At 60.2% G+C, this 52,273-nt stretch carries 66 protein-coding genes and 1 tRNA gene (2 of these 67 running past the window's edge); 34 read left to right on the top strand and 33 right to left on the bottom strand.

From position 1 onward, the window contains the following. The 8 genes from AC07OJ_RS04225 to AC07OJ_RS04190 form a co-directional block, all read left to right on the top strand. A protein-coding gene (locus AC07OJ_RS04225) for a phage tail terminator-like protein (RefSeq protein WP_495094024.1) crosses the window boundary here: on the top strand, positions 1-131 show its 3' end. The gene continues 286 nt to the left of window position 1, outside the view; only the last 131 of its 417 coding nucleotides appear in the window; its start codon lies off the left edge, out of view; the stop codon is at positions 129-131. Between the two features lie 72 nt (positions 132-203). Next, the gene (locus tag AC07OJ_RS04220; RefSeq protein ID WP_495094023.1) at positions 204-860 is read left to right on the top strand and encodes a phage tail protein; all 657 of its coding nucleotides are present in this window, start codon (positions 204-206) and stop codon (positions 858-860) included. A 3-nt stretch (positions 861-863) separates the two neighbouring features. Then, complete coding sequence (locus AC07OJ_RS04215; protein ID WP_457266463.1) at positions 864-1,244, top strand: phage tail assembly chaperone; 381 nt, start codon at positions 864-866, stop codon at positions 1,242-1,244. A gap of 47 nt (positions 1,245-1,291) precedes the next feature. Next, entirely contained in the window at positions 1,292-1,564 is a 273-nt protein-coding gene (locus tag AC07OJ_RS04210; protein WP_495094022.1) for a DUF1799 domain-containing protein, read from the top strand. Between the two features lie 27 nt (positions 1,565-1,591). Beyond that, complete coding sequence (locus AC07OJ_RS04205; protein WP_495094021.1) at positions 1,592-4,663, top strand: phage tail tape measure protein; 3,072 nt, start codon at positions 1,592-1,594, stop codon at positions 4,661-4,663. Next, the gene (locus AC07OJ_RS04200) at positions 4,663-5,001 is read left to right on the top strand and encodes a phage tail protein (RefSeq protein WP_495094020.1); all 339 of its coding nucleotides are present in this window, start codon (positions 4,663-4,665) and stop codon (positions 4,999-5,001) included. Before AC07OJ_RS04205 ends, AC07OJ_RS04200 begins: the two co-directional genes overlap by 1 nt. Positions 5,002-5,012: 11 nt before the next feature. Next, entirely contained in the window at positions 5,013-5,765 is a 753-nt protein-coding gene (locus AC07OJ_RS04195) for a phage minor tail protein L (RefSeq protein ID WP_495094019.1), read from the top strand. A 2-nt stretch (positions 5,766-5,767) separates the two neighbouring features. Further along, positions 5,768-6,535 (top strand): C40 family peptidase, encoded by a 768-nt coding sequence (locus AC07OJ_RS04190; protein ID WP_495094018.1) that lies wholly within the window; start codon positions 5,768-5,770, stop codon positions 6,533-6,535. Positions 6,536-6,677: 142 nt separating this feature from the next. Here AC07OJ_RS04190 and AC07OJ_RS04185 read toward each other — a convergent pair whose 3' ends face one another. Further along, on the bottom strand, positions 6,678-7,265 hold the full coding sequence (locus tag AC07OJ_RS04185; protein WP_495094017.1) for a hypothetical protein: 588 nt from the start codon (positions 7,263-7,265) through the stop codon (positions 6,678-6,680). Positions 7,266-7,353: 88 nt separating this feature from the next. After that, on the bottom strand, positions 7,354-7,614 hold the full coding sequence (locus AC07OJ_RS04180; RefSeq protein ID WP_495094016.1) for a hypothetical protein: 261 nt from the start codon (positions 7,612-7,614) through the stop codon (positions 7,354-7,356). 190 nt (positions 7,615-7,804) lie between these two features. Here AC07OJ_RS04180 and AC07OJ_RS04175 point away from each other — a divergent pair, with 190 nt between their 5' ends. The 7 genes from AC07OJ_RS04175 (at position 7,805) to AC07OJ_RS04145 (ending at position 15,366) form a co-directional block, all read left to right on the top strand. Beyond that, complete coding sequence (locus AC07OJ_RS04175; protein WP_495094015.1) at positions 7,805-8,185, top strand: DUF4236 domain-containing protein; 381 nt, start codon at positions 7,805-7,807, stop codon at positions 8,183-8,185. Positions 8,186-8,212: 27 nt separating this feature from the next. Next, the gene (locus AC07OJ_RS04170; RefSeq protein ID WP_495094014.1) at positions 8,213-8,560 is read left to right on the top strand and encodes a hypothetical protein; all 348 of its coding nucleotides are present in this window, start codon (positions 8,213-8,215) and stop codon (positions 8,558-8,560) included. A 53-nt stretch (positions 8,561-8,613) separates the two neighbouring features. After that, positions 8,614-9,195, top strand: a complete 582-nt coding sequence (locus tag AC07OJ_RS04165) for a tail assembly protein (RefSeq protein WP_495094267.1) — start codon at positions 8,614-8,616, stop codon at positions 9,193-9,195. Positions 9,196-9,254: 59 nt separating this feature from the next. Next, complete coding sequence (locus tag AC07OJ_RS04160) at positions 9,255-12,824, top strand: TipJ family phage tail tip protein (RefSeq protein ID WP_495094013.1); 3,570 nt, start codon at positions 9,255-9,257, stop codon at positions 12,822-12,824. 341 nt (positions 12,825-13,165) lie between these two features. Further along, complete coding sequence (locus AC07OJ_RS04155) at positions 13,166-13,795, top strand: hypothetical protein (protein WP_315412916.1); 630 nt, start codon at positions 13,166-13,168, stop codon at positions 13,793-13,795. Positions 13,796-13,804: 9 nt separating this feature from the next. After that, entirely contained in the window at positions 13,805-14,986 is a 1,182-nt protein-coding gene (locus AC07OJ_RS04150; RefSeq protein ID WP_495094012.1) for a hypothetical protein, read from the top strand. A gap of 5 nt (positions 14,987-14,991) precedes the next feature. Further along, positions 14,992-15,366, top strand: a complete 375-nt coding sequence (locus tag AC07OJ_RS04145; RefSeq protein ID WP_495094011.1) for a hypothetical protein — start codon at positions 14,992-14,994, stop codon at positions 15,364-15,366. 32 nt (positions 15,367-15,398) lie between these two features. Here the strand turns inward: AC07OJ_RS04145 and AC07OJ_RS04140 are convergent, their stop codons facing one another. Continuing rightward, positions 15,399-15,725 carry a hypothetical protein gene (locus AC07OJ_RS04140; RefSeq protein WP_495094010.1) on the bottom strand — a complete coding sequence of 109 codons (327 nt, stop codon included), beginning with the start codon at positions 15,723-15,725 and terminating at the stop codon, positions 15,399-15,401. Positions 15,726-15,876: 151 nt separating this feature from the next. On the opposite strand from AC07OJ_RS04140, the gene AC07OJ_RS04135 reads away from it, so the two are divergent. Further along, positions 15,877-16,410 carry a glycoside hydrolase family 19 protein gene (locus tag AC07OJ_RS04135; protein ID WP_495094009.1) on the top strand — a complete coding sequence of 178 codons (534 nt, stop codon included), beginning with the start codon at positions 15,877-15,879 and terminating at the stop codon, positions 16,408-16,410. Continuing rightward, positions 16,407-16,919 (top strand): lysis system i-spanin subunit Rz, encoded by a 513-nt coding sequence (locus AC07OJ_RS04130; protein ID WP_495094008.1) that lies wholly within the window; start codon positions 16,407-16,409, stop codon positions 16,917-16,919. Before AC07OJ_RS04135 ends, AC07OJ_RS04130 begins: the two co-directional genes overlap by 4 nt. Positions 16,920-17,205: 286 nt before the next feature. On the opposite strand, the gene AC07OJ_RS04125 is transcribed toward AC07OJ_RS04130, so the two are convergent. Beyond that, entirely contained in the window at positions 17,206-17,898 is a 693-nt protein-coding gene (locus AC07OJ_RS04125) for an SOS response-associated peptidase (RefSeq protein ID WP_495094007.1), read from the bottom strand. 84 nt (positions 17,899-17,982) lie between these two features. Here AC07OJ_RS04125 and AC07OJ_RS04120 point away from each other — a divergent pair, with 84 nt between their 5' ends. From AC07OJ_RS04120 to umuC, 3 genes are all read left to right on the top strand, one after another. Next, entirely contained in the window at positions 17,983-18,192 is a 210-nt protein-coding gene (locus AC07OJ_RS04120; RefSeq protein ID WP_495094006.1) for a hypothetical protein, read from the top strand. 96 nt (positions 18,193-18,288) lie between these two features. After that, positions 18,289-18,714 (top strand): LexA family protein, encoded by a 426-nt coding sequence (locus AC07OJ_RS04115; protein ID WP_065905481.1) that lies wholly within the window; start codon positions 18,289-18,291, stop codon positions 18,712-18,714. Continuing rightward, positions 18,707-19,981 (top strand): translesion error-prone DNA polymerase V subunit UmuC, encoded by a 1,275-nt coding sequence (gene umuC, locus AC07OJ_RS04110; RefSeq protein ID WP_495094005.1) that lies wholly within the window; start codon positions 18,707-18,709, stop codon positions 19,979-19,981. Before AC07OJ_RS04115 ends, umuC begins: the two co-directional genes overlap by 8 nt. A 25-nt stretch (positions 19,982-20,006) precedes the next feature. Here umuC and AC07OJ_RS04105 read toward each other — a convergent pair whose 3' ends face one another. Further along, complete coding sequence (locus tag AC07OJ_RS04105) at positions 20,007-20,216, bottom strand: hypothetical protein (RefSeq protein WP_315412901.1); 210 nt, start codon at positions 20,214-20,216, stop codon at positions 20,007-20,009. Positions 20,217-20,442: 226 nt separating this feature from the next. Between AC07OJ_RS04105 and AC07OJ_RS04100 the strand changes: the two genes are divergently transcribed. Beyond that, positions 20,443-20,697, top strand: coding sequence for a DUF1652 domain-containing protein (locus tag AC07OJ_RS04100; protein ID WP_065905478.1), 255 nt, complete (start codon positions 20,443-20,445; stop codon positions 20,695-20,697). Between the two features lie 149 nt (positions 20,698-20,846). Here the strand turns inward: AC07OJ_RS04100 and AC07OJ_RS04095 are convergent. Beyond that, positions 20,847-20,933: transfer RNA gene (locus AC07OJ_RS04095), tRNA-Leu, on the bottom strand. A gap of 340 nt (positions 20,934-21,273) precedes the next feature. On the opposite strand from AC07OJ_RS04095, the gene AC07OJ_RS04090 reads away from it, so the two are divergent. Beyond that, positions 21,274-21,465: a DUF2188 domain-containing protein gene (locus AC07OJ_RS04090; RefSeq protein WP_065905477.1), complete on the top strand. Its 192-nt coding sequence runs from the start codon at positions 21,274-21,276 to the stop codon at positions 21,463-21,465. A 47-nt stretch (positions 21,466-21,512) separates the two neighbouring features. Here the strand turns inward: AC07OJ_RS04090 and AC07OJ_RS04085 are convergent, their stop codons facing one another. Then, on the bottom strand, positions 21,513-21,794 hold the full coding sequence (locus tag AC07OJ_RS04085; protein WP_065905476.1) for a hypothetical protein: 282 nt from the start codon (positions 21,792-21,794) through the stop codon (positions 21,513-21,515). 153 nt (positions 21,795-21,947) lie between these two features. Then, positions 21,948-22,475 carry a DinB family protein gene (locus tag AC07OJ_RS04080; RefSeq protein ID WP_065905475.1) on the bottom strand — a complete coding sequence of 176 codons (528 nt, stop codon included), beginning with the start codon at positions 22,473-22,475 and terminating at the stop codon, positions 21,948-21,950. Between the two features lie 125 nt (positions 22,476-22,600). Between AC07OJ_RS04080 and AC07OJ_RS04075 the strand changes: the two genes are divergently transcribed. Further along, a complete protein-coding gene (locus AC07OJ_RS04075) occupies positions 22,601-23,293 on the top strand; it encodes a tellurite resistance TerB family protein (protein ID WP_495094004.1) in 693 nt (230 codons plus the stop codon). On the opposite strand, the gene AC07OJ_RS04070 is transcribed toward AC07OJ_RS04075, so the two are convergent. The 10 genes from AC07OJ_RS04070 to AC07OJ_RS04025 all read right to left on the bottom strand — a co-directional run bounded on the left by AC07OJ_RS04070 (position 23,290) and on the right by AC07OJ_RS04025 (position 31,907). Next, entirely contained in the window at positions 23,290-24,099 is an 810-nt protein-coding gene (locus AC07OJ_RS04070) for a PA4824 family protein (RefSeq protein WP_495094003.1), read from the bottom strand. The genes AC07OJ_RS04075 and AC07OJ_RS04070 overlap by 4 nt on opposite strands. A gap of 18 nt (positions 24,100-24,117) precedes the next feature. Continuing rightward, positions 24,118-24,465 carry a DUF2493 domain-containing protein gene (locus tag AC07OJ_RS04065; protein WP_120448681.1) on the bottom strand — a complete coding sequence of 116 codons (348 nt, stop codon included), beginning with the start codon at positions 24,463-24,465 and terminating at the stop codon, positions 24,118-24,120. A gap of 90 nt (positions 24,466-24,555) precedes the next feature. Further along, positions 24,556-27,270 (bottom strand): magnesium-translocating P-type ATPase, encoded by a 2,715-nt coding sequence (gene mgtA, locus AC07OJ_RS04060; RefSeq protein ID WP_065905471.1) that lies wholly within the window; start codon positions 27,268-27,270, stop codon positions 24,556-24,558. A gap of 222 nt (positions 27,271-27,492) precedes the next feature. After that, positions 27,493-27,786 carry a hypothetical protein gene (locus tag AC07OJ_RS04055; protein WP_083221413.1) on the bottom strand — a complete coding sequence of 98 codons (294 nt, stop codon included), beginning with the start codon at positions 27,784-27,786 and terminating at the stop codon, positions 27,493-27,495. 318 nt (positions 27,787-28,104) lie between these two features. Then, positions 28,105-28,716, bottom strand: a complete 612-nt coding sequence (locus AC07OJ_RS04050; protein ID WP_495094002.1) for a LysE family transporter — start codon at positions 28,714-28,716, stop codon at positions 28,105-28,107. A gap of 74 nt (positions 28,717-28,790) precedes the next feature. Beyond that, positions 28,791-29,582, bottom strand: a complete 792-nt coding sequence (locus AC07OJ_RS04045; protein ID WP_495094001.1) for an AraC family transcriptional regulator — start codon at positions 29,580-29,582, stop codon at positions 28,791-28,793. 27 nt (positions 29,583-29,609) lie between these two features. Further along, positions 29,610-29,753 carry a hypothetical protein gene (locus AC07OJ_RS04040; protein ID WP_157955078.1) on the bottom strand — a complete coding sequence of 48 codons (144 nt, stop codon included), beginning with the start codon at positions 29,751-29,753 and terminating at the stop codon, positions 29,610-29,612. Then, positions 29,750-30,235, bottom strand: coding sequence for an arsenate reductase ArsC (locus AC07OJ_RS04035; protein ID WP_495094000.1), 486 nt, complete (start codon positions 30,233-30,235; stop codon positions 29,750-29,752). The genes AC07OJ_RS04040 and AC07OJ_RS04035 overlap by 4 nt, the downstream gene beginning before the upstream one ends. 12 nt (positions 30,236-30,247) lie before the next feature. Next, positions 30,248-31,531 carry an arsenic transporter gene (locus tag AC07OJ_RS04030; protein ID WP_065905467.1) on the bottom strand — a complete coding sequence of 428 codons (1,284 nt, stop codon included), beginning with the start codon at positions 31,529-31,531 and terminating at the stop codon, positions 30,248-30,250. A 19-nt stretch (positions 31,532-31,550) separates the two neighbouring features. Beyond that, a complete protein-coding gene (locus AC07OJ_RS04025) occupies positions 31,551-31,907 on the bottom strand; it encodes a metalloregulator ArsR/SmtB family transcription factor (protein WP_495093999.1) in 357 nt (118 codons plus the stop codon). Positions 31,908-32,085: 178 nt separating this feature from the next. Between AC07OJ_RS04025 and AC07OJ_RS04020 the strand changes: the two genes are divergently transcribed. The 4 genes from AC07OJ_RS04020 (at position 32,086) to AC07OJ_RS04005 (ending at position 33,929) form a co-directional block, all read left to right on the top strand. Further along, entirely contained in the window at positions 32,086-32,301 is a 216-nt protein-coding gene (locus AC07OJ_RS04020) for a hypothetical protein (RefSeq protein WP_025856028.1), read from the top strand. Positions 32,302-32,372: 71 nt separating this feature from the next. After that, positions 32,373-33,068: an AzlC family ABC transporter permease gene (locus AC07OJ_RS04015; protein ID WP_065905465.1), complete on the top strand. Its 696-nt coding sequence runs from the start codon at positions 32,373-32,375 to the stop codon at positions 33,066-33,068. Further along, positions 33,065-33,376, top strand: coding sequence for an AzlD domain-containing protein (locus AC07OJ_RS04010; RefSeq protein WP_065905464.1), 312 nt, complete (start codon positions 33,065-33,067; stop codon positions 33,374-33,376). The genes AC07OJ_RS04015 and AC07OJ_RS04010 overlap by 4 nt, the downstream gene beginning before the upstream one ends. A 199-nt stretch (positions 33,377-33,575) precedes the next feature. Then, entirely contained in the window at positions 33,576-33,929 is a 354-nt protein-coding gene (locus AC07OJ_RS04005) for a hypothetical protein (RefSeq protein WP_201144579.1), read from the top strand. A gap of 145 nt (positions 33,930-34,074) precedes the next feature. On the opposite strand, the gene AC07OJ_RS04000 is transcribed toward AC07OJ_RS04005, so the two are convergent. From AC07OJ_RS04000 to AC07OJ_RS03965, 8 genes are all read right to left on the bottom strand, one after another. Then, positions 34,075-34,779 carry a YoaK family protein gene (locus tag AC07OJ_RS04000; protein ID WP_495093998.1) on the bottom strand — a complete coding sequence of 235 codons (705 nt, stop codon included), beginning with the start codon at positions 34,777-34,779 and terminating at the stop codon, positions 34,075-34,077. Between the two features lie 69 nt (positions 34,780-34,848). Continuing rightward, on the bottom strand, positions 34,849-36,471 hold the full coding sequence (locus tag AC07OJ_RS03995) for an ATP-binding cassette domain-containing protein (RefSeq protein ID WP_495093997.1): 1,623 nt from the start codon (positions 36,469-36,471) through the stop codon (positions 34,849-34,851). A 124-nt stretch (positions 36,472-36,595) separates the two neighbouring features. Then, complete coding sequence (locus AC07OJ_RS03990) at positions 36,596-37,645, bottom strand: DNA topoisomerase IB (RefSeq protein WP_065905461.1); 1,050 nt, start codon at positions 37,643-37,645, stop codon at positions 36,596-36,598. A gap of 78 nt (positions 37,646-37,723) precedes the next feature. Beyond that, positions 37,724-38,803 (bottom strand): molybdenum ABC transporter ATP-binding protein, encoded by a 1,080-nt coding sequence (gene modC / locus AC07OJ_RS03985; protein WP_065905460.1) that lies wholly within the window; start codon positions 38,801-38,803, stop codon positions 37,724-37,726. Between the two features lie 5 nt (positions 38,804-38,808). Further along, positions 38,809-39,489 carry a molybdate ABC transporter permease subunit gene (gene modB / locus AC07OJ_RS03980; RefSeq protein ID WP_120448673.1) on the bottom strand — a complete coding sequence of 227 codons (681 nt, stop codon included), beginning with the start codon at positions 39,487-39,489 and terminating at the stop codon, positions 38,809-38,811. Further along, a complete protein-coding gene (gene modA / locus AC07OJ_RS03975; RefSeq protein WP_065905458.1) occupies positions 39,490-40,248 on the bottom strand; it encodes a molybdate ABC transporter substrate-binding protein in 759 nt (252 codons plus the stop codon). A 119-nt stretch (positions 40,249-40,367) separates the two neighbouring features. Beyond that, positions 40,368-41,426: an NAD(P)H-dependent flavin oxidoreductase gene (locus AC07OJ_RS03970; protein ID WP_495093996.1), complete on the bottom strand. Its 1,059-nt coding sequence runs from the start codon at positions 41,424-41,426 to the stop codon at positions 40,368-40,370. Positions 41,427-41,535: 109 nt separating this feature from the next. Further along, a complete protein-coding gene (locus AC07OJ_RS03965) occupies positions 41,536-42,414 on the bottom strand; it encodes an alpha/beta fold hydrolase (RefSeq protein WP_495093995.1) in 879 nt (292 codons plus the stop codon). A gap of 174 nt (positions 42,415-42,588) precedes the next feature. Here AC07OJ_RS03965 and AC07OJ_RS03960 point away from each other — a divergent pair, with 174 nt between their 5' ends. Beyond that, positions 42,589-43,179 (top strand): CGNR zinc finger domain-containing protein, encoded by a 591-nt coding sequence (locus tag AC07OJ_RS03960; protein WP_495093994.1) that lies wholly within the window; start codon positions 42,589-42,591, stop codon positions 43,177-43,179. Here the strand turns inward: AC07OJ_RS03960 and ada are convergent. The 4 genes from ada to AC07OJ_RS03940 all read right to left on the bottom strand — a co-directional run bounded on the left by ada (position 43,176) and on the right by AC07OJ_RS03940 (position 45,462). Next, positions 43,176-44,222 (bottom strand): bifunctional DNA-binding transcriptional regulator/O6-methylguanine-DNA methyltransferase Ada, encoded by a 1,047-nt coding sequence (gene ada, locus AC07OJ_RS03955; RefSeq protein ID WP_495093993.1) that lies wholly within the window; start codon positions 44,220-44,222, stop codon positions 43,176-43,178. The genes AC07OJ_RS03960 and ada overlap by 4 nt on opposite strands. A gap of 75 nt (positions 44,223-44,297) precedes the next feature. Continuing rightward, entirely contained in the window at positions 44,298-44,963 is a 666-nt protein-coding gene (gene alkB / locus AC07OJ_RS03950) for a DNA oxidative demethylase AlkB (RefSeq protein ID WP_495093992.1), read from the bottom strand. 3 nt (positions 44,964-44,966) lie between these two features. Beyond that, on the bottom strand, positions 44,967-45,134 hold the full coding sequence (locus AC07OJ_RS03945; RefSeq protein ID WP_098467678.1) for a hypothetical protein: 168 nt from the start codon (positions 45,132-45,134) through the stop codon (positions 44,967-44,969). A 25-nt stretch (positions 45,135-45,159) separates the two neighbouring features. Beyond that, positions 45,160-45,462 (bottom strand): DUF1883 domain-containing protein, encoded by a 303-nt coding sequence (locus tag AC07OJ_RS03940; RefSeq protein ID WP_065905452.1) that lies wholly within the window; start codon positions 45,460-45,462, stop codon positions 45,160-45,162. A 212-nt stretch (positions 45,463-45,674) separates the two neighbouring features. Here AC07OJ_RS03940 and AC07OJ_RS03935 point away from each other — a divergent pair, with 212 nt between their 5' ends. The 4 genes from AC07OJ_RS03935 to AC07OJ_RS03920 all read left to right on the top strand — a co-directional run bounded on the left by AC07OJ_RS03935 (position 45,675) and on the right by AC07OJ_RS03920 (position 48,056). After that, positions 45,675-46,025, top strand: a complete 351-nt coding sequence (locus tag AC07OJ_RS03935; RefSeq protein WP_065905451.1) for a hypothetical protein — start codon at positions 45,675-45,677, stop codon at positions 46,023-46,025. A 163-nt stretch (positions 46,026-46,188) separates the two neighbouring features. Then, the gene (locus AC07OJ_RS03930) at positions 46,189-46,836 is read left to right on the top strand and encodes a c-type cytochrome (protein WP_495093991.1); all 648 of its coding nucleotides are present in this window, start codon (positions 46,189-46,191) and stop codon (positions 46,834-46,836) included. Next, entirely contained in the window at positions 46,833-47,747 is a 915-nt protein-coding gene (locus tag AC07OJ_RS03925) for a c-type cytochrome (RefSeq protein WP_495005171.1), read from the top strand. The genes AC07OJ_RS03930 and AC07OJ_RS03925 overlap by 4 nt, the downstream gene beginning before the upstream one ends. 78 nt (positions 47,748-47,825) lie before the next feature. Further along, on the top strand, positions 47,826-48,056 hold the full coding sequence (locus AC07OJ_RS03920) for a hypothetical protein (RefSeq protein ID WP_065905448.1): 231 nt from the start codon (positions 47,826-47,828) through the stop codon (positions 48,054-48,056). Positions 48,057-48,067: 11 nt separating this feature from the next. Here AC07OJ_RS03920 and AC07OJ_RS03915 read toward each other — a convergent pair whose 3' ends face one another. After that, the gene (locus AC07OJ_RS03915; RefSeq protein WP_065905447.1) at positions 48,068-48,349 is read right to left on the bottom strand and encodes a hypothetical protein; all 282 of its coding nucleotides are present in this window, start codon (positions 48,347-48,349) and stop codon (positions 48,068-48,070) included. A gap of 144 nt (positions 48,350-48,493) precedes the next feature. After that, positions 48,494-48,679, bottom strand: coding sequence for a hypothetical protein (locus AC07OJ_RS03910; protein ID WP_016969599.1), 186 nt, complete (start codon positions 48,677-48,679; stop codon positions 48,494-48,496). Between the two features lie 309 nt (positions 48,680-48,988). Between AC07OJ_RS03910 and galU the strand changes: the two genes are divergently transcribed. Then, positions 48,989-49,828 carry a UTP--glucose-1-phosphate uridylyltransferase GalU gene (gene galU / locus AC07OJ_RS03905; protein WP_003173830.1) on the top strand — a complete coding sequence of 280 codons (840 nt, stop codon included), beginning with the start codon at positions 48,989-48,991 and terminating at the stop codon, positions 49,826-49,828. 105 nt (positions 49,829-49,933) lie between these two features. Then, complete coding sequence (gene gorA, locus AC07OJ_RS03900) at positions 49,934-51,292, top strand: glutathione-disulfide reductase (RefSeq protein ID WP_495093990.1); 1,359 nt, start codon at positions 49,934-49,936, stop codon at positions 51,290-51,292. On the opposite strand, the gene AC07OJ_RS03895 is transcribed toward gorA, so the two are convergent. After that, positions 51,293-52,273: the 3' portion of a DNA-binding protein gene (locus AC07OJ_RS03895; protein ID WP_120448666.1), read on the bottom strand. 27 nt of this gene lie beyond the right edge of the window; 981 of the gene's 1,008 nt are visible here — the last part of the coding sequence; its start codon lies beyond the right edge, outside the window; the stop codon is at positions 51,293-51,295.

Below are 52,273 nucleotides of genomic sequence, written 5' to 3'. Positions count from 1 at the left end.
TATACGCCAGGGACACGAAGGGTGCGGTCACCGTGGTGACCATGTCGCCAGTTGACCCCGGCCCCGGCATCACCGGCGATTCCACCTACACCGTCCCGGTCTCGTTCTTGTACCGAGCCGACACGAACTGATCCCGCCCATTGGGCAAACCCACGAACCCGCCATCGAGCGGGTTTTTTCATATCTGCAAAGAGGAAATACCCATGGGCTACAAAATTCCGGACGGAGGCACCTTCCAGCACGGTGCCACCTATGGCCCGGACATCCCGTTTTCGGCGCTGAGCAACGCGGCTGAGGCCGTGGCAACTGTAACTGGCGGTACGCTTTCGGCTGGCGACATCGTGATTGTCACATCCGGCTGGACTCGCCTGGGCAATCGGGTTGTGCGTGTGAAGGTGGCTACTGCCACTGCCATCACCCTCGAAGGAATCGACACCACCGACGTGCAGGTCTACCCGGCGGGCTCCGGCATCGGTTCGCTGAAGAAGGTGCTGACCTGGGTACAGATTCCGCAAATCACCGATGTGGCTTTCGCGGGTGGCACCCAGAACTATCTGGATGTGGTGTTCCTGGAAGACAAACAGGGCCGCCAGATGCCAACCGACAAAGCAGCGGCCAGCTTGGCGCTGACCATTGCGGATGACCCGGGCCAGGCGTTCAACGCCATCCTGCGTGCAGCGGATGCCAGCCAGACCATTCAGGCTGCGCGCCTGAACCTGCCGGGCAACGACACACTGTTCTACGGCGCTTTCACCTCGTTCTCCAATCAGCCGACTGTGTCCCGCAGCAACTTGCTGACCCGCACCGTCAACCTGGCGCTGCAAGGCGAACCGACCCGTTACCTGACGGCGGTGGCGTAACCCATGGCAAAGATCAGAATTGCCCAAAACCCGACGTTCAAGGCCTACGTGTCGATCCCTATCGTTGGGGGGGAGCCCGAGAAAATCGAGTTCACCTTTAAGTATCGGGATCGCCCGGGGCTTGCCGCTCTGTTTGATGAGTGGAACCTGAAGCGCGATGAAGCTCGGACCGCCCTGGGCGAAAGCCCAACGCTTTCCGAAATTGTTGCTGCTGACACTGAGCAGCAGTCGCAGCAGATCAAGGACCTGGTGGTTGGCTGGGGCTTCGATGACAAATTTGACGACAAGAGCATTCGGGCGCTGGTGACCTCCTGCCAGGGCGCCGCTGAGGCGGTCGTGAATGCCTACCAGAGCGCATTTAATCAGGCCCGCTTGGGAAACTGACGGACGCCGCCCGCGCACTCTACGCACCGGCGGCACCTGCTGAGCTGATGGGCCTGTTCGGGCTCACCCCGGGTGACCTTGAAGATGTGACCGAGGTCTGGCCCTGCAACTGGCCGGCGTTCTTCCTGTTCAACCGGATGTCGACTCAGTGGCGGGCGGGTGCCGGTGGCGCGATCGGCCTCGACTACAGCTGCATCCGCGACGTGGCCGGGTTCCTCGGCATCAAGAAAAAGAAACTCGCTGAAATCTTCCCTGACCTTCAGGTGCTGGAAGGCGAAGCCCTGCGCGTTATGGCGGAGGAAAGGGAAAACAGCCCGTAACCACGGGCACTTATTCAAGGTGAGTCGATGAACATTGCAGAACTCGGCGTCAAGATCGACTCGGCCGATGCAATCCAGGCAAAAACGAGTCTGGATGAAATGGCGAAGGCCGGCGGCCGAGCCGAGCAGTCCGCCGTTTCGCTCATGAACGAAATGCAGGCCCTGGAAAAGTCGCTGTCTACCAGCGCCAAAACCACACAGGACCTGGCAAAGCAGCGTGATGCCCTGGCGAAGCTGACCAAGACCGGCGCCTATGGTGAGGCCGAGGCCGCGAAGATCTCGGCGCAGCTCGACAAGCAGCAGGTAGCCCTGGCCAAGTCCGCCATGGACGAGCAAAAGGCCCTGAATAGCCTTCTGGGTGCCATCGACCCGGCCCGTGCTGCACTGGCGAAGCTAGATACGCAGGTCGAGCAACTGGGCAAACACCTGGACGCCGGCCGCATCAGCCAGGATCAGTACAACACTGCCCTGGGTAAGATCGACAAGGACTACGCCAAACTCGAAAAGACCACCACCGGTTTCGACAAACTTCGCCTCGGCACCCGCCAGGCGCAGGAAAACGTAGTGCAGTTGGGCAATGCTCTCTCCTCGGGCGACTGGGGTAGCGGTGTGCGTGCGGTTGCTCAACTGGGTGCCGGCGCTGGAGCAGGCGCCGCCGGGTTGCTCGCAATCCTGGGGCCGATGGCGCTTGCAACGGCTGCTGTTGGCGGCCTCGCATATGCCTACTACAAGGGCAGCGAGGAGCAGGACAACTACAACAAATCGCTGATCTTGACCGGAAATTACGCAGGTACAAGCGCTGGCCAGCTCGCCGATGTAGCGCGTCAGGTCAGTGCAACCGTGGGCACCACTGGCGCGGCTGCCTCGGCTCTGGCCCAATTGGCTGGATCAGGCAAGATCGCGAGCGGCAGCTTCCAGGAGATCACCGAAGCAGCGCTGGAGATGGAGAAGGCGACCGGAAAGTCAGTCGATTCAACCATCGCCGAGTTTGTGAAGATCGCAGACGACCCGGTAGCTGCCGCCAAGTCGCTGAACGACCAATACCACTTCCTGACAGCTTCGGTTTACTCTCAGATCGTTGCGCTGAAGGAGCAGGGCGACACGATCGGCGCTACCAAGCTGCTGACCGACACCTACGCAGACACGATCAAAGACCGATCTAGCCAGATCATCCAGAACCTAAGTCTGTGGGAGCGGGCGTGGAAAGGTGTCGGCGACGAGACCAAAAAGACTCTGGACGCGCTGAGTGATATCGGCCGTGCAGAGAGCGCTCAAAAGCAGATCACTGATCTGACTCAGAAGCTCGCTTATCTGAAATCGACGGTGGGCACTGGTTTCGAGGACGGCGACGCCAAGCAGCGCATCGCGGACATTGAGCAGGAGCTGACATTCCGCAAGCAGCAACTGGATACCGAACGGGCGATTGGATCTGCTCATCAGCTTGAGGGTGAGACTCAGAAGGCAGGTCTTGAGGCGGCAATTCGCCTGAAAGCTCAGAACGACGCAAATCTCACGCCTCTAGAGAAGCGCAACAAGCTGCAGAAGGAGTACCTGCGCGACGTTGAGGCGCTGCGGAAAGCCAACCCGAACGACGAGAACGTCACCCCTGCGGCTGTCGCCAAAGGCCTGGCCAACATCGCCGAGAAGAACAAGGACCCGAAAGCAGCTGGCACGCAAGTCGACTTGACCGGCTTCAACAACGCCAAGAACGACCTGGCGGCGATCACCGACACCTACAAGAACTACCAGAAGGAACTGGAAGCGGCGCAGAAGGCTGGCCTGCTGTCTGAGGAAGATTATCTTCTCAGGCGCCAGGCGCTGATCGGCAACCAACTCGACCAAACGACGGCAGCCTACCAGGCCGAGATTGCCGCGCTGGAAGCCGCCAAGGGCAAGAAGACAACGTCGGCCGCGCAAAGCATCCAGCTGGACCAGAAGATCGCTGACGCACGCGCAGCGATGGTCAAGGCGCAGAAGGATGCCGACAGCCAGCTTGAGGTGTTGGCGACCAATGAGACTGGGCGACTCGCCAAGCAGGAGCGGGCGATCAGCACATATGTGCAGGCGCTCGGGCAACAACAGCGAGCCCTGGAGCTTGCCGGCCAACGTGCGGTTATTGGCGTAGGGCAGGGCGATCGCCAGAACGCGCTCAGCGGCGAACTGAACGGCCAGCAAGACCGGTTTGCTCAGCAGTCGCTGGAACTCGCCAACCAAAAGTCCGACCCGTCGCGCAACATGTCGGAAGAGGAGTTCAAGCGGAAGTCGCAGGCGCTCGCTGACGCGAACAAGGCGGCTACCGACCAGATCCGGCAAAACTATGCGGACGTTGAGGCCGCTCAGGGCGACTGGACCAATGGTGCTACGTCGGCTTGGGCGAATTATCTGGATTCGGCGAGGAACATTGCTGGTCAGACCAAGACGCTGTTCGGTAACGCCTTCAGTTCCATGGAGGATGCCGTCGTCAACTTCGCCATGACTGGGAAGCTGTCGTTTGCTGACTTCGCGAAATCAATCCTGGCCGACATGGCGCGCATTGCCACCCGGCAGGCAAGTTCTGCTCTGCTCAGCAGTCTGTTTGGTGCTGGGCTCAGCTACTTCAGTGGCGGCGGTGGTGGAAATGGGCTGGCTGCAGGTTCAGCAGGGGCGAATTCGTCGAACCTCGGTGCATCTGCAGACGGTTATTCCAGCGCGTATTTCCCGCAAGCGAAGGGCGGCGCTTGGTCGGGCGGTGTGCAGCTGTTTGCCGATGGCGGCGCCTTCACGAACTCCATCGTCAGCAAGCCCACAGCGTTCGGCATGGCCAATGGCAATACCGGCGTCATGGGCGAGGCTGGGGAGGAGGCAATTATGCCCCTGACCCGGACTTCGAGCGGCAAGCTTGGGGTTATGGCCATGGGCGGCGGTGGGGCTGGCGGAACGCAGATCAATGTCGAGGTGCACATCGATGGCGATGGCAATGCATCGTCCACCGCCGACGCATCTGGCTACGACCTCTTCGGCAAGGAACTGGCGACGTTCGTAGAGCAGAAATATCAGGAACTGCGCTCTAAGGATATGCGCCAGGGCGGCGTCATCAACAATGCAATCAAGGGGCGATGATGGCTATCGAGCGATTCATCTGGGCAACGGAGAAGGGCGCGGAGGGTGATATCACCCAGCGCGTCCGGGCCAAAAAGTTTGGCGATGGTTATGAGCAGACGGTCGAGGACGGACTGAATAATCAGTCGGAATCCTGGCCGGTGACGTTTACCGGTATGGCCGCGCGAATCCTGGAGATCAGGAAGTTCCTCGACAAGCACAAAGGGGCAAAGGCGTTTCTCTGGACGCCACCTCTCGGCGCGCTTGGGCTCTACAAGTGCAACGGCTACAAGCCAGTTCACCGTGGCGGCCAGGTATACGCCATCACCGCAACCTTCGAACAAACCTTTCACCCTTGAGATAATCGCCCATGGCACTGATCACGGACATCCAGAAGCTGGAGCCCGGCGGCGAGATTCGCCTGTTTGAAATTGACGGGACTGAGTACGGCGCCGATTACCTGCGCTTCCACGGTCACGCTATCCCACACACGCCCGAGGAATTGCTGGCCTACGAGGGCTCCGAAGATGATCTACCCGCCAAGTCGATTATCTGGCAGGGCCAGGAGTACGCGGCCTGGCCGGTGCAGATTGAGGGTTTCTCCTCGAGCAGCGACGGCACCGCCTCTCGGCCGACTTTCGCCGCCGGCAACGTCAACGGGCGCGTCACGGCGCTGTGCCTGGCCTTCGAGGACATGCTCAAGTTCAAACTGACGGTTCGCGAGACCCTGGCCCAGTACCTGGACGCCGCGAACTTCCCTGACGGTAACCCAGCTGCTGACCCGACTCAGGAGGCGCTGGAGATCTGGTACATCGACCAGAAAACCAGCGAGGACGGCGAAGCGGTGGTGTGGGAGCTGTCTTCCCCGGGAGAGATCGACAACCACGGATTGCCCGGCCGCCAGATGACAACGTTCTGCCACTGGGCCATGACCAATGGTTACCGGGGGCCGGACTGCGGCTACATCGGCGCGGCCATGTTCGACGACGAGGACAACCCCACGGATGACCCAGCACTGGACCAGTGCAAGGGGTGCCTGTCGTCCTGCAAGCTGCGCTTCGGCGAGAACAACGAATTGTCCTTCGGTGGATTCCCCGCCGTTTCCCTCATCGCCCGGAGCTGACTATGCGTAAACACATCATTGCGGCCATCCAGGCGCATGCGACGGCCCAGTATCCGAAAGAATGTTGCGGCCTGCTGCTGGCCATCGGGCGCAAGCAGAAGTACTTCCCGTGCACGAACATTTCCACGGAGCCAAACGAAGAGTTCCGGCTTGACCCCGAGGACTACGCCGCGGCGGAAGACTTGGGCGAAGTGATCGGCATCGTTCACTCGCACCCGGACGCCACCAGCAGGCCGTCACCCCATGACTTGGCCATGTGCGAGGCCACGGCCTTGCCCTGGCACATTTTGTCGTGGCCCGAGGGCGACATGCGCACGATCACGCCAACGGGCGGCACGCCGCTGCTCAAGCGCCCGTTTGTGCACGGGGCATGGGATTGCTGGCAAGTCTGCGCCGACTGGTATCAGCGGGAGTGGGGGATTGAGTTCGAAGCCTTCCAGCGCACCGACGGCTGGTGGGAGAGTGCGGAGAACGCCAGCCTGTACGAGCAGCACTATGAGGCGGCCGGCTTTGTTCGCGTCGACCGACCGCAGCGCGGTGACATGATCGTTATGCAGGTAGGGCGCACGGCTCACCCGAATCACGCCGGAATCTACCTGGGCACTGATCCGGCGTTACCTGGTGAAGAGTCAGGCGCGTTCGGCCCGGGGCCATTCCTGCTGCACCACCTGTACGGCAGGCCGTCCGAGATCATCGTCTACGGCGGGCCCTGGCATGACCGGACACGCCTGATCCTCAGGCACAAAGACGCAAAGTACCGAACATTATGAGAACGGAGGCTGGCGATGGACGATGTTCGTTTGAGCAACTGTGAGTCAAGTCTCTGTGCTGAAGATATTCCCGTATCAGCAGCGATGGTCGAAGCTGGCCTGGCCGTGCTTGAGGAGATAGATGACTGGCCAATTTCCAGATCTAGGGTCGAAAGAGCTTTTCAGGAGATGTACCTGTGCGGATTTCTAGAATCTGAGCGCGCGTCCTGACACCTCTGAGGATTTCGCCATTTATTGAAATCGCCTGCAGAATTCTCATGAGCTTCAGGCACTGATCTCTTAGCTCACTGATTTTGAGTGTTGCATTGGATTTGTTGGCGCCCTTTGGCTTAATCAGATCGGTTAACGAAGCTGTTTGACCCTCATTTAGCCCCCATTGCCAATGCACTATTTTATGTCGGAGGTTGCTGACATTATCGAAAGCCTTCAGCGTGAAAAGCAGGTCGTCTGCTGCTTGTCGGTCCTGGGGTTTTGAGTCAGAAATTCGCCCCTGAACGTATCTGATCATCCCTGCCATTGAGACATTGGCTTCAACTGATAGCTTTTGAGCCTCTGCCACAGGCATCTTGAGGTAAAAGGCAAAAAGCTCCGAAATTTGCCACTCGACTGCGGAGTAATTGACGATGAACTGTCCCATCGCATGCAGGTGCTCATCCGAAGGCCCAACGTCGTACTGGCGTTTCCAGTCGATGGTAAAAGATTCTCTGGGCTTGAAATCGCTGTCGCTCACGTAGATCTCCCTATCTTTTTTATCCGCGCCGAAATTGGCGCAACCCCAGTCCTTGGGCTTGCAGGCGAAGGACTGGGGAATCCTTTATTTAGTGGGTGTAGGTCTTCCAAGGGATTTGGGAAGGGTGGAGCTTTGCAAGAAATTTGGCGATGTCGGGACGGCCGTGGTAACGAAATGTTCCACGTGGGTCTTGAGATGCGAGCACTACAGGAACATTTGGGAAGAATGGTTGAAAACCTTCGCGCGCCCGATCAGCGGCGCTCGTTGAGCCGGTTATATGGTGTTTGACTAATACAACGGCAAAAATTTGACCCTGTTCGCTTATCAATGCGCCCTGAAAACTACTCATCTGCTCTTCCCTAGAATGTTGAGTTTCCTCTGAACTCGCAGAGGCTGGGCACAACGCTACTACGCATTTGCTCAGCCCCGCCACTGTCATTCCATCCACGCTGGATGCCTGGACAGGTTCCGACAGGGCGTTATTCTTGGTAGTGGCATTTTTGGTGCTAGAGTTGCTTTTTTCTCAAAGGAACTGAGTCATGGCCCTCAGAATCAGGAAGAGCATAAAAATCGCCCCGGGCGTAAAGATCAACCTCAGTAAGAGCGGTATCAGCACGTCTCTGGGCGTGAAGGGCGCAACCGTAAATCTCAGCAAGCGCGGCACCCGGGTCACTACTGGAATTCCTGGTACCGGTATTTCGAGCTCGACGCTTTACAAGCCAAAAACCAAGGAACTCGAACCCTCACAGCCGCGTGAGTATTCGACTGCGGAATGGATGTTGGCCTGGATCATCGGAGAAATCCTGGCCATTGTCGGCTGGGCCAAGTTTGATGGTGGCGGGCGCATATTGTGCGCGATGCTTGCGATAGCGATACCGGTTGGAATGTTTCTTTACTACCGCTCGAAGCGTAGCCTCTAAGGCTTTGGACAAACAGCAGAGAACGACATGCGGATTTTGATAGCGGCGGTAGCGGTGGCGATGCTGGGTGGGTGCACAACGCCTTCGGATTTGCTGAAAGGGGAGCCAGCGCTTTCGGCCAACACGAAGAAAAGCCCAAAAGCATTTGCCTTGTGCGTATACCCAACCTGGCAAGACTACCGAACCAGCTCGATCATGAGCGAGACCGCAGATGGGTATCGACTTATCGCCGGCAGTGACGTGAACAGTCAGACGGATGATGTACTTGATATCAAGCGGACTTCCTCTGGTAGCGTTGTGAAGCTCTATCAGCGCATGGCATGGCAACAACTGGGTCGACGAGATTTGAGGGAATCATTCAATAACTGCTTGTGATGAAATTTTATATAGACCGCCTACGGGCGGTTTTTTTATGCGCGGAGAAAATTATGGCGGCAACAGCAATCCACTACGTACCTATGACCAACGTATTGCTTTATGGGCAGTTGCGACAGTTTGGACGTTCCTTTCGCTTGTCTGTTCGCACGCCTGCCGAGGCAATTAAGGCCCTGTGCGTGCAGATTCCTGGATTTGAACGGTTCATATCTAATGCAAAATCTCGAGGGATCGAGTTTGCCGTATTTCGCGGCACTATCCCGCTAGGCGAAAAGGAAATGGGATTCTCGGGGTCTGGTGATATCAGAATTGCGCCGATTATTACCGGCAGCAAGCGAGCGGGTCTTATTCAGACCATCATCGGTGCGGTACTGATTGCCGTGTCGTTCATCCCTGGGTTTCAAGTACTTGCCGCGCCCGGGATTGCGCTTGCGGCGGGTGGCGTAATCCAGATGTTGAGCCCTCAGGCTACGGGCCTGAAGACCAGCGCAGCGCCCGAGAACACCCCCGGCTACGCCTTCGGCAGCGCCAAGAACACTACGGCATCCGGTAACCCGGTACCGCTTTGCATCGGCGAGCGCCGGTGGGGCGGCGCGATTATCAGCGCTGAGATCTACGCAGAAGATCGCATGTAACTATCACTTGCAGCACCGCAGCCGCCCATGAGGCGGCTTTTTATTGCCTGGAGAAAAGCATGGGCGCAGCACACAAAATCGACGTTTATGGCGCCAAGGGCGGATCGGATAAGCCCAAAACACCTACTGAAGCGCCGGATAGCCTGCGCTCTGTCGCCATGGCAAAGATGCTGATCGCCGTGGGCGAGGGAGAGTTCGAAGGCACACCTACCGCGCGCGATATCTTCCTCGACAACACTCCGCTTCAAGACCCCCAAGGCAACATGAACTTCCCGAACGTTAAATGGGAGTGGCGCACCGGGGCGGTAGACCAAACCTATATCCAAGGCATCCCCTCGATCGCAAACGAAACAACGATCGGTACGGAGTTGCGCAGTGGCACGCCCTGGGTTCGAGCCATCACCAACACTCAACTTTCTGCTGTGCGCGTGCGCTTTGCCTGGCCGGCACTTCAATCGGTCGACTCGGGCGGGAGCATCAACGGGTACACGATTGGCTACAAGGTCGAGTTGGCAACTGACGGCGGTGCCTACCAGGAAGTGCTGAATGAGGCCGTGTCCGGAAAGACTACAAGCGTCTACGAGCGCACGCGCCGCATCGATTTGCCGAGGGCGAGTTCAGGTTGGCTGCTGCGGATCACTCGACTGACTGCGAACCAGAACAACAACAAAATCTCCGACACCATGCAGATTGCCGGCTTCACCGAGGTGATCGACGCGAAGATTCGATACCCGAACACCGCGCTGCTCTTCATTGAGTTCTCGGCGGAACAGTTCCGCAGCATCCCGGCCGTGACCGTGGGCTGCAAGGCTCGAAAATGGTCGGTACCGAGCAACTATGACCCTTCGACCCGGACTTATACGGGTATATGGGATGGCACCTTCAAAGAGGCGTATACCAACAACCCGACATGGGCAACGCTCGGTATCACCACGAACGACCGTTTCGGCCTTGGCCGTCGTATCAAGCCGTGGATGGTGGACAAATGGGAGCTGTACCGCATCTCGCAGTACTGCGACCAACTGGTGCCGGACGGGAAGGGTGGCCAGGAACCGCGCTTCATTTGCAACCTGAACCTGCAGAGCAAGGCCGACGCCTGGTCACTGCTGCGCGACATCTCTGCGATTTACCGGGCCATGACCTACTGGGCCCAGGGCCAGGTATTCACCCTGGCGGATATGCCGCGCGCTACCGACTTCGACTTTGCCTACACCCGGGCGAATGTCATCGATGGCAAGTTCACCTACTCGAGCGCATCGGAGCGCACCCGCTACACGCGGGCGCTGATCAGCTACGACAACCCGGGGAACAACTTCGACACCGACGTCACAGCTGTGACCGATGCCAAGTTGCAGCGGCGCTACGGCGACAACCCGCTGGAGATAAGCGCTATTGGCTGCACCCGCGAATCCGAGGCCCAGCGCCGGGGCAAGTGGGCGCTGCTCACGAACTCCAAGGATCGGGCGGTTACCTTCAAGGTCGGCCTCGACGGGCGCATCCCGCTGCCTGGATACGTGATCCCCATCGCAGACGAACTGCTGGCCGGCCGGCCGGTGGGCGGGCGTATCTCGGCGGTGAACGGCAAGGTCATCACCCTGGACCGCGATACCCAGGCCAAGCCCGGCGACCGGCTTATCCTCAACCTGCCCGACGGCAAGTGCGAGGGTCGCACCGTGCAATTGGTCAGTGGGCGCCAGGTCACCGTGACCGTTGCCTACTCCGTGCCGCCCGAGCGCGAACTGGTGTGGGCGCTGGACGCTGACGACCTGGCCATCCCGCTTTATCGCGTTGTGAGCGTGGCGCGGCCGGAGCCTGGGGTGTTCGAAATCTCTGCTGTGCAGTACGACCCGAGCAAGTTCGATCACATCGACACCGGCGCCCGGCTGGAAGAGCGGCCAATCAGTGTTGTGCCCATCACTGTCGTACCGGCACCGGCAAGCGTCGACATCACGTCGAACTACTCCGTGGATCAGGGCTTGGCAATCAGCACCATGAACATCTCATGGCCGGCTGTGGCGGGCGCTGTCGCGTATGACGTGGAGTGGCGCAAGGATAGCGGCAACTGGATCAAGCTGCAGCGCACAGGCGCGACAAGCGTGGACGTCACCGGCATTTACTCGGGCGCCTACCTGGCCCGGGTTCGATCGGTGAGCGCCTTCGAGATCTCTTCGATCTGGAAGAGCTCCAATCTGACCAGCCTGGAAGGGAAGGCTGGCCTGCCGCCGGCGGCGGCGTTTCTGACCACCACCAGCGAACTGTTCGGTATCGGCATTCGTTGGGGTTTCCCTGCTGGCGCCGAGGATACCCAGCGCACCGAGATGTGGTACGGCCAAGCCAATGACCTGTCCGTGGCATCAAAACTTGCAGACCTGGCCTACCCCCAGGCGGATTACAGCATGCAGGCCCTAAAGGCTGGCGCGCAGTTCTTCTTCTGGGCGCGCCTGGTGGACCGGACCGGGAATATCGGGCCGTTCTATCCCGTCGGCAACGGTGTAATGGGAATGGCCAGCGCCGATGCGGCGCCGGTGCTGGACCTGATCGCCGGCCAGGTCGGGCGCACGGAGCTCGGCCAGGACATCAACGACGAGATCGACAAAATCCCAGGCTTGCAGGCGCAGATCGATGCGCTTGATGGGCTGTCGGCCTACGACCCCGAGTCTGTCTACCTCGAAGGCGACCTGGTGGTGGTTGGCAAGCGGATCTACCAGGCCACGCAGTTAGTGCCGGTAGAGACTTCGCCGCCGAACGTCGCGTACTGGGTGGACGTGGGCCAGGTGCTTGTCACTGCCAACGGACTGGCGCGCCAGGTTGAGATCAACACCACCAGCATCACCGAGCTGGATGGAGTGGTCACGGCGGCTGCGTCGAGCCTTCAGGCTTTGCAGGCGGCATATCGGGATGACACCGGGGAGGGCGACCTTGCAGATGCGCTTCAGGGCTACAAAGCTTCGGCGAGCTTTGCGCAAGAAGTGAAGACGCGTGCCTCTCAGAATGCGGCCATGGTGCAGCGGCAGACCGAGCTCACTGCTGAGGTGGGCGACGTCAGTGGCTCGGTGAGCGAACTCGAAAGCGTGGTGGTTACGGATCGCGAGGCGACTTCTCAGGCAATTCAGCAGGTCAGGGCAGAAATCGGAGAGACTTCGGCGGCCGTGCAGGTCGTGAGCGAGGCCCAGGCCGATACCGACGGCAAGTTCAAAACGATGTACTCCGTGAAGATGCAGGTGAATGCCGACGGCCAATTGGTTGCTGCCGGCTTTGGCTTGGGTATCGAGCAGGATGAAGAAGGTGTGCTTCAAAGCCAGTTCCTCGTGAGTGCCGATCGTTTCGCCATTGTCAGCACGTTGGCCGGAGGCCAGGCGTTCACGCCGTTCACGGTGCAGGATGGGCAAGTCTTCATGCGCTCGGCCTTCATCCAGGACGGCAGCATCACCATGCTGAAGATCGGACAGGCGCTGCAGTCCGACGATTACGTTGCGGGGGTAAAAGGCTGGCGTCTTGATAAGGCGGGCAACCTGGAGTTCAACGGACCCGCACCTGGTGGTGGGCGCCTGACGATGACCAATCGCGCGATCAAGGTCTATGACGAAAACAACGTTAAGCGCGTACAGCTCGGAGATCTGACGGCATGAGCTTCGGGATGAGAATTTGGGGGCCGACAGGGAAGTTGGAACTGGATGAGAACTCATTCACTGTGAGGATTGTTTATTCTGCAGTAGTTGCATTCATTACAGGAGGTGAGAGGTACATCAATATTTCCATCCCTGGCGTGTCGCCAGCAACACACTCCGCAGTCTGTATCCCGATTGGCGCTTACCCTCAAGACCCAAATGCCCAAAATAACTACGCAGTTCAGTACGAGCCAGCGGTTTACTCTGGCGGGGTGACAGTTTGGTTCGGCAATCGTACCGGGGCAGTTAATGCAATTAATGGACTTGGTCCTCAGCGGTTGTTAGTTATGAAGGATAGGTAGATGACATTCGGCTTGACGTTTACCAACAATAACGACGTGGTAACGCTCGACTCTGAGTTCTCCAGACTTGTGATTGTACAGTCTGGCAGATACTCGGGCGGCGCCGTGTTCTCCCCCGCCATTACTACGGCCGAGCCTCCTTTGGTATTTGTCCGTCCTGACGGTAGCACTACCTTCCAGTACACCACCATCAGTGGCGGCCCGGGAAATTGGACTGGGTTTTCATTCTCGTCTGCTGGTGCTGGTAATTACTTTTGTGCTGCCTTCAAATCGCGTGAGCTTGCAAAATATGGTCTTCGGCTATGGGATGGCGCCTCCAATTTACTATTCGATAGCGGAACCCCTTGTGCGCAGTTCACCCGGACAATCACCAGTTGGACATATACGGGTTCGAGTCAGACGGGGCAGGGTACGACCAGATCTAATTGGACAGCATATTCTCCACTAGATACCGGAGATTACATGCTTGTAAACAATGTGGGCATGGATGTAGGTGGTAATTCGACGAGAGCAGCAAAGCTATATGTTGTGTGGAATTACGGCACTAATAGACTTGAGCCTTACATTATTGGTGTAAATAACTCCGTTAATTTCTTCATTCCTATCGTATTTGCCAAGCCTATTTCTTAGGGGATTTATATGACCTGGTACAAAACAGGCACAGTTGCTGTGACACCTGGCAGCAATGCCGTGCTCGGCACTGGCACATCCTTCATCGCGAACGCTCGCGTCGGTGATGCGTTCCGCGGGCCTGACGGTGAGTGGTACGAAGTCATCAATATCGCCAGTAATACGGCGCTCTCGGTCGCGCCAGATTATCAGGGCGCAGCCGTGACTGCGGGTGCTTACTCGCTGGCGCCTATGCAGGGGTACGTCAAAGATTCGGCTGATGCCTTGCGGGCTGCCACTCAGGTGATTGCGAGTGGTGTTGCTGACATGCAGGAGCAGGTTGCGGCCGCAACCGAGGCGGCACAGTCAGCAGGGCAGTCGAAGGCTGTGGCCACTGATCAGGCGGACATCGCAACCACTGCCGCTGAGGCTTCGAGTGACAACAAGAACGCCGCGCAGCTGGCCGCTCAGCAAAGCCAGAGCTCAGCCCAGACGTCCGGGGAGGCTGCCGAACGGTCTGAAACAGCTCGTGATTCTATTATCCAGTCGGAGCAAGCGGCGGCAGCTTCAGCTGCTGCGGCTAAAGACTCCGCAGACCGCGCTGAAGAGGTTACCGAAGGCAAGGCAGCGAGCGGTGACAACAACGACATCACTTCGCTGCGCGCTCTGACTGCTGATGGATTCGACAAGTTGAGGCAAGGCCTCGCGGCAATGGTGGGCGCAACGCCAACTGCTGCGGGTGTCAAAGGTTTGGTGCCTGTGGCCTCAATCGCTGATCGACTGAAAGTATTGAGTGGTGCGGGAACATGGGTGCCATTGCCAACGGGCGGCATCTGGGGGGCGATTACCGGAACGCTCTCGGATCAGGCGGACCTCAAGACGGCCTTGGATTCAAAGATGACCGGGTCTCCACAGCAACTATCTACGGCATGGGTTAACTTTGACGGGACAACTGGTGCGATCAAAGGAAGCTACAATGTCGCAAGTGTGACTCGCAGTGCTGTCGGAACTTATCGCATAAATTTCATTACTCCTATGACGAACGTTAACTACGTGCCGGTATGCTTATCTAATGCATTGATTGCTACAGATCAGGGGAATCAGGCGTATCCTGTGGCTCTAAATCTTGCCTATGTTGACGTAGTAAACAGGGTTAGCGGAGCTTTTATTGATCGTCCTTTCTACGGCGTTTCAATTACTGGAGGAAGATGATGAGGATGTTATTTAACAATGAAGGATTTGTGGTCAATCTAGCTGAGGAGATTGATATTGACGAATACGCACTACTTATAGGCGGAACAATTGTGCAAATGGTTTCCGATCGCCCTAGTGATAGGCATCAGGCGCTAATGACCGGCGAATGGGAAGTGCCGAAGGATGTCATTTACGCCGAGAACATTCTCACAGAAAACCAGTGGCGCGACTCGCAAATGCCACTGGCCCAGCAAAACGTCACTGCCATCGAGTACGGGGAGGAAGGCATTCCCGGCACTGCCCAGCAGTGGCAGAAGTATTGGCTGGCCCTACGAAAGTGGACGGCTGATAACCCTGATTTTCCCAAAAAAGAGAGTCGACCGATTAAACCACAGTGAGTAGATATCCATGCTAGATGGCTATTTCGTGCTTAGTAGGTTTCCATCTTCGCGGTGAGCAGAAAATCACTAAGTTCCTGATATTTTTCGGTCTTAACGATGGCCTCATTAAAGCTGGTTTTCAGATTAGGCAGGGGATGCGCTCTGACTAGCACTATCGCTTCGGATGATGTGATAAAATCTTTTATATCTGTCACATTTATTTTTCCGATATCCGGGAATAAGTGCTCGGCATACTTGGCTATTTCCAAACTGTTAGGGGTCCACATTCTGTTTGTTTTATAGCGGTTTACAGCTCTATAAAGGCAGCTAAGCAAGTCGGCTTGATTTGAACTTAGGTAAACATTTTCATCGGTCATATTTCGTCCCTAAAATTTCCGGTTTATATCTGCGCAGTTTTTTAGCGCGCTACCAAGTGATATCTGAATTTCCGTAGACGCATTATTTGTCGCCGGCTGAAAAACTCTTAAACATCCAACCCTATTATAAGCTTATTATCTGGAGACAAGCATGCCCATCATCCAGCAGCAGTTGCTGCAGATTCTACCGAACGCCGGCCGCCAAGCCGGCGTTTTTGTTCCTGTCCTGAATGCTGCCATGGGCAAGTATGGGATCGTTACCAAGCTGCGTATCGCGGCATTTATCGCCCAGGTCGGGCATGAGTCAGGCCAGTTGCGCTACGTGCGCGAGATCTGGGGGCCGACGGCGCAGCAGGCCGGCTACGAAGGCCGCGTCGACCTCGGCAATAACGTGCCGGGTGATGGCTTCAAGTACCGTGGCCGGGGCCTGATCCAGATAACGGGCCGTGCGAACAATGCGGCTTGCGGCGAGGCGCTGGGCCTGGACCTGATCAATCAACCCACACTGTTGGAACAGCCGCAGTACGCTGCGATGTCGGCGGCCTGGTTCTGGTCTACGAAAGGCCTGAACACGCTGGCGGATCAAGGCGAGTTCGTGAAGATCACCCGGCGCATCAATGGCGGCCTGAATGGGTTGGCCGACCGCCAAGCGCTGTACGAGAAGGCGCTGAAGGTGCTGGCATGACGCCCGGGCAGACCCTGGCCGCGATTCTGCTGGCGATGGCGATCAGCGCCGCGGGCACCTGGCAGGTGCAGGACTGGCGCCTCGGGAAGTTACTGGCAGAGCAGGGTGCCCAGTTTGAGGCCGACCTGACCTCAATCGGCAATGCCGCGGCGGCTGGGGCTCGCGCCGAGCAGGACAAGCGCCTGGCCACAGAGCAGAAGCTCGCCGCCCAGGACCAACAACACACCAGGGAATTATCCGATGCCCAACGCAGCCAGGCTCTTTTGCGCGATCGCCTTGCCACTGCTGATGTGCGCCTGTCAGTCCTCCTTGCCGAGGATCCAGCCAGTAGTTGCAACGTGCCTTCCGCCCCCGGCGCCGTCGGCGTGGTTCATGCAGCCCGTCGAGCCCAACTTGACCCAGCGCATGCTCAACGAATTATCGCCATCACCGACGATGGGGATAACGCCGTAATTGCGCTGCGGGCGTGCCAGGCGTATGTGAGGGAAGTGAGTGCACGCCCGAAATGAGAGCCACCCACGAAGGGTGGGTGGCTGCTAGAGTTTACTTGGCTTTGGGTGCGGCATTTCCTCGGCCGCCGCCGGAAGGTTTGCCCGTGGTACTTGGAAGGTTTGGAACCGCGGGCGCTTTGGAGCCTCCGCCGCCTTCGCCTTTACCAGTCGAACCGGAATTGCTCTTGCCGCCTCCAGACTTGGACATGACTTTCTCCTTGTTACGACTCAATTTGATTGCAAGGAAAACCTTAGACCACCAATAGAAAGGCGCCTCCAGTTCCATTCGGGAGAATGTTGCCTGTTATTTCAATGCCGGTTCGATCGGCTGGATTAGCTCTGGCCCCTTATTCCTCACATTGCCCACGGCCGTGTCGACTTTGAACCACTCGAAGGCCTCGGCCGGTTCGCCCTGGTGCAGCACCATCTGCTCGGCGCGCTCCTTGGGCGTGGCCGGGTCCAACCATTCCCGGGCCAAGTCCGGCGTCAGCACCACCGGGCGCCGGTCGTGGATGTCCACCATGCCGCCGGCGCTGTCGGCGGTGATGATCACGAAGCCATCATGCTCGCCTGGGCCTTCATCGCTGTCGGGCAGTTGTCCAATGGCGGCGCACAGCACGGGCTCGCCATCCCGCCGGCGGATCAGGTAGGGCTGTTTCTTCGGTCCGCCTTCATCAACCCACTCAAACCAGTTATCGATCGGTGTGATTGCCCTGTGTGGCCAGATCGCCCTGAAGAACGGGCCGTGGGCCACCTTCTCGACGCGGGCATTGATGGGGGCGGCGCGGTCTTTGGCCCAGTGCGGCCGCCATCCCCAGCGCACCAGGTCGGCGTGCAGCAGGTCGCCCTGCAGGTGGAGTAGGGCGACTTGGGTTGTCGGGGCAACGTTGTAGCGCTCGAGTGGCAATTCACCGACGGAGTTCGCCAGGGCATTGGGCATGCTCAAAGCCGCAACAAAGTCGTGGATGCCGCTGTACTGGGAAAGTCTTCCGCACATAGTCGTCTCCGCTCGTCGGCCTCAATGAACAGCCGCGGGCCAGGCCAATCTCTACACTGTAGACACTGGCCCCGGGTATTCGTCATGGCAATCAACATCGATCAGATCAACGCAATGGAGGCGTGGTTTTCCCTGCGAAACGATCCGGACTTCATCTCAGCCACACCGGAAGAGCGTTACGAGAGGCGCCTGTCTCTGGCTGACGATATGAAAGAGCGCGGCATAATCGACAGCAACGAGTGGCGGGAACTCACAGAAGAGGCTGTCGCCGCGTACGCAGATGAATTGGGCTGACGCGTCCGCTTGTCAGATATCTCTTACGCCAAATTGACCGCAAGCCATCTGCGTTATTAACTGTACATTCGTACAGTATTTGCATAAGGCAGCACCATGAGCTTCAACATCCTGGGTCCAATTGCGGGCGGCGGTGCAAAACTGCCTCTCTGCTCTTTTCATGTGCCGGCGGGTTTCCCGTCCCCGGCGGCCGATCACATCGAGCAGCACATTTCCCTAGATGAAGTACTGAATATCAGGGCTCCTCATGTGTACCTGGTGATGATTACCGGTGAAAGCATGCAGGGTGCGGGAATTTTCGAAGGCGACCTGGCAGTGGTGGATCGCTCAATTGAGCCTGCGCACGGGCACATAGTTGTGGCCCTCCTGAATAACGACCCCATGTGCAAGCGGCTCTGCAAACGCGGCAAGGAGGTGATACTGCTTTCCGAAAACCCGAAGTACCCGGCGCGATACGTGCTGGAAGGCGACGAGCTATCGATCTGGGGCGTGATCACCAGTACTGTGCGCAGCCATGTCTAATCCGCCAGTATTCGCTCTGATCGACTGCAACAGCTTCTACGCAAGTTGCGAGCGTGTATTCAGGCCTGACCTCGCCAAAACGCCGATTGTCGTGCTGAGCAACAACGACGGCTGCGTGATTGCCCGAAGCTACGACGCCAAGCCCTTTATCAAGATGGGCGAGCCGTATTTCCAGATTAAACAGAAGCTCAAACAGCACGGAATCGTCCCGTTCTCGTCGAACTACGCGCTTTACGGCGACATGAGCGAGAGAGTGATGACGCTGATAGAGAGCATGGTGCCCGCAGTCGAGATCTACAGCATCGACGAAGCCTTTGCTGACCTCACCGGTATTGGAGGGCTTGACGCGCTCGGCCGGCAGATCCGCGCGCAGGTGCTGCGGTGCACCGGCATCCCCGTCGGCGTCGGCATCGCCAATACAAAGACGCTGGCAAAGCTTGCGAACCACACCGCCAAGCGCTTGCAGGCCCAAACCGGTGGCGTGGTGAACATCACTGATCCAATCAAACGGGACTGGGTGCTGCGCAATACAGATGTGTCCGAGGTCTGGGGTGTTGGCCGAAAAATGAAGCTCCACCTGGACACGATGGGCATCAAGACAGCGATGGACCTGGCCAAGGCCGACCCCTGGACGCTCCGCAAGAAATTCAGTGTTGTGATCGAGAAGACGGCACGGGAACTCGCAGGCACCTCCTGCCTCGAGTTGGATGAGCCCGACCCACCGAAGCAAGAGATCTGCTGCAGTCGCATGTTTGGTAAGCGGCTGACCGACCTGGCTCCTATCAAGGAGGCCGTGGCCACTTACATGATGCGGGCCTCAGAAAAGCTCCGCGCGCAAAACTCGCTCTGCAAGAAAGTCCGGGTCTGCATCCGCACCGGCATGTTCAATCCGGATGAGGCGAAATACGCCAACGGGGTAGTGGTGGATATGCCGTACCCGACCGACGACGTGCGGCTGCTGACCAAAGCCGCCGTCGATGCCCTCGACCACATCTACCGCCCTGGATTCAAATACAGCAAGGCCGAGGTGATGTTGCTCAACCTGTGCCAGCCAGGCGAATACACGGACGATCTATTCGCGGTGTCCCAGCCGGCCGAGGCCACCCGAGTAATGACCGTGCTGGACCAGATCAATGAAAGATGGGGTAGGGGAACACTGAGGTCGGCCAGTGTGCCGACGAACCCTGAGTGGGGGATGCGCCGGGAAATGATGAGCCAGAGCTACACGACGAAGCTCAATCAGCTGTGGTCGGTTGCTTGCAAGTAGTGAAGCGCTCAGCGCCAGATCAACTTCACTCGGGCGACATAAGAACCGCCAGAGTCAGCTTGATGAACTCCTCGTTCTCATCGATGGTGTGCAGAGCGCCGCGGATGTTCTCCGCCACATCGGCTGAGCCACGCTGCTCGACCCAGTTCGATAACTCCATGATCGAGGCTTCGAGGGCCAGCTGGTTTTCGTACAGCCTGGAGAGCAAGGAAGGGAGCAGGTCTGAGTTTGGCATCGGCGATCCTCTGTTGGAGTGAACAGCGTAGCAGCAGGTATACAGAGTGGTTTCCCATCAAGCGGCAGGGGCAAACGACGGCGGCTGTCGGAACAGCTACGAGGCGTGAACCACGTCTCAAAAATCAAACTAACATGTACTAACTTGAACGTTTTTACATTTAGGTTCCCTAAGCCACATCGCCGCGCCGAAAGGCCTCTATCCATTGGTTTTAAAGGGTCACGTGATGATCTCTACCTTAGAGTTACGCCATATAATTGAGACGGCGTTCCTTCCCACCAGGTGCGTGTGCTCCATCAGGTTTGACTCACTCAACATTCAGCTGATCGACCCTATGACTCAGCAGGAATTGTTGACGGTCGCCGGGGTTGATCCAAAAACTCTAGGATCAAGCCGCGCAATCGCCAGGCTCATCGCGGAGATAAAAGAGGAGGTAAGACTTCGAGGGGATGCTGCGCTTGAGGAAGTTGGCCAAGCCTGAAAAGGAAGTCCGTTTGTATTCAGGGTTTTTGGGTTAGGTGCTCGGTCGGCAGAACGCCGGAGAGGGGAATTGCGGAACACATCCCAAAATTGCGGAACACAAAAGATAAGGGCCTGCATGAAGTTCATCATGCAAGCCCTTGATATCTTTGGTGCCCGAACCCGGAATCGAACCGGGACGCCCTTACGAGCGGGGGATTTTAAGTCCCATGCGTCTACCAGTTTCGCCATTCGGGCGGCAGCGCGTTGTAGCAGGGTAGGGAATATATAGATCCGCACGCTTGGGCGCAAGGTCGAAGGGTAGCTTTATTGCTGAAGGCTTGAGTGAAAAAGCTCGGCAGATCAGTGATCTACAGGGCGTATTGAGACTAATCGGACGATTCCGCTGGCGACAGAACAAGAGCCATAAATGACAGCTTTGACTACTTGCGATACTCGCCGGCCAGACAGTGAATCAGCGGCTGTTTGGTGTTCATGAATGCAGCCATTTCGCTACGACACATGGTCGACCTCTGAGCCCGTTGCGGGTGTAAGGTGGGGCTGCAACGCCAGAAAATCTCAGGAAAGCGAGGTGACTATGAGCGCTCCAATGCTGACGAAGCTGCATCTGAATGGCTACGACATCGTGCAGGTCAACCATGGACCGTGGCGGGTATGTACGCCCCAGGACCGGTTGGCGACCTTCAATTCCCGTGAACAGGCATTTGCGTATGCCGCTACCTTGCCAGGGTACAAGGCACGCAACCGGCCGGTGTCCAATGATGATTGAGTGCAACAAAAAAGCCCCGGCCTGGCCGGGGCTTTTGCATGGGCGGCCTAGACGAAAGGCTGGCCGCTGAATCCGCGTGGCAGGCGCTGCAGGCCTGGCAAGTCGGTCAGGCGTTGTGTCCACGCGCTGCGCCAGTCGGTTGCGGTATGAGTCTTGGCTTTGCGTGACGCGCGGCGAGCGGCGTTGCGCTGGGTGCGGCGCGCTTCCTTGTAGGCTTCGGTGTTGCGGCAGGTGCGGCATTTGACCCGGTTCAACTCGGTGCTGGACGGGAGGTTGGTGCCGTGATGGCCGCAAGCCAGATGCCCGGCGACCTTGAAGTGAATGACCATGTAAGCGTCTCCTTCTTATGGGGTACGCGCATCGGTAGACCCACAATGCGCGCGGGGAGGGCGGGAGCGGAAAATCCCGGCACCTGAAGTTACGACCCCATCGGTGGTGTGACGTTCGTTTATCCCCCCAAACGGATAGGTACGCGGCTACGGCTAGTCGATCAGCGCCAATAGATCGGTATCGCCCACATCCACGCCGGCCTGGGTCAGCAAGGTCGTCACCTGGCCGCGGTGATGGGTCTGGTGATTGAAGAAATGCACCAGCAGGCTGAAAAACGGCTTGTCCGCCGCGACTCCGCGCATGTTGTGGTAGTGCAGGCGATGGTCGAGGTCACCATCGCTCAAGCCGTGGGCCCACTCGATGATCAGCTCATCCAGCCAGACGCGCCGGGACGCGAGTGCGCACAGATCGGCGAAGGCCAGGTGCTTGAGGTCGCGTGGTGCCTCGATGGCGCTCAACGGGGCCAGTGCCGAAAAGCCGACAGGGTGCAGCGCAAAGCGCTTGAGCCAGACCGTATCGCCCAGCACCAGGTGGTTCAGCGTGCCGAAGATCGAGCCGAAAAACGCTTGGCGGTCCTCCAGCAATGCGGCGTGGTCCAGGGTGCCGGCCGCGTCATAGACCTTGCGATTCATCCACTGGTTGTAGGTCGCCATCAGCGCGATCTGTTCGATACGGTTCACGGGGTGTGTCTCTTGTTGGCGGGGTCGCGCCATCATAAGGCGTGGCCGCCCGGCGGTCATGGTGTTCCCGCAGTGGCGAGCTATGGTTGTTAGACGCCAACACCACGCTCTGGGAGGGTGAAACCATGAACACCAGCGACTTACTTGAACAACTGCTGCGCGCCGGGCAGTCGGGCGGTGGCACCGCGGGAGGCGGCCTGGGCGGGCTGCTTGGTGGTCTGTTGAAAGGCACCAGCAGCACCAATGCGCCTGCGGGTGGCGGCCTGGGTGGGTTGTTGGGTGGCTTGGGCGGCATGCTCGGGGGTGGAGCTGCCGCGCGCCCGGCCCAGGGGCGTACTGGCGGGATGAATTATACGGCGTTGGCCTCCCTGGGAATGATGGCTTTCCAAGCGTATCAGGCCTGGCAGAGCCAGCAGGCGGCCAAGCCACAAGCGGCATTCCAGACCGTCGACCAGCTCCACGGCGCCGAAGCCGAAGCCCACAGCCACGCAGTCTTGCGTGCATTGATTGCGGCCGCGAAGGCCGACGGCGAGATCGACGAAAAAGAGCGGCAGTTGATCTCGAATGAAGTAAGCCGACATGCCGACGACCCACAGTTGCAACAGTGGCTCGACGCCGAAATCGCCAAGCCCCTGGATGCGGCGGATTTTGCCGAGTTTGCCGAAGACCCGGCAGTGGCGGCCGAGATGTACGTGGCCAGTGTGCTGCTGGTCGATGACCAGCAGGAAGCCGAACGCAACTACCTGGATGACCTTGCGGGGCAGTTGCAGATCGACCCGCAGTTGCAGCTGCTGTTGGAGCAACAGGCCAAAGCCTAGAACCGCAGTGTCGCACCGGTGGTCAGCCACTGGTCGCGGGCGCCGGTCAGGCTGCGCCCCAGTATCAGGTCGATGTCGACAAATTCCCCCAGGTGCAGGCGCGGTCCGGCCTGCCAGGCCTGGTCGCCGCCGACCTGGCCGTAGCGCTCGGCGATCAGCGTCAGGGCGTGCGCAAGCTCGTACTCCAAGCCGCTGCCCCAGGTCAGGCGATGTTGCTGATCGCCGTCGTTGTAGGCATGAGTCCAGCCGGCGTTCAGGTTCAGGCGCAAGGCTTCAAGGGCTTGCCAGGTGAACGGGACGTTCAGGTCAGCGCCATCAAACCCGTGTTGTCGATCCAGCGCCAGGTGCGCGCCAGCGGAAACGGCGATTTCCACGCCCAGGTCTTGTCGGGACAGCACTTGGGCCTTGAGTTGTGGGCTGACCTGAGTCTCATGGTCGGCCCGTGACAGCGCCGCGCCCCATTGCACAGAGGGCATAGCGGCGAAGGTGCAGGCCGGCGACAGCGTCTCGCTGTGGGTGCTGCCATCGTGGCGATTGGCGCTGTACCAGGCGTCTATGTTGCATGCTCCTGGCGCATTGATCGCGCCGTCGTCGACCACGTAGGCACCGCCGGCCGCGTGGGCTTTCGACACCAGGGCCACCAGCAGGATCAGGCCCAGCGTGAGGCCGATAAAGATCAAATTGCGCCGCAGCGCCCGACGTTTCGCCGGCGGCAACAGCAGCAGGCTATTGCGCGCACCGCGATAGTGGCGCGCACGGTATTTGGCAAACCCGTCGGGGCGTTGAGGGGTGTGTTTTTTGTGCATGATGCACCTCGCGTGAATTCAGCTTTCTACGGTGAGTACCGAGACACCGCTGGCGTTGGCCTGGCTGACCAGCTCGAAGGTGTCATCGCCACCGGGCAGGGCGATGACCACATCGGGGCGGCTGTCGGTCAGCATGAAATGGTTGCGTTGGCGTTCCGCCTGCTTGCCGTGGTGTTGCCAGTTGGGCGGGTAGCGCACCACGTCGATGCCCAGCTCGCGTGCCCATTCCTCGATGTCGCTGCCGAGGAACTGGTTGCCGCCGTGGATCAATACCTGCACCGGGCGCAGGCGGTGGTAAGCGTCCAGCACCTGGCGGGACTTTTTGGTGTCGGCGTAATGACGACCTGCACAGATCAAGACGCGCATAAGAAATTTCCTTGCAATGCAAACGCTGCCTGGGTGTAGGAGCCCGGCTTGCCGACAAGCCGGCTCCTACGAGGCATGGCAGGGTGAAACTCAGTACCACTGCTTGAAGCGGCGGATGTAGAGGGTTTTCATCAGTTGGGCCACGCAGCAGTAGGCGAGCAGGGTGCCGACCAACCACGGGAAGTACGCCAGCGGCAGCGGTTGCAGGCCGACCAGGGTGCCCAGCGGCGAGAACGGCACGTAGATCCCCAGCCCGATGACCACGGCGGTCATCATCAGCACCGGCCACGCGGCTGTGCTCTGGAAGAACGGGATCTTGCGCGTGCGCAGCATATGCACCACCAGGGTTTGCGAGAGCAGCCCCTCGATAAACCAGCCGGACTGGAACAGGGTCTGCATCTCGACACTGTTGGCGGCGAACACGTACCACATCAGCGCAAACGTGGTGATGTCGAAGATCGACGAGGTCGGCCCGATCCAGATCATGAAGCGGCCGATGTTCTTGGCATCCCACTTGCGCGGCTTGGCCAGGTATTCCTTGTCCATCTTGTCCCACGGCAAGGCCAGCTGGGAGATGTCGTACATCAGGTTCTGCAGCAGCAAGTGGATCGACAGCATCGGCAGGAACGGAATGAACGCACTGGCGACCAGCACCGAGAACACGTTGCCGAAGTTGGAGCTGGCGGTCATGTTCAGGTACTTCATGATATTGCCGAAGGTTTCGCGGCCCTTGAGCACGCCTTCTTCAAGCACCATCAGGCTCTTTTCCAGCAAGATGATGTCGGCCGATTCCTTGGCGATATCGGTACCGCTGTCCACCGAGATACCCACGTCGGCATCGCGCAGCGCCGGTGCATCGTTGATGCCGTCACCGAGGAAACCGACCGTGTGACCGTTGGCCTGCAAAGCCTTGAGCACGCGGGATTTCTGCAGTGGCGTGAGCTTGGCGAACACCGTGCGCTCTTCCACGCGGCGCAGCAGGGTCGCGTCGTCCATCGCTTCGATTTCCACCCCCAGCAGCGGCTGGCCTGGATCGAGCCCGACCTGGCGGCAGATCTTGCTGGTGACCACCGCGTTGTCGCCGGTCAGCACTTTGACCGCCACGCCGATTTGTTGCAGCGCGGCAATCGCCGGGCCCGCGGTTTCCTTCGGTGGATCGAGGAAGGTCAGGAAGCCCTGGATCACCAGGTTGCGTTCATCAGCGGTGGTGTACTGCTGGCGCGCCAGCGATTTAGGGATGTGACGGTTGGCCACCACCAGCACCCGGAAACCGTCTTCGTTGTAGTCGTTGGCAATCGCCAGCAACGCTTCGCGGCGGTGCTCATCCAGCGGCACGGCCTTGCCTGCCTCCATCACGTGGGTGGAAATGCCCAGCATCTCCTCCACAGCGCCCTTGCACACCAGCAGGTGGTCGTCGGCGGCGTCCTTGACCACGATCGACAGGCGACGGCGCACAAAGTCGAAGGGCAATTCATCGACCTTGCTGTAGGCAAATGGCACTTGGAACTTGGGGTTCTGCTCGGCGAACTGCACCACGGCCTGGTCCATCAGGTTCTTCATGCCGCTCTGGTGATAGCTGTTGAGCCATGCCAGGGACAGCACCGCGTCATCCCGCTGGCCAAAGGCATTGACGTGATGCTCGAGGATGATTTTGTCCTGGGTCAGCGTGCCAGTCTTGTCGGTGCACAGCACGTCCATCGAGCCAAAGTTCTGGATCGCGTTGAGGCGCTTGACCACCACCTTGCGCTTGGCCATGGCCGTGGCGCCCTTGGCCAGGTTGGCGCTGACGATCATCGGCAGCATTTCCGGGGTCAGGCCCACGGCCACCGCCAGTGCGAACAGGAACGCATCGCCCCAGTCGCCCTTGGAGAAACCATTGAGCAGGAACACGATCGGCACCATCACCAGCATGAAGCGGATCAGCAGCCAGCTGACGCTGTTCACCCCGCGATCAAAGGCGGTTTGCACCCGCGAACCGACAATTGCCTTGGCCAGCGAGCCAAAGTAAGTACGTGGTCCAGTGGCGACTACCACGGCTTTGGCGCGGCCGCTGACCACATTGGTGCCCATGAAGCAGATGTTCGGCAGGTCCAGCAGGTTGCCCTGGTCGGCGGCCAAGGCGCTGGCGGATTTTTGCGTGACCTCGCCCAAGGTGTCGTATTTCTCCACCGGCAAGGCTTCGCCGGTGAGCACGGCCTGGCTGATGAACAGGTCGCGGGACTCGATCAGGCGGATATCGGCGGGGATCATGTCGCCGGCCGACAACTGCACGATGTCGCCGGCCACCAGTTCACGCATCGGCACTTCGCGCAGGGCGGGCTGGCCGCCCACTTGCTCGCGGCGCAGCACGGTCGCCGTGGTGCGCACCATGGCTTTCAAGGCTTCGGCGGACTTGGCCGAGCGGTGCTCCTGCCAGAAGCGCAGCAGGCTGCTGAGCAGCACCATGGTCATGATGATGATGACTTTGGTGGGGTCGGCCTCTTCGCCATCCTGCATCGGCAGCCAGCAGTCAGTGAAGAAACTGATGCCGCCCAGGGTCAGCAGCACGTAGATGAACGGGTTGTTCAGGGCCTGCAGGAACTGGACGATGGCGTGAGGCGGCTTGTCGTGCGCCACTTCGTTGTAGCCTTCGCGTTGCAGGCGGGCAGCGGCGTCCAGTTCGGTCAGGCCATCCTGGGTGGCGCGAACGTTAGCGAGGGTGGCGGATAAGCCGTTGTGGGCTTCGCGGGCGGCACGCATCGACAGTTTGGTGTCGGCGTCGGTGCCCTTTTTCTTCTGCAGTGGCGTGTTTTTTACGGCGCTCATGGTGTGTACTCCTGTCGCCAGTTGTCGACAAAACAGGCCCGTTACTTGCCTGCATACAGGCGAGTGAAAGCCGGCCGAGCCGCTAACTTTGCGATCGGTTCAAATAAGGTGTTCATCTAACTTTGATGGCGGCGTTAGTTAACTAACGCGCAGCCGATTACATCTGGAAGTGTTCATGAGGAACTCCAGGTATTGATCAGATAGTTGCTGTTTCCAGCGGGGTTAAGCTGCGCGAGCGCTCACATACAGACCGAGCATCAAGCCAGCTTGCGCCAGGCGGGAAACGGTCGGTCTCTGTGGGTCTTGAGGGTCGGCGTGATCCCAGTGCTGCTGCAATTGGCCAGTGGCTGGGCAGATACGCCAGTGCGCCAGCGGGTGGGCCGGGCGCACTTGAGGAGAGGGTACGGCAAGTGGCGAGCGGGTCGGCGAAAAACCCACGGGCTCGCGACACAGCTTGGCGCGCAGGGCGGCGGCCAGTGTGCGTACATCAGGTAAAACAAAGGCTTGGAAGGTCATAACACACCTCGGGACCGGATACGCATCCGGCGAGGCAGTTACGGAGGAGCATCAAGCTCTAGCGCAGCTTACCGGACCTGGAAGGCGAGTCCTGTCATATTCTGGGTTTGGCGCCCGATGCCCGCAAACGCGGTGCTCGGACAGCGACTAGATACTGTGTCCATTGGCTTCTTTTGTGAGGTTTAAAAAAGGCCCCAGTAGCGGGCACGGGCAATCTACTCAGGCAGTTACAAAATGTCAACGGATGATTAATTAAATAACCCGCGGTTCAGAGTTCATTCAGATAAGAGGCACTCTGAAGTTGCCGGTTATATAACTTCATATGCCCTGTGCCGCGAGAATAGCCAGATAGATCAAGACCACGCCGCAGGCGCCGTAACTGATGCGTTGCCACAACGGCGAAGCGTTCTGGCGCAACAGATTCACCAGCGCTGCAATCAAAAAGCACGACAACACCGAGGCCAGCATGAACCCCGCAAAAAACATCAGCGTCTGCCCGTGGCTGGGCGTCGCGCCGACGATGCCGGACAAGGCGCTGCCCAACGCGCCCCAATAGACGATGTTCTTCGGGTTGGCCAACGAAATCGCCGCGCCTACCGCCAGCGCATTTTTACCGGAGCGGGCTACGTTGCTGTCGGCTTCGGGCAGGTGCCAGGCGTCGAGCAGGCTGCGTACGCCCAGCCAGGCCAGGTACAGCGCACAGACCACCGTCAGCGGCACGCGCACCGCGTCATGCTGGATCAGCAAGGCGATACCGGTGAGCCCGATCACCGCCCAGACGGCATCGCCCACCAGCGAACCGACCTGCACCAGCAAGGCTGGGGTGAAACCGTGCAACAGGCCACGGCGCAGGGTTTCCGCCAGCACCGCGCCGGGAGAGAGACAGAAAACAAAACCGAATACCAGCGCGTAAAAGAAGATCGTCAGCATGCCCGCGTTCCTTCAAATGATGCCGGGCAGTGTGCGCAGGGATGGGTGTGCAGTCTTGAACCAGATTGCGCTGTTCAGCGCTTCATTACGCTCTGGTAGCGGCCGGGAGTGATGCCGTAGGCCGCGCGAAAATGCCGATTCAGGTGGCTCTGATCGGCAAAACCCAGCGTGTGCGCGACTTCACTGGCCGCCACGCCGTTGCGCAACAGGCCCTTGGCACGGCGAGTGCGCAATTGCATGGCCCATTGCCGGGGACTGAGCCCGGTTTCTTTCTGGAAGGTGCGCAGCAGATGGAATTTGGACAATCCCAACTCATCGCCCAACTGCTCCAACGGTACAGACTGATGCAGCTGTTCGGCGAGCAGCTCCTGGGCGCGGCCGATCAGGCTTTTGCCGGTGGCCGCGGTGACGGGCAGGCGCACACCACTGAGGCGGACCACTTCGCCGAGCAACAGCAGCAAAGCCTCTTCGTGCAACTCGCGCACCCGCGCATCGCCACTCAATGCGCCTTTCACCGCCATCGCCAGGCGCTGGGCCAGGTCCGGCTGGACACACAGCGAGCGGTCGAACTCAACCTGCGCCAGCCCCAGATCACCGGCCAATTGGTCGGCGCTCACGTACAGGCTGACAAACTGCCAAGGCGCGCCCTCGGCAGCGCCGCCGCCCTGAATCTGCCCGGGGTTATACAGGGTGATCGAGCCCGGCCCCGCCGCAAACTCGCGGCGGTCCAGCCAGACTTTTTCCTCGCCCAGCAGGTTCACGCCGATCACGCACTCATCATGGCTGTGGCGCGCAAAGGTCAGGCCGGTGCAGGTCGTGCTGCTGAGTTCGTAGTTGCCCAGCCAGGCGTGTTGCATGGCGCTCATCGAGGTGGCTCGCTAGGAGTGAGGGCCTCAGCATACGCTGGCAGCGCGGTTCAAATCGACCGTTGATTGTTCGCGGGTCGACCCGTGCAGCAGCAGGATGCGCGGGGCCTGGGTCGAATCCAGTGGGCCGGGCGGGAGCAGCGATACATCCAGGTTTGGCAGGGGGCTCATGGGTTCTGCGGTGACAACTGCGCAATGCGCTCAAGTTGTGTTTTCAGGTCAGCAGGGCTGAGGTCGGCGACAGGCAGGGCGAAAAATGCACGGCAGCGTGCGGCGATAATCGCCAGCGTGGCATCGAATGCGGCTTGGATCGAGGCTTCATCGCCTTGCACATCGGAGGGATCCTCCAGACCCCAATGCGCCTTCACCGCCGGCCCGAAATACACCTGGCAGGCCTCGCCGGCGGCTTTGTCACACACGGTGATGACCACGTCCGGCGGGCTGCCTTCAAAGGCCTCGTTGCCTTTGCTGTACAGCCCCTCGGTGCTGATGCCCGCCGCCTGCAACGTGCCGAGGCTGCGTGGCAGCACCTGGCCCTTGGGGAAACTGCCGGAGCTGATCGCTGCAAACCCGCGCGGCGCCAGGTGATTGAACACGGCTTCGGACAAGATGCTGCGGCAGCTGTTGGCGGTACACATGAACAGGACTTTCATGGCTCGATTCCTTCAAAGACTCAGGCGCAAGGCGAGGGCGGCGAGGGTGATCAACAGCACCGGCAGGGTCAGCACGATCCCGACCCTGAAGTAATAGCCCCAGGTGATGGTGATGCCTTTGCGCGCCAGGATGTGCAGCCACAACAACGTGGCGAGGCTGCCGATCGGGGTGATCTTCGGACCCAGGTCACTGCCGATCACGTTGGCGTAGATCATCGCGTCCTTGACCACGCCCACGGCATGGCTGGACTCGATGGACAGCGCGCCGATCAACACCGTCGGCAGGTTATTCATCGCCGACGACAACAACGCGGTCAGCACGCCCGTGCCCATGGCTGCGCCCCATACGCCGTGCTGCGCAAAGGTATCCAGCCAGGTCGCCAGGTAGGTGGTGAGCCCGGCATTACGCAGGCCATAAACCACCAGGTACATGCCCAGGGAGAAGATCACGATTTGCCAGGGCGCTTCCTTGAGTACTTTGCGCGTGGAAATCTTGTGGCCCTTGGCGGCAATCACCAGGAGCAGCACGGCGCACGCCGCCGAGATGGCACTGATCGGAATGCCCAGCGGTTCGAGGGCAAAGCAACCGACCAGCAGGATGCCCAGCACCCACCAACCGGCGCGGAAGGTGGCGCGGTCGTGCACGGCACTCGCAGGGTCTTCCAGGTCGGCCGGGTCGTAGGTCTGCGGGATGTCGCGGCGGAAAAACCACAGCAGCACCGCCAAGGTCGCCGCGACGCTGACAAGGTTCACCGGCACCATGACGGCGGCGTATTCGTTGAAGCCGATCTTGAAATAATCCGCCGAGACGATGTTCACCAGGTTCGACACCACCAGCGGCAGGCTCGCCGTGTCGGCGATAAAGCCTGCCCCCATGACAAACGCCAGGGTCGCGCTCGGGGAAAAACGCAGCGCCAGCAGCATCGACATCACAATCGGCGTGAGGATCAGCGCCGCGCCGTCGTTGGCAAACAACGCCGAGACCAGGGCACCGAGCAGCACCATATAGGCAAACAAGCGCCGGCCGCGTCCACGGCCCCAGCGCGCCACATGCAAGGCGGTCCACGCAAAGAAGCCGGCCTCATCGAGCAACAGGCTGATGATGATCAGTGCGACAAACGTGGCGGTGGCGTTCCAGATGATGTGCCACACCACCGGGATGTCGGCCAGGCTGATCACACCGCAGGCCAGGGCCAGGATCGCGCCCAGCGTGGCACTCCAGCCCACGCCGAGGCCCTTGGGCTGCCAGATGACCAGCACGATGGTGAGGATAAAAATAGCAACTGCGACAAGCATGAATAAACGCTCCGTTGGCTCAGCAGCAGGTGCTGGCCCGTTGTGGTCTGTCGCCCATTGCTTCCAGGCGTTGTGCGTCGCTGTGCAACCAGGGTTGGTTGGCTTGCAGGGTGGTCTGCAACACCTCGGTCACCCAGCCAGGCAGCGCCGGGTTGAGGCGGTAGTAGATCCATTGGCCCTGGCGACGATCCAGCACCAGCCCGCAACTGCGCAGTTGCGCCAGGTGGCGGGAAATTTTTGGCTGGCTGTCGTCCAAGGCATGGATCAGTTCGCAGACGCAAAGTTCGCCTTCGCGCAGGATCAACAACGTCAGGCGCGCGCGGGTGGCGTCAGCCAGGCATTTGAACAATGTGGGTGGAGAGAAGAGGTCCGACATGCGCAGCCTGTTTGTAATATATGGAAATACGAATATACGGATGTCCATATATTTTGGTCAAACCTTGTTTCAATTGACGTGGATCAAATCCGCGGAAATCAGCCACAAGTGTTTGAAATTAAAATGAAACAAGAATGTCCTAAAGTGCCTGCCCATTGCTGATGAAGGATGACCCCGCGTGACCCGTGCCACTCGCAACCTGCGCAAGACCCTGGATTCCGTCGCGGAAAATAACGAAACCGCGGCGTTCGACCTGATGCGTGCCGTCGAAAAACTCGGCGATGAAGTCCTGCGCCAACGTCTGCTCAATACCATCCACCGCCTCAACCAGGATGCCCACGAACTGCGCGAAGCGCGGGATTCGGTGGAGCAGGTGTCGGTACGCCTGGCCTGAGCAAGATCGTTCAAGACAAGCCCCTGGTTGCGCTGGCATGCTTGTCGACTGTCTGTCGATGAGCCGTCTCCATGCCTACTGCCTTACCTCATTACGCCTTCGCTCGCGGCGCGATCGCCGTCATTCCCCTGTCCCTGGCCTGTGCGCCCTGGGGCCTGCTGGCCGGTTCGATGGCCATCGATGCGCAATTCACCCCACTGCAAGCCCAAGGTTTGTCGGCCATCGTGTTTGCCGGCGCGGCGCAGTTGGTCGCCATCGGCATGGTCAAGAGCGGCGCCAGCCTGATCTCCATCGTGCTCACCACGCTGCTGCTGACATCCCAGCACTTGCTCTACGGCATGCACCTGCGCCCGATTATTTCCCCGCTTAAAAGCCGCTGGCGCATGAGCCTGGGCTTTCTGTTGACCGACGAATTCTTCGCCCTGGTCAGCCACTACGACCGCGAAACCTTCAATCGCTGGTATGCACTGGGGGTCGGCCTGACGTTCTATATCGCCTGGAACCTGTTCACCCTGGCCGGCATCGTGCTCGGCAAAAGCATCCCCGGCCTGGATCAACTGGGCCTGGAGTTCTCGATTGCCGCGACCTTTATTGCCTTGATCACGCCGGTGGTGCGCGACGTGCCGACAGTGGTCTGTGTGGCCGTGTCATTGTTGTGTTCAGTGTGGTTGAGCTTCCTGCACTGGGAGTCGGCAGTGGTGGTGTCCGGCGTGCTGGGCATGAGTGCCGGGTTTGTGTGCAAACGCCTGGGAGTAGGGCAGCGATGATCTACCTGATGATTGTGGCCATGGGCCTGGTGGTGTTTCTCAACCGTTACCTGTTTATCGAGCCGCGCTTGCCGGTGCGCCTCAATCGCGGGGCGCGCGAGTTCCTGGGGTTTGCGGTGCCGGGCATGCTTACGGCGATCTGCGGGCCGATCATTTTTCTCGCCGACCACCAGCTCAACCTGAGCCCGTCCAACCCTTACCTGCTGGCAGCTATCTGCGCGGTAGGGCTGATGTTCTGGACGCGTAACGTGTTGATCACCGTGCTGCTGAGCATGGCGTTGTTCTACCTGTTTCGTTGGTGGCTCTGACGCACAGGCGAAAAAAAGCCCGCGGGAGAGCGGGCAGAAGGGAGACTTCTTAAAAATGAGCCTGCCGACTATAGGCGGCGCGATCGCCCCTCACAGTGAAACTAAATTCATGCTGCGTGCGGGGCAGGTTTCTGCCTGGCTTTCGCCTCGACGGTTCCGCTAATGGTAGAGTCGCGTTTTTTTTCCAAGGAACGATGGCATGCACAAGGTCGTAATAGGCGCATTGGTACTGGCCGCCCTGGCCGGTTGCGCGGGCTCGAAGATGAAAGAGGCGCGCGCCGGCAACCCCTACAAGACCATGGCCTCGGACAAGGCCACCCTGGTGGTTGCCGAGTGCATTCAGTTCGGTTGGCAGGATGAAAGTGTGTTTGGCGTCGACGCCGGCGGCTTCAAGGAGCCCACCGGAGCGGGTGGTTTTACCGTCTACACCACCGCTGGCGATTACTTCGTCGACGTGCTGAGTGCCGGCGCCGGCTCGACCGTCAAGTACTACGCAGCGCAAGACAACATGCCGGCCAAACGCCGCCTGGCGGCCCTCGCGACCTGTCTGTAATCCATTGCCTTAGTGCTTTTAGGAATCGCCCGGCGGGACAGCCGCCGGACATTCGCTTATGATGCACGCGCTCGCCCGACATGATGGCTCTTTACCAGTACACGGACGTCGAGGCCTAAACGTCGGGCGAGCATCCTTTCAACCCTTAGCGCGGCATAAAACCCAGGTGCCAGCGACGGGGAATCTTCAGCGACACCAACCCCAGCACCCCCGCCAATGCGCCGCTGACCCACAGCGCCCGCAGGCCCAGTTGTTGTTCCAGCAGTGCGCCAATCACCGCGCCGATAAACATCCCCGCCCATGGAATCAGTTGCACCCGCCAGCCGTTGCGGCGTTCGCCGAGGATCCAGCGACCCAGCCCACGCCCGAAGCGTGACAGCGCCCCGGTGACGTAGGTGAGGCTCACCGGCAAGCCGTTGACCTCTTCCACTGCCGCATTGAGCATGCCCATCGCGATGATCGCCGCCAGCAGCGCGGGCAACGTGTCGGCGAAGGGCAGCAGCGCGCCGCCGCAGAGCAAGGCGGCAATGCACAACAGCAAAGGCAAGGCATGCCGCCGGCTGAGGCGGCTGACCACTACGCCCAAGGCGTTGCCCACCACGAATGTCGCAACCAGCAACAGCAGGCGTGCGGTCAAGCCGAGATCGCCGGCACTGATCGCCACCGCCAGGCGCGTGGTGTTGCCGCTCATGAACGACACAAAGTCACCGCTGGCCATAAAGCCGATGGCGTCGGTCATGCCCGCCAGCACCGACAGGCTGGCCACCAGCATCAGGCCGACGCGACCCCGCCAGCGCTGTTGATGGGCGAGTGCGGCATTGGCGAAGGGCTTGCGCGGCGAAGGCAGCATGGGGCCGGGTTCCTCGGTGAGATTATCCGGCCACTACCGTAGGACGCTTTGCGGCGCCATGCAATGACCTCAGACACTCTCCAGGCGCCACCCCTCCGGCTGCCAGCGTAAATGATGCGTCGGCCGAATCGCCTGCACGAACGCCGGGTCATGCGAGACCACCAGCATCGCCCCGTCGAACCCCTGCAGCGCCTGCTCGAAGGCGAGCACCGATTCCAGGTCAAGGTGGTTGGTAGGCTCGTCGAGCAACAGCAGCTGCGCGGGCGTTGCTCGCCACAGGGCAATCGCCATCGCGGCCTTCAAGCGCTCGCCGCCGCTGAGTTGACCGGCCGGCTGGGTGACCCGTAATGCATCCAGTTGCAGCAAGGCCAGGCGCGTGCGCAACTGGGCTTCGGCCAAGGGGGTGTCGAGCAGGTTGAGTTGGTCGATGATCGAGCGTTGGTCGTCGAGCAGCGCCAGATGCTGGTCGATGTAGGCGCTGGGTACCGGCACTGAACATTCGCCCCTGACCGGCTGCCACAGGCCTGCCAGCACTTTGAGCAGAGTGGATTTCCCACAGCCGTTCGGCCCTTGCACCGCCACGCGCACCGGCCCGATCAAATCGAGTGTCAGCGGCGGCAGTGACAGCCAGGGTAATTGAACCTCGGCCAAGGCAATCACACGGCGGCCATTGGGCACCGCCGAGCCGGGCAAGGCCAGCAGGGTCGGTGTTTCGTCCTCGACGCGCGCGTAGGCCTCGCGCACCTGATCATCCAGCTCGCTTTTGTGCGCGTGATGCGCGCTGCGCACAGTACTGACGATTTCGGTGGCGGCGCCTTTCCAGCGCGCCTTGGTAAAGCGGTCGACATTGGCCTTCTCGGCATGTTTGCGCGAGCGCGCGGCATTGCGCTGCAGGCTGTCATGATCCTTTTGCAGGCGCCGGCGTTCGCGGCTGCGCTCCAGGCGCGCGTGTTCCAGCGCGGCGATGGCGGCGTGCTGCTCGGTGTCGCGCTGCAGGCGATAGGCAGCATAGTTGCCGCCATACACCTGGGTACCGAGCGGTGACAGCTCAATGATGCGCCCGAGGGTGTTGAGCAATTGCCGATCATGGCTGACCACCACCAGGCCGCCGCGCCATGCCTGCAGCACCTGCAACAGCCAGGTGCGGCCGTCGCCGTCGAGGTGATTGGTAGGTTCATCGAGTACCAGCAGTTGCGGTTCCGCAAGCATCGCACCGATCACCGCGACCCGCGCCAGCTGGCCACCACTGAGCTGATCGGCGCGCGTGTCAAAACCAAGCGCGGCCAGGCCTGCGGCGTCCAGGGCGGTGCGCAGACGTTCGGCCAGGTCCCACCGATCATCGATCACCTCAAGATCATCGACCCGCGCCACGCCCGCCGCCATGCGTGCGAGGGCCGCAAGGGGCTCGGCGGTGCCGGTGATAGCGGCGACGGTTTGCCCCGCATTCACCACCACGGCCTGCGGCACGTAAGCCACGCGGGCCGAACAGTCGAGCGAACCGGAGGAGGGCGGCAATACCCCGGCGATCAATTGCGCGAGGATGCTTTTGCCGCGGCCATTGCGCCCGACGATCCCCGTGGGGGTGTGATCGATGGACAGGGAGAGGTCGTGCAGCAAGGTTTCGCCATTGGCGAATTGGAAGCTCAGGTGTTGCAGTGAAACCAGGACGGGCAGCCGGTTGACGTCAGTCATCAGCACCTCCAAAAAAATGTCGGACAGGCCAACAAGCACGCCAGGCGGCTCGTTGCAGATACATTTTGGAAGGCTTAGTGGTTCACGTCGGCGGTCATCCCGGGCGTCAGAAGGGAGGCAAAGCCTAACCTGCCTTGGCTTTTTCTGGCAAGTCGGCGCTCAGTTTCTCCAGGAACATGGCCAGCGCAACTTCCTCGGCTTTCAAACCTTTGCGCAGGCGCGGCTTGGGCAGTCGGGACAGTTCACCCAGGCTGAAATGCTCCAGCACGGCCGGGTGGATATAGCACTTGCGGCACACGGCCGGGGTGTTGCCGAGTTGCTTGGCGACATCCTTGACCATCGCCACCACATGCCGCTTGGCGTCGGATTCCGGCTGCCATTCCAACTCGCGCAGCACCGCCAGCGCCATCGCGGTACCGGCCCAGGTGCGGTAATCCTTGGCGGTGAAATCGGCGCCGGTGAGGCTGTGCAGGTACGCGTTGACGTCATGCGAGCTGACCGTGTGGCGCTCGCCGTCCTCGTCCAGGTACTGGAACAGGTTCTGCCCCGGCAACTCCAGGCAGCGCTTGACCACTGTGGCCAGGCGCCGGTCCTTGACGCTGACCTGGTGCTCCACGCCGCTCTTGCCGCGAAACTGGAACTGGATCTCACTGCCCTTGATGTCGACATGGCGGTTGCGCAGGGTGGTCAGGCCGTAGGATTTGTTGTCCCGCGCGTACTGGGTATTGCCGACGCGGATCAAGGTCGCATCCAGCAGCATCACCACGGTAGCCAGCACCTTTTCGCGGGTGAAACCAGGCTCGGCCAATTGCGCCTCGAGTTGCTTGCGCAGTTTGGGCAGGGCGTTGCCGAATTCCTGCAGGCGTGAATATTTGTCGGTGTCACGCACTTCGCGCCAGCGCGTGTGGTAGCGGTATTGCTTGCGTCCCCGCGCGTCGCGCCCGGTGGCCTGCAGATGGCCGCGCGGGTCGGCGCAGATCCACACGTCGGTGTAGGCCGGGGGCACTGCCAGGGCATTCAGGCGCTTGATCTCGTCGGCATCCTGGATGCGTTCGCCCTTGGCATCGAAATACTGGAACTTGCCGCGCAGGCGCTTGCGGCGGATGCCGGGTTGGGTGTCATCAACGTAATGCAGGTCGCGGGGCAGGTCGGCGGGCAGCGCGGAGTCGGGCATGGTGCAGGTTCCTTGGCAACAGATCAGGCCGGTATTCCTGATTGACCGCAGCCGTTTGCGGTCGTGCCAAAAGGTTTTTTACGCGAGCACCGCCACCGCCTTGATCTGTGCCCATAGCCGCTGGCCCGGGTGCAGTTGCAGCTGATCGCGAGAGAATCGCGTGATCCGTGCGAGCAGCGGCGTGCCATCGGCTTCCAGGCGCACCAGCACGTGGGCACTGTTGTCTGCCGGGATTTCCTGGGTGACCGTCACCGGCAGGCGATTGAGGATGCTGCTGGCTTCCTCGGCTTGCAGGCTGAGGCTCACATCCCGCGCCTGTACCTTGACCCGCAACGCTTTGCCCAGCGCCAGCGGCGCATGCGCCACGCGCAGGTGCTGGGCACTGTCCGGCAGTTGCAGCGTGAGCAGTTGGTAATGATCGTCGTAGGCGCTGACGCTGCCGTTGATGACCACGCCTGCGTCGTCGCCCAGCGCCATCGGCAGGTCGAGACGCGCCAGGGTTTCGCCAATCGGGCCGCTAGCCAGGGCCTTGCCGTCGCTGAGCAGCACGATGTGATCGGCCAGGCGCGCGACTTCATCCTGGGCATGGCTGACGTACAGCACCGGGATGTCCAGTTCATCGTGCAGGCGTTCCAGGTACGGCAGGATCTCGCCTTTGCGCTTGCTGTCGAGCGCGGCCAGCGGTTCGTCCATCAACAGCAGGCTTGGGCTGGTCAGCAATGCACGGGCGATGCCGATGCGCTGGCGCTCACCGCCGGACAAGTGCTGGGGGTGGCGATCGAGCAGATGGCTGATCCCGAGCAGTTCGCTGGCCTGGGCCATATCGACCCGCCGTTGCGCGCGCGGGATGCGCTTGAGGCCGAACTCCAGGTTCGCCCGGACCGACAAATGCGCGAACAGGCTCGCCTCCTGGAACACGTAGCCAAGGGCCCGTTTGTGCGGCGGCACGAACAGCCCGGTGCGGCTGTCCTGCCAGACTTCATCGTTGATCTGCACAAAGCCCTCTTCGGCACGCTCCAGCCCGGCGATACAGCGCAGGCAGGTGGTCTTGCCGGAGCCGGAGTGCCCGTACAGCGCCGTCACGCCGCGTCCGGGCAAATGCAGGTCCACGTCCAGCGCAAAGCCTGCGTATTTCACATTGAGGCGCACATCAATCATCGGTATCAGCTCCAGCCCATCTTGGATTTACGGCTGGAGTAGAGCGCCAGCAACACGAGGAACGCGAACACCACCATGGAGCCGGCCAGCCAGTGGGCCTGGGCATATTCCATGGCTTCGACATGGTCGTAGATCTGCACCGAGACCACGCGGGTCTTGTCGGGGATATTGCCGCCGATCATCAGCACCACGCCGAATTCGCCGACGGTATGCGCGAAGCCGAGGATGGACGCAGTGATAAACCCCGGGCGTGCCAGGGGCAGGATCACGGTAAAGAAGGTATCCCACGGGTTGGCGCGCAAGGTCGCGGCCACTTCCAGCGGGCGTGTGCCGATGGCGGAGAAGGCGTTCTGCAACGGCTGCACCACAAACGGCATGGAATAGATCACCGAGCCAATCACCAGCCCGGCGAAACTGAAGGTCAGGGTACCCAGGCCCAGCCATTGGGTGAACTGGCCGAAGTAGCCATTGGGGCCCATCGTCAACAGCAGGTAGAAACCAATCACCGTCGGTGGCAGCACCAACGGCAAAGCCACGACTGCCCCAATGGGGCCGCGCCACCAGGAGCGGGTGCGCGACAACCACAGGGCAATCGGAGTGCCGATGACCAGCAGGATCACGGTGGTCAGTGACGCCAGTTTGATGGTCAGCCAGATAGCGGAAAAATCGGCACTCGACAGTGGCATTTACTGGGCCAGCTCGTAGCCGTAGGACTTGATCACCGCAGCGGCTTTCGGGCCCTTGAGGTACTCGACCAGGGCTTTGGCAGCGGCGCTGTCCTTGCCTTTGTTGAGGATCACTGCGTCTTGCTTGATCGGGTCATGCAGGGACGCCGGCACGATCCAGGCCGAACCGCTGGTGACTTTGCCGTCCTTGTAGATCTGCGACAGTGCGACGAAACCCAGCTCGGCATTGCCGGTGGAGACAAACTGATACGCCTGGGTGATGTTCTGGCCTTCGACGATCTTGTCCTTGACCTTGTCGGTCAGGCCTTCTTTGGCCAGCACTTGGGTCGCGGCGAGGCCGTAAGGTGCGGCTTTCGGGTTGGCGATGGACAGGTGCTTGAATTGGTTTTTCTTCAGCACTTCGCCCTTGGCGTCGACGTAACCTTCCTTGGCCGACCACAATGCCAGGGTGCCCACGGCGTAGGTAAAGCGCGAGCCTTTGACGGTGTCGCCTTCGGTTTCAAGTTTTTGCGGGGTAGTGTCGTCGGCACTCAGGAACACTTCGAACGGCGCGCCGTTCTTGATCTGGGTGTAGAACTGCCCAGTGGCGCCGTAGGCTGCGACCAGCTTGTGGCCGGTGTCTTTTTCGAAGTCGGCGGCAATCGCCTGGATCGGTGCGGTGAAGTTGGCGGCAACGGCCACCTGGACTTCATCGGCGTGGGCCGAACCGAAGGCGAGGGCGGCGACCAGCATGGCCAGGCGTGAGGCGTGAATCTTCATGAAGCAGCTCCTTGAGGATTGTACGGCTTGTTATAGGGAGAAGGCTTAACCGCTATGTATGGGAATATATAGCGGTTGGCCATTGCCGGTACAGTGCAAAGTTGCTTCAGCTGCTGCCGCTAGTTGAGCTTGGCCAGGGCCTGTTCGGCCAGTTCGCGGGTCAGTTCGTATGTGGGGGTTTCCTTGCCCAGGCGCAATGCCTGGCCCGCCCACAGGTTACTGAAGCCGGCTTCGTCCTTGGCCTTGAGCGGGATCAACGCGCCGCCGGACGTGGGAAATGCCGGCGCTGCCGGGTTGATAGCCCCCAATTCACGCATCACGCGGTTGACGATGCCCCGCGCCGGGCGGCCGGTGAAGAGGTTGGTCAATGCGGTTTCGCTGGCCTGGGCAGTGCGCAATGCATGGTGGTGGGAGGCGCTGACGTTGGCTTCAGGGGTGAACAGGTAGGCAGTGCCAATCTGGACGGCGGAAGCACCGAGGGCAAATGCCGCGACAATCCCGCGCGCATCCCCAATCCCTCCGGCGGCAATCACCGGCACGCTGACGGCGTCGACGATTTGCGGCAGCAGGGCGAACAGCCCGATCTGGGTATTGAGGTCGTCGCTGAGAAACAACCCACGGTGGCCGCCGGCCTCGATGCCCATGGCGATGATGGCGTCGCAGCCGTGCTGTTCCAGCCAGATCGCTTCTTCAACCGTGGTGGCAGACGACAGCACTTTCGCGCCGGTGGCTTTTACCCGGTCCAGCAGAGATTTTTCCGGCAAGCCGAAGTGAAAACTCACCACCTCGGGGCGAAACGCTTCGACCACCTGGCACGCGGCTTCGTTGAACGGCTCACGGTTGGACACGGGTGTCGGCGCATCGAAATCGGCGCCCAGTTCGCGGTAGTAGGGTTCCAGCAGCGCTTTCCAGCGTTTGTCACGGGCGGCGTCGGTCGGGGGCGGCTGGTGGGAGAAGAAATTCACGTTGAGGGCGCGCGTACTGGCTTGGCGGATAGTGCTCAGAGCCTCGCGCAGTTGCTCGATGCTCAGCGCCGCAGCGGGCATCGAGCCCAGTGCGCCGGCGTTGCTGGCGGCAATCACCATGGCGGTGGTGGTAGCTCCCGCCATCGGGGCCTGGATGATGGGTACGTCGATGCCCAGCAGGTCGAGAATGCGCGTGTCTGGCCAGGTGCTCATGGGGTGCGTCTCCAGCGATAGTGAGGCTTTGCGCTGTTTTAGCAGGGCCCTTGGCACCCGGCCAGTCTGTTTTATTCACTGGACGAAGCGGGCGTTTCGTGGTGCGCCATCAGTTGATGGCATCCCCCAGCACGGCATGGATACGCTCGGCGATATGGCTGGCATGGGTTTCCAGGGCAAAGTGGCCGGTATCCAGCAGTTCGACCACCGCGTTCGGGTTGTCGGTTTTATACGCGTGGGCGCCAGGCGGGATGAAGAACGGATCGTTCTCGCCCCAGATCACCAGCGTCGGGACTTGAGTGGCCCTGAAGAACGCCTGGAAGTCGGGGTACAGCGTGAGGTTGTTGCGGTAGTCGAGGAACAGGTCCAGCTGGATTTCGTCATTGCCGGGACGCTGCATCAGCAACACGTCGAGCATGTAGGACTCGGGGGCAACCCATTCCGGGTGGTCTACACCGTGCAGGTATTGGTAGCGCGTGCCTTCCAGGCTGATTACCGCATTGCGAATCACCTCGCGATTAGCCTGGCTCGGCTCGGCCCAGTAAGCCTGGATCGGAGCCCAGGCAGCACCCAGGCCTTGCAGGTACGCGTTGCCATTTTGCGAGACCAGCGCGCTGACCCGCCCTGGGTGCGCGACTGCCAGGCGCAGGCCGACCGGTGCGCCGTAATCGAAGACGTACAGCGCGTAGCGGCTCAACGCCAACGCATCGACAAAATCCCCCACGGTAGTCGCCAGGTTGTCGAAGCTGTAGACGTACTCGCGTTCATCCGGCACCTCGGTGAAGCCGAAGCCGGGCAGGTCCGGCGCGATCACCCGATAGCGGCTGGCGAGCAGCGGGATCAGGTTGCGGTACATATGCGACGAGCTGGGAAAACCGTGCAACAGCAGGATCACCGGGGCGCCAGGGTCGCCGGCTTCGCGGTAGAACATGCGTACGCCATCGACGTCGACGTGATGGTAGTGAACAACGAGGGCATGCGTGGTCATGGTAAGTACGCCTATTGTAACTTGATAAAGTTGATATACGGGTTACCGTGTTAAAAAGCTGCGCTTAAAAATGTAACCTGTCAAGTTCTTTTATCAGGTTAGCTATTTTTCGTGAGTAACTATCCTGGCGAGCCAATAGCGGTTACCATTCCAGCGCTCTCAAGAGGATCGACCATGGCCATTTCCCCACCCCCTGCCGTCCCGCTGGAACCCTACGTGCTCGCCGATGACCCGGTGCTGGACATGCTCAACACGCGCGCCAATGTCGATGGCCAGCCTTTCGAGTTCTGGCAACACGATGCGGATGTCGAGCGTTGGCTGGTGCGTCTGGGATGGGCCGAGGAGGGTCGCGTGCCGACGTTCGAGCACGGGGCTTTGCTCGCGGCGGCCTTGAAGTTGCGTGAAGTGGTTCGGCTGTTAGTCGAACAGCGCAAGGCCGGTACGCAAGGCGACCCCGAGCCCCTCAACGGTTTCCTGCGCAAGGCCGTGAGCCATCCGCAATTGGCGTGGCCGGCGCCCGGTGAACTGCGGCTGGAGCGTCAGCGCAAACTGCAAACCGCTGAACAATTTCTCGCACCGATTGCCGAGGCGGCTGCGGGTTTGCTGGTGGGTGGGGATTTCAACCTGATCCGTACCTGCGAACATCCGGAATGCGTGCTGTGGTTTTACGATCGCACCAAAGCCCACAAGCGCCGCTGGTGCAGCATGGCGTTGTGTGGCAATCGGCATAAGGTTGCGCAGTTTCGCAAGCGCCAGTCGCTCTAGACTTCGCTTTCGCGCGCAAGCAACTGGCGTTTACGCTCGACGCCCCAGCGGTAGCCCGACACATCGCCATTGCTGCGCACCACGCGATGGCAGGGGATCGCCACCGCCAGGCTGTTGGCCCCGCAGGCCTGGGCCACGGCACGAAACGACTTGGGCGCGCCGATACGCTCGGCGATCTGCGCGTAGCTGGCCGTGCTGCCCACCGGAATCTCGCGCAGCGCTTGCCAGACCCGTTCCTGAAACGCCGTGCCGCGCAGGTCCAGCGGTAAGTCCAGGCCCAGCGCGGGTGCCTCGATAAACCCGACCACCTGCGCGATCAGTTGCTCGAAACGGCGGTCGGCGCCGACCAGGTTGGCCTTGGGGAATTGATCCTGCAGGTCACGCACCAGTGCGTCCGGATCATCTCCGAGCAGAATGGCGCACACGCCGCGCGTGCTTTGCGCCACCAGGATGGCGCCCAGCGAGCACTGGCCGACGGCGAACAGGATCTCGCTGTTGGTGCCCCCGGCCTTGTAGTCGCTGGGCTTCATACCGAGCAACCGGTTGGCCGACTCGTAAAAGCGGCTGTTGGAATTGAAGCCTGCGTCGTACAGCGCGTCCGTCACCGAATGCTGGCCCTTGAGCCCATCGCGCACTTTGCGTGAGCGGTGGGCGCTGGCGTAGCCCTTGGGGGTCAGGCCGGTCACGCTTTTGAACACGCGGTGGAAATGAAAAGCGCTGAGGCCGGCCTGCGCCGCCAGCGTGTTGAGGCTGGGCGCGGTGTCGGCCGACTCGATGTGCCTGCACGCATCGGCCACCACTTGCGCGTGGTGCGCGGCCAATTGCGTCTGGTCGCCGGCCGCGCGTTTGCTCGGGCGATAACCGGCCGCCTCGGCGTGCGCGGCAGTGTCGAAGAACTCGATATTTTCCGGACGCGGCAACCGCGAGGCGCTGCTGGGGCGGCAATACACGCCGGTGGTCTTCACGCCGTAGACGAACAGCCCATCGGCCTTCGGGTCGCGGGCGAGAATGGCAGCCCAGCGCGGGTCTTGTTCGGTAGTCATGCTCGGCACTCTTGACGGGTTCTGGCCAGATTAGCCCTGCCGCGAGGGCCTGGCACTCCGAAGCTTGCGGTCAAATCAGCCGGCGGCGCGAAAGGTCAGGTTGATGCGCTGCGGGCCCATGACCGGATGCACGCCTTCCTTGATCGGCATCACCCCATGAAAGCGCAGGCGATCGACGCCGCCCCAGACCACCACGTCGCCATGGAACAGCGAAATCTTCTGGGTCTTGTCGCTGCGTTCATGGCCACCAAACAGGAAAATCGCTGGCAGCCCCAGGGAGACCGACACCACCGGTTCACTGTAGCGGCGTTCGTTTTTGTCCTGGTGCAGGGACATCTTCGCGCCCGGCACATAGCGATTGATCAGGCAGGCATCCGGCCTGAAGTCGACGAAGCCGGCGTCTGCCGCGGCTTCCATGGCCAATTGGCGCAAGGTCTCCGGCATGGACGGCCAGGGCTGCTGGCTCCGCGGATCGAGGGGGGTGTAGCGGTAGCCGGTCGCGTCGGTGGTCCAGCCCAGGTCGCCGCAACTGCTCAAGGCCGCCGACATGGTGAAGCCGCCGGGCGTGACCATCTGTCGAAACGGCGATTGCGCCAGCACGCGGCGCAGCTCTGGCAGCAGTCGCTCAATCCAGGGCAGGGCGTAGCCCCTTAGGACGTAGGACTCTTCGCCGATCTGCTCGCGCCCAGCCGGTTGCTGCAGGGCGTCATCGGCGAACAGGTCGGCGGTGGGGCCGGGCATGGCTTACAGCGCCTTGCTCACATTGATGTCGGTGATTTCATCACTGGCATCGTGGATTTTGGCCAGCGCTTGTTTGGCTTCCTCCACGCTATTGGTGTGCAGTTGCGCGAATTCGAAGCGGCGTTCGCCGTTGAGTTTGTACTTGATGACGTATTTGGTAGTGGCAGTCACGATCATTTCCTGGAAAGGGTACGGGTCAGCTCAGTTTCGAGCTGGTACGGCGCACGATGCGAATCTTGTGGGACAGCGCGGGCTTCTTGGTGACGCTGATCGCGCGGCGCGTGACCACGTCGAGGGTAATGTTCCAGAACCCTGTGCTCGGCGCGGTGATCTTGGCAGGGAATTTGTCGAAGGCGCCACCGTGGTAGGTATGGCGGCCGCCATTCTTGAAGCTGCGAAAGTTCGCATCACTCATCAGACGAATATTACAAGTCTGCGAGCATTCGATGACGACAATGTCTCCCTCGTTGAGGTGCTCGCGCTGGTGGATGAATTTCATGCGGGTGTCTCCAGAAGGGCTTTTTCTGAAAAATCAGAACGATACGTAGGTTAAGATGGAGTTTATCAGCCCCAGCGCGTTTATTATCGGCCCGTGTTCGACCGCGTCGACAATTTAAAACAGTTATTTACCGAGTTATCAGGGATAAATCCTACTTGGGCGGGAGAAATTTACCATCCCCGCTGTCGTAGGGTCTTTATCGGAGGTTTTATATGAAGTGGAGTGTGTTGGTTCTGGCCTTGGCGATAGGTGGGTGTGCTTCGGTTGCAGATATCAAGCAGACGCCGCCGACATTGGCTGTCATCTCAGGGAAAAAACCGCAGGAATATGCCGCTTGTGTCGTGCGCAAATTGTCCACCACGCGCCGTCCGCCACAGATCGAGCCGCATAAGGATGGTGTCCAGGTCATCGTGCCGCAGAAGTTCTCGGCGGATCCGTCGGCCATTTTCGAGATCGAAGAGCGCTCCAGTGGCAGCAGCATCAAGCTCTACGAGAGCATGTCCAATGTGCCTATTCGTCCGGGTGACGTGAAGAAGGCTGGCGAAGAGTGCATTTCCGGCTGAAACCGGCCCTTTACCCCGCAAGTTCGAATTCGATAAAAGCCTGACCCTGCCCCTGGCAGCGTCAGGCTTTTTTTTGGGTGTTGTTCCTACGCGTTCATTCCCCTACCATTTGTAGGCTTATGCCATAAATGCCTAAGCATATAACTATAAAAATGGAGTCGTGATGATGTCATTGGAACGCATGCTGATGGGCAGCGCGCTGCTGTTGATGTTGGGCAATGCCCACGCGCTGGAGGGGAACAAGATTTTTACCGAGGGAGGATCGCAGCCGGGCGCCATGCCCTGTGTCGCCTGCCATGGCGCTGACGGGCTGGGCATGGCGGCTGCGGGCTTTCCCCGCTTGGCCGGTTTGCCGGCAGCGTACCTGCGTAAACAGCTGGAAGACTTCAAGCGCGCCAGTCGCAGTCATCCGGTGATGCAGCCGGTGGCGAAAGCCCTGACTGACGCGGAAATCGACGCGGTGAGCCAGGCCTTAGCCGCGATGCCTGCGCCTGCGCCGACCGTGGCGCAGCGCAGCGAAATGCCGAGCAACCCCGCGCAGAAGCTCGCCCTGCAGGGCGCATGGGAGCGGCAGATTCCGGCCTGTGTCAGTTGTCATGGACCGGCCGGCAGCGGCGTCGGCGATGCCTTTCCGCCGTTGGCCGGCCAGCCTGCGGCCTACCTGAAGGCGCAATTGTTGGCTTGGCAGGGCGGCACCCGACACAACGATCCGAATGATCTGATGGGGCACATCGCCAAATCGCTGACGGCAGACGAGGTACAGAGCGTGGCCGAGTATTTCGCGGCGCTCAGCCCGGAGGTGAAGCCATGAAGGCCTTTATGTTGCTCGGAATGCTGGTCGTGTTGCCCGCGCATGCCGCGACCATCGCCATGGAAGACCAGTCGCAACTTCAACCGGCGACCGCCCACCCGCCAGCCGCGCCTTTCCAGCCACCCCAGGAAAGCGAACTGCCTGACAACGCCTACGGCAAGCTGGTCCGGCAAGGCTACGCGTTGTTCGTCGATACCCAGCGGCTCGCGCCACAGTTTGTCGGCAACGGCCTCAATTGCAGCAATTGCCACCTCGACCAGGGACGCCTGGCCAATTCGGCGCCGCTGTGGGGCGCTTACCCGATGTACCCGGCCTATCGAAAGAAGAACGACAAGGTCAACACCTTTGCCGAGCGCTTGCAGGGCTGCTTTCAGTTCAGCATGAATGGCGGTACGCCGCCCGCAGCGGACAGCCCCGAGATCACTGCGCTGTCGGTGTACGCCTATTGGTTGGCCAGCAAGGCGCCCTTGGGCGTCGAGTTGCCGGGGCGCGGCTATCCCGACGTGGCGCAACCGGCCAAAGGTTACGACCTGGCGCAAGGCGCGCAGGTGTACAAAGGGCAGTGTGCGGTGTGTCATGGCGCCGAAGGGCAAGGGCAAAAAGTCGGTGACAGCTACGTAATGCCGCCGCTCTGGGGTAAGGATTCCTACAACTGGGGCGCGGGCATGCACCGAATCAATACGGCGGCGTCCTTCATCAAGCACAACATGCCATTGGGCAAGGGCGGCAGCCTGAGCGATCAGCAGGCGTGGGATGTGGCGGCCTACGTCAACAGCCATGAACGGCCGCAGGACCCGCGCCTGATCGAGGGTTCGGTGGAGAAAACCCGGGTGAAGTTTCATGCCAATGATGGGGTCAATCTCTATGGGCAAACCGTAGATGGCGTGCTGATCGGGCAGGGCATCCGTTAAACTGTCGGCCATTCACTGCAAAAATGCCGCGCAACCCCTGGGTTTGCGCGGCATTGGTCTTTTCCTGGAAATAATCTCATGAAGCGCGAACACGTCAGAGCTCACCACGCCGAGGGTCAGATCTCGGCCACCCATGTCATCCAGAATCCCGCCGACCTGGGTGAGTGGATCGTATTCTTCAAGAAAAGCGGCGGGCGCAGTTTCTTCCTGGTCGATGATCAGGATGAAGTCGAGTCATTCGAGCGCCTGGATGACTTGATCGAGACCATTCGCGGCCTGGGCATCAAGTTCGCCGAAATCCACATGTAGGACACGCGTGCCTACTTGCACACCACCACGACGCTGCGGCTCTTGAAGTTGCCGACATCCTTGCCCAGGGTCTTGTCGTCCTCGCTCAGCGCAGGGGTGCCTTCGGTACCGACGATGCGGTAGCCGGTGCCGGCGCAGGACGCATCAGCCTTTTCGTAGCAACTGGCCCAGGAGTTGGCCTCGCCGGAGCAGTCGATCGTCAGGCCTTGTTCACCGTTCTTCAGGTAAACGTCAGAGGTGGTGGTGCAGCCGGCCAGCGCCAGTACCGCAATCAGTGCCAGGATCTTGTTCATGTGGGTTCGTCGTCAAAGGGTGTTGGGAGGGGCGCGCTGACAGTGTCGTTGGGCGTTTTCGGCAGATTATAGCGATCTGCCACCTAGGTACAGACAATCGCAAAAAAGCCCCGTTCAACGGGGCTTCTGGTCGTGTCGCGAGCCTTACTTGCCTTTGGGGCGCTTACTCGACGCGTGGCCAGCTTCGTCCACAAACACTTCGGCTACCGCAATCGCTTCACGCTCGGTCGCGAACGTCCCTGCGACGCTGTCTCCGTGGAAGTTGATCAAGTGCCAGCCATCTGCTCGCTGAGTGATCAAGTAGCCGTTCACGCCTTTTGGTTCTGACATCTATTAAGAATCTCGTGGTCTGGTTCAAGGGTCTAATGATAGCGCCAAATGTCGCGGGTCAGCGCAAGTTATTCTAGGTCAGTGTTACGGGTTGAAAAGCGTGCTAAAAAGGTTGCAGGCCTTGGTGACGACAAGGTGCAGGCAGTTTTTGCCGTGTTGGTGATAACGCTCTTCGTAAGATAAGCGGAACTTACGCTGACATTTTTTCTCTATGTTGACATCGCAACGCCAGCAGGACCCATTGTAAGGTGACTGCGGCCTGATTAGACTGCGCCGAATTCGTACGCACAGCCCTTTGTAAGGACCCATATGATCAAGAAATGCTTGTTCCCAGCAGCCGGTTACGGCACTCGCTTCTTGCCAGCGACCAAGGCCATGCCCAAAGAGATGCTGCCGGTGGTGAACAAGCCACTGATTCAGTACGGCGTCGAAGAGGCACTGGATGCCGGTCTGAACGAAATCTCCATCGTGACTGGCCGTGGTAAGCGCGCGCTGGAAGACCACTTCGACATCAGCTACGAGCTGGAAAACCAGATCAAGGGCACCGACAAGGAAAAATACCTGGTCGGTATCCGTAAACTGCTCGACGAGTGCTCGTTCTCCTACACCCGTCAGACTCAGATGAAAGGCCTCGGCCACGCCATCCTGACTGGCCGCCCGCTGATCGGTGACGAACCGTTCGCCGTGGTCCTGGCGGATGACCTGTGTGTCAACCTGGAAGGCGACGGTGTGCTGACCCAGATGGTCAAGCTCTACCAGAAGTACCGCTGCACCATCGTTGCGGTCATGGAAGTGAACCCGACCGAAACCAACAAGTACGGCGTTATCGCCGGCGACGACATTGGTGATGGCCTGATCCGCGTTCGCGACATGGTTGAGAAGCCAGCACCGGAAGATGCGCCATCGAACCTGGCGATCATCGGTCGTTACATCCTGACCCCGGACATCTTCAAGTTGATCGAAGAAACCGAGCCAGGTAAAGGCGGCGAGATCCAGATCACCGACGCCCTGCTCAAGCAAGCCAAAGACGGTTGCGTGATTGCCTACAAATTCAAAGGCCAGCGTTTCGACTGCGGTGGCGCTGAAGGCTACATCGAGGCGACCAACTTCTGCTACGAGCACTTCTACAAGACCGGCAAGGCTTACTGATTCACGGTAAGCGTCGCCTGCTCTAAAAAAGCCACCTTCGGGTGGCTTTTTCGTTTTTCAGCCCCATGTAAGTCGGTATGCTGATGTCCTGCCGAGGAGAGTGAAATGGCCTACGATTTTGACCTGTATGTAATTGGCGCCGGTTCCGGCGGTGTTCGCGCGGCGCGCTTTGCTGCGGGCTTTGGCGCCAAGGTGGCCGTGGCGGAAAGCCGCTACCTGGGCGGTACCTGCGTTAACGTCGGCTGCGTGCCGAAAAAACTGCTGGTCTACGGCGCACACTTTGCCGAGGATTTCGAGCAAGCCAGCGGTTTCGGCTGGTCGCTGGGTGAGGCGAACTTTGACTGGGCGACGCTGATCGCCAACAAGGACCGCGAGATCAATCGCCTCAACGGCATTTACCGTAATCTGCTGGTCAACAGTGGCGTGACGCTGCATGAAGGGCATGCGCGCCTGGTGGATCCACATCAGGTGGAAATCAATGGCGAGCGCTTCACCGCCAAGCACATCCTGATCGCCACCGGTGGCTGGCCGCAGATTCCGGAGATTGCCGGCCTTGAGCACGCAATCGGTTCGAATGAAGCGTTCTTCCTCAAAGAGCTGCCCAAGCGCGTGCTGGTGGTGGGCGGTGGCTACATTGCCGTCGAGTTCGCCGGGATTTTCCATGGTTTGGGTGCGCAGACCACGCTGCTGTACCGCGGTGACCTGTTCCTGCGCGGCTTCGACGGTTCGGTGCGCACGCACCTGAAGGAAGAGTTGACCAAGCGCGGCCTGGACCTGCAATTCAATGCCGACATCGAACGCATCGACAAACAGCCCGATGGCAGCCTCAAGGCTACGCTGAAAGACGGCCGTGTACTGGAAGCTGATTGCGTGTTCTACGCCACCGGCCGCCGCCCGATGCTGGACAACCTGGGGTTGGAGAACACCGCGGTGAAGCTCGACAAGCGGGGCTTTGTCGAAGTCGACGACCTCTACCAGACCGCTGAATCATCGATCCTGGCAATCGGCGATGTGATCGGTCGCGTACAACTGACGCCGGTGGCCCTGGCCGAAGGCATGGCCGTGGCGCGCCGCTTGTTCAAGCCTGAGCAGTATCGCCCGGTGGATTACGCGATGATCCCGACGGCGGTGTTCAGCCTGCCCAACATCGGCACCGTTGGCCTGACCGAAGAGGAGGCCAGGGACAAGGGGCATAAGGTCCAGATCTTTGAAAGCCGCTTCCGTCCGATGAAGTTGACCTTGACCGATTGCCAGGAGAAAACCCTGATGAAGTTGGTGGTCGATGCCGACACCGACAAGGTGCTGGGCTGCCACATGGTCGGCCCGGATGCCGGGGAAATCGTGCAGGGCCTGGCGATCGCGCTCAAGGCGGGCGCGACCAAGCAGCATTTCGACGAGACCATCGGCGTGCATCCTACGGCGGCGGAAGAATTCGTCACCATGCGCACGCCTGTGGCCAACTGATCAGGCGTTGGGTGTTGCCTCTGGCGTCGTTGCAACGACGGCGGCCAGGCGCAACGCCTCTATCGTCGCCTGGGCCTTGATCAGGTCCAGTTCCAGGGTTTTATGGCTGTGTTGCTGTTCGGTCAGCGCGTCCTGGCGTGACTGGCTTTCCAGCACGGCTACGCGCAAACGCTCTTGCAGCAGCGTGCGTTCGCTGTCAATCAGGCTGACCTGTTCGCTCAGCGCGAGCTGTCGAGCCTGATCCTTGCGGCTTTGCTCCTGCAAGGCGCTCAGTTCCTTCGCCGTGACCCGGTGCTCGATCAATAGCCGCTCATTGTCGCGGTGCAGCTGGGTGATTTCATCCTGACGCACCATGGCGCTCTGCTGGGCCTGGCGCAATTCGGCTTGCAGTTGTTGCAGCTGGCCCTCGTGGCGGCGCTGTTCCTGTTCGCGCTGCTCCTTGATGGCGTTGCGGTAGTGCTCCAGCGCATCGCGGGCGTGCAGGTGCTTTTCTTCCAGTGAACGAATCTGTTCGTCCTTGTCATTGATGCGTAGTTCGTAATCGCTGCAGGCCTGGCTGAGCCCGGCGTTGCGGGTTTGCTCGGTCTGCAGGCTGGTGCTGGCGGTTTGCAGGGCTGCGCTTTCTTCCGCCAGGGCGGCGGCCTGGATATCAAATTGCTGCTGGAGCTGGCCTTGGGCTTCTTCAAGTGCCTCTACCTGGGCGAGCAGGGCGGTTTTCTGCTGCTCGAACTGCGCCAGGGCCAGGTCGATGGGCTCCTGGGCCTTGTCTTTCAGGCGCTGGGCCAGGCGCGCGACCAGCTCGCCAAGCTCGTCATCAATCGGCGCCTCGGTAATGGTGAGACGGCTTTCACTGTCGTCCAGCTCCTTCAAATAGCGATGAATCGTGGTTTTCGAGCCGGTATTGCCCATTTCGATGCGTACTGCATCGATGCTGGGGTTTTCGCCACGGGCGAGGATTGCCAGGCGTGCCGTTTGAACTAC

It is taken from the genome of Pseudomonas sp. GW821-FHT09C08 (assembly GCF_059418125.1).
The sequence above is the reverse complement of the archived record's forward strand: the minus strand, read 5'-3'. Positions and strand labels throughout refer to the sequence as shown.

Excerpts from the sequence above, each read along its gene's own strand:
- AC07OJ_RS03970 (WP_495093996.1), bottom strand. The coding sequence starts at position 41,426 with ATGAGCACCTGGCCAGACACGCGCATTCTCGACCTGCTGGGCATCGAC.
- modA (WP_065905458.1), bottom strand. The coding sequence starts at position 40,248 with ATGAAGATTCACGCCTCACGCCTGGCCATGCTGGTCGCCGCCCTCGCC.
- gorA (WP_495093990.1), top strand. The coding sequence starts at position 49,934 with ATGGCCTACGATTTTGACCTGTATGTAATTGGCGCCGGTTCCGGCGGT.
- AC07OJ_RS04035 (WP_495094000.1), bottom strand. The coding sequence starts at position 30,235 with ATGAAAGTCCTGTTCATGTGTACCGCCAACAGCTGCCGCAGCATCTTG.
- AC07OJ_RS04175 (WP_495094015.1), top strand. The coding sequence starts at position 7,805 with ATGGCCCTCAGAATCAGGAAGAGCATAAAAATCGCCCCGGGCGTAAAG.
- alkB (WP_495093992.1), bottom strand. The coding sequence starts at position 44,963 with ATGCCCGGCCCCACCGCCGACCTGTTCGCCGATGACGCCCTGCAGCAA.
- AC07OJ_RS04135 (WP_495094009.1), top strand. The coding sequence starts at position 15,877 with ATGCCCATCATCCAGCAGCAGTTGCTGCAGATTCTACCGAACGCCGGC.
- AC07OJ_RS04015 (WP_065905465.1), top strand. The coding sequence starts at position 32,373 with ATGCCTACTGCCTTACCTCATTACGCCTTCGCTCGCGGCGCGATCGCC.
- AC07OJ_RS03960 (WP_495093994.1), top strand. The coding sequence starts at position 42,589 with ATGGCCATTTCCCCACCCCCTGCCGTCCCGCTGGAACCCTACGTGCTC.
- AC07OJ_RS04155 (WP_315412916.1), top strand. The coding sequence starts at position 13,166 with ATGACATTCGGCTTGACGTTTACCAACAATAACGACGTGGTAACGCTC.
- AC07OJ_RS03965 (WP_495093995.1), bottom strand. The coding sequence starts at position 42,414 with ATGACCACGCATGCCCTCGTTGTTCACTACCATCACGTCGACGTCGAT.
- AC07OJ_RS04115 (WP_065905481.1), top strand. The coding sequence starts at position 18,289 with ATGAGCTTCAACATCCTGGGTCCAATTGCGGGCGGCGGTGCAAAACTG.
- AC07OJ_RS04200 (WP_495094020.1), top strand. The coding sequence starts at position 4,663 with ATGGCTATCGAGCGATTCATCTGGGCAACGGAGAAGGGCGCGGAGGGT.
- ada (WP_495093993.1), bottom strand. The coding sequence starts at position 44,222 with ATGACTACCGAACAAGACCCGCGCTGGGCTGCCATTCTCGCCCGCGAC.
- AC07OJ_RS04055 (WP_083221413.1), bottom strand. The coding sequence starts at position 27,786 with ATGACCTTCCAAGCCTTTGTTTTACCTGATGTACGCACACTGGCCGCC.
- AC07OJ_RS04070 (WP_495094003.1), bottom strand. The coding sequence starts at position 24,099 with ATGCACAAAAAACACACCCCTCAACGCCCCGACGGGTTTGCCAAATAC.
- umuC (WP_495094005.1), top strand. The coding sequence starts at position 18,707 with ATGTCTAATCCGCCAGTATTCGCTCTGATCGACTGCAACAGCTTCTAC.
- AC07OJ_RS03925 (WP_495005171.1), top strand. The coding sequence starts at position 46,833 with ATGAAGGCCTTTATGTTGCTCGGAATGCTGGTCGTGTTGCCCGCGCAT.
- AC07OJ_RS04010 (WP_065905464.1), top strand. The coding sequence starts at position 33,065 with ATGATCTACCTGATGATTGTGGCCATGGGCCTGGTGGTGTTTCTCAAC.
- AC07OJ_RS04150 (WP_495094012.1), top strand. The coding sequence starts at position 13,805 with ATGACCTGGTACAAAACAGGCACAGTTGCTGTGACACCTGGCAGCAAT.
- AC07OJ_RS04210 (WP_495094022.1), top strand. The coding sequence starts at position 1,292 with ATGGGCCTGTTCGGGCTCACCCCGGGTGACCTTGAAGATGTGACCGAG.
- AC07OJ_RS03995 (WP_495093997.1), bottom strand. The coding sequence starts at position 36,471 with ATGACTGACGTCAACCGGCTGCCCGTCCTGGTTTCACTGCAACACCTG.
- AC07OJ_RS04100 (WP_065905478.1), top strand. The coding sequence starts at position 20,443 with ATGATCTCTACCTTAGAGTTACGCCATATAATTGAGACGGCGTTCCTT.
- AC07OJ_RS04105 (WP_315412901.1), bottom strand. The coding sequence starts at position 20,216 with ATGCCAAACTCAGACCTGCTCCCTTCCTTGCTCTCCAGGCTGTACGAA.
- AC07OJ_RS04090 (WP_065905477.1), top strand. The coding sequence starts at position 21,274 with ATGAGCGCTCCAATGCTGACGAAGCTGCATCTGAATGGCTACGACATC.
- AC07OJ_RS04125 (WP_495094007.1), bottom strand. The coding sequence starts at position 17,898 with ATGTGCGGAAGACTTTCCCAGTACAGCGGCATCCACGACTTTGTTGCG.
- AC07OJ_RS04030 (WP_065905467.1), bottom strand. The coding sequence starts at position 31,531 with ATGCTTGTCGCAGTTGCTATTTTTATCCTCACCATCGTGCTGGTCATC.
- AC07OJ_RS03930 (WP_495093991.1), top strand. The coding sequence starts at position 46,189 with ATGATGTCATTGGAACGCATGCTGATGGGCAGCGCGCTGCTGTTGATG.
- mgtA (WP_065905471.1), bottom strand. The coding sequence starts at position 27,270 with ATGAGCGCCGTAAAAAACACGCCACTGCAGAAGAAAAAGGGCACCGAC.
- AC07OJ_RS04120 (WP_495094006.1), top strand. The coding sequence starts at position 17,983 with ATGGCAATCAACATCGATCAGATCAACGCAATGGAGGCGTGGTTTTCC.
- AC07OJ_RS04130 (WP_495094008.1), top strand. The coding sequence starts at position 16,407 with ATGACGCCCGGGCAGACCCTGGCCGCGATTCTGCTGGCGATGGCGATC.
- AC07OJ_RS04025 (WP_495093999.1), bottom strand. The coding sequence starts at position 31,907 with ATGTCGGACCTCTTCTCTCCACCCACATTGTTCAAATGCCTGGCTGAC.
- AC07OJ_RS03990 (WP_065905461.1), bottom strand. The coding sequence starts at position 37,645 with ATGCCCGACTCCGCGCTGCCCGCCGACCTGCCCCGCGACCTGCATTAC.
- AC07OJ_RS04145 (WP_495094011.1), top strand. The coding sequence starts at position 14,992 with ATGTTATTTAACAATGAAGGATTTGTGGTCAATCTAGCTGAGGAGATT.
- AC07OJ_RS03940 (WP_065905452.1), bottom strand. The coding sequence starts at position 45,462 with ATGAAATTCATCCACCAGCGCGAGCACCTCAACGAGGGAGACATTGTC.
- AC07OJ_RS03910 (WP_016969599.1), bottom strand. The coding sequence starts at position 48,679 with ATGTCAGAACCAAAAGGCGTGAACGGCTACTTGATCACTCAGCGAGCA.
- AC07OJ_RS04000 (WP_495093998.1), bottom strand. The coding sequence starts at position 34,779 with ATGCTGCCTTCGCCGCGCAAGCCCTTCGCCAATGCCGCACTCGCCCAT.
- AC07OJ_RS04180 (WP_495094016.1), bottom strand. The coding sequence starts at position 7,614 with ATGAGTAGTTTTCAGGGCGCATTGATAAGCGAACAGGGTCAAATTTTT.
- AC07OJ_RS04205 (WP_495094021.1), top strand. The coding sequence starts at position 1,592 with ATGAACATTGCAGAACTCGGCGTCAAGATCGACTCGGCCGATGCAATC.
- AC07OJ_RS04050 (WP_495094002.1), bottom strand. The coding sequence starts at position 28,716 with ATGCTGACGATCTTCTTTTACGCGCTGGTATTCGGTTTTGTTTTCTGT.
- AC07OJ_RS04170 (WP_495094014.1), top strand. The coding sequence starts at position 8,213 with ATGCGGATTTTGATAGCGGCGGTAGCGGTGGCGATGCTGGGTGGGTGC.
- AC07OJ_RS03915 (WP_065905447.1), bottom strand. The coding sequence starts at position 48,349 with ATGAACAAGATCCTGGCACTGATTGCGGTACTGGCGCTGGCCGGCTGC.
- AC07OJ_RS04075 (WP_495094004.1), top strand. The coding sequence starts at position 22,601 with ATGAACACCAGCGACTTACTTGAACAACTGCTGCGCGCCGGGCAGTCG.
- AC07OJ_RS04190 (WP_495094018.1), top strand. The coding sequence starts at position 5,768 with ATGCGTAAACACATCATTGCGGCCATCCAGGCGCATGCGACGGCCCAG.
- AC07OJ_RS04005 (WP_201144579.1), top strand. The coding sequence starts at position 33,576 with ATGCACAAGGTCGTAATAGGCGCATTGGTACTGGCCGCCCTGGCCGGT.
- modB (WP_120448673.1), bottom strand. The coding sequence starts at position 39,489 with ATGCCACTGTCGAGTGCCGATTTTTCCGCTATCTGGCTGACCATCAAA.
- AC07OJ_RS03935 (WP_065905451.1), top strand. The coding sequence starts at position 45,675 with ATGAAGTGGAGTGTGTTGGTTCTGGCCTTGGCGATAGGTGGGTGTGCT.
- AC07OJ_RS04085 (WP_065905476.1), bottom strand. The coding sequence starts at position 21,794 with ATGGTCATTCACTTCAAGGTCGCCGGGCATCTGGCTTGCGGCCATCAC.
- AC07OJ_RS04215 (WP_457266463.1), top strand. The coding sequence starts at position 864 with ATGGCAAAGATCAGAATTGCCCAAAACCCGACGTTCAAGGCCTACGTG.
- AC07OJ_RS04140 (WP_495094010.1), bottom strand. The coding sequence starts at position 15,725 with ATGACCGATGAAAATGTTTACCTAAGTTCAAATCAAGCCGACTTGCTT.
- galU (WP_003173830.1), top strand. The coding sequence starts at position 48,989 with ATGATCAAGAAATGCTTGTTCCCAGCAGCCGGTTACGGCACTCGCTTC.
- AC07OJ_RS04160 (WP_495094013.1), top strand. The coding sequence starts at position 9,255 with ATGGGCGCAGCACACAAAATCGACGTTTATGGCGCCAAGGGCGGATCG.
- modC (WP_065905460.1), bottom strand. The coding sequence starts at position 38,803 with ATGATTGATGTGCGCCTCAATGTGAAATACGCAGGCTTTGCGCTGGAC.
- AC07OJ_RS04220 (WP_495094023.1), top strand. The coding sequence starts at position 204 with ATGGGCTACAAAATTCCGGACGGAGGCACCTTCCAGCACGGTGCCACC.
- AC07OJ_RS04165 (WP_495094267.1), top strand. The coding sequence starts at position 8,614 with ATGGCGGCAACAGCAATCCACTACGTACCTATGACCAACGTATTGCTT.
- AC07OJ_RS04040 (WP_157955078.1), bottom strand. The coding sequence starts at position 29,753 with ATGAGCCCCCTGCCAAACCTGGATGTATCGCTGCTCCCGCCCGGCCCA.
- AC07OJ_RS04045 (WP_495094001.1), bottom strand. The coding sequence starts at position 29,582 with ATGAGCGCCATGCAACACGCCTGGCTGGGCAACTACGAACTCAGCAGC.
- AC07OJ_RS04065 (WP_120448681.1), bottom strand. The coding sequence starts at position 24,465 with ATGCGCGTCTTGATCTGTGCAGGTCGTCATTACGCCGACACCAAAAAG.
- AC07OJ_RS03920 (WP_065905448.1), top strand. The coding sequence starts at position 47,826 with ATGAAGCGCGAACACGTCAGAGCTCACCACGCCGAGGGTCAGATCTCG.
- AC07OJ_RS04195 (WP_495094019.1), top strand. The coding sequence starts at position 5,013 with ATGGCACTGATCACGGACATCCAGAAGCTGGAGCCCGGCGGCGAGATT.